The sequence below is a fragment of the Bacillus sp. LM 4-2 genome, from assembly GCF_000978495.1.
GTDB classification, from domain to species: Bacteria; Bacillota; Bacilli; order Bacillales; family Bacillaceae; genus Bacillus; species Bacillus subtilis.
The window spans coordinates 3,609,215-3,664,140 of record NZ_CP011101.1 but is presented as its reverse complement, the minus strand read 5'-3'; the positions used below and the strand labels follow the sequence as shown (position 1 = coordinate 3,664,140).

Here is a 54,926-nt window from a genome sequence, read left to right as displayed (position 1 = left end):
TGCCGTTTGTCAAAAGCGGGCAAGTCTTTTTTATTTGTTTCCGGCAAGTTCCAGCATGTACAATAAGATATTATGCATACTCTTGCAGAATTTCTTTTAGTGTAAACGATAAAGCGTGATAGACATACAGTGCAGTCATTAAAGAGGGAAACCCGTAACGGGTGCCGTCTTCATCAGGAACAAGCGGCATTTTTAATTTAGAATCAATATGCACATCACAATACTGTTCTATTCCAGCACTGTCTTTGGCTGCGGGCGATACGCATACGACTCCCGCACCTTTTTCATAAAGCTCTTTTGCGAGCGCCTGTTCTTCGGCTGTGTCCGTCCCTGAGCAAAACATCAGCACCCTGTCGCTTTCTGTCACTTCCTCAGCGCTTTCTGGAAAGGCTTTGACAGATGGGAAGGGTTCTTTGCTTTCGGTGGCCTCATAAAAGACGCCCTGAAGCTCATTCGCTCCGTATAAATAAATGGAATGCCCGCTGATCACCGCTTGAGCAAGCAGCCGCGCCCCATCTTCAATCGCGTCAGATTCCTTATCCTGAATGCGGGAAAAAATACCTGTTAACTGCGTCGTGAATATTTTCAACATAAGTGAATCCTCCTTTATAACGTACAATATCAGTATACAACAAAAGAGAAAATGCTCAGAAAATGTCGTAAAGTAGACTATTATAATTAAAGGAAATAGGAAAATCAAACAGAATACATACAATACTGCTTACTTTTGACGAAAATCATAATATTGGGGTGTAAAATGATGAATGAAAAAATTTTAATCGTTGATGATCAATACGGCATTCGTATTTTGCTAAATGAAGTGTTCAATAAAGAAGGCTACCAGACGTTTCAGGCTGCGAACGGCCTGCAGGCGCTTGACATTGTGACAAAAGAACGGCCCGACCTTGTGCTTTTGGACATGAAAATTCCCGGCATGGACGGAATCGAAATCTTAAAACGGATGAAGGTCATTGACGAAAACATCCGGGTCATTATCATGACGGCATACGGAGAGCTCGACATGATCCAAGAATCGAAGGAATTGGGCGCTCTGACGCACTTTGCCAAGCCGTTTGACATCGACGAAATCAGAGACGCCGTCAAAAAATATCTGCCCCTGAAGTCTAACTGACAAAAAGAAGAAACAAATGAATCATGTCATTATGTTGCCGATTTGTCGAAAAGTTGGTATCCTAGTTATGGAGAAAAAGCGATCTGAGTATTTACATATGACAGCAATATATGGGTCATGCTAGGGTGGAAAGCTTTTTTCGCTAGAAGACAATCAGGCTACATAAGGAGGACATTCGACATGCCTTTAGTTTCTATGACGGAAATGTTGAATACAGCTAAAGAAAAAGGGTACGCTGTAGGACAATTTAACTTAAACAACCTTGAGTTTACTCAAGCGATTTTACAAGCAGCTGAAGAAGAAAAATCTCCAGTGATCCTTGGTGTTTCCGAAGGTGCGGGACGCTACATGGGCGGCTTCAAAACAGTCGTTGCTATGGTAAAAGCACTTATGGAAGAGTACAAAGTGACAGTTCCTGTTGCGATTCACTTAGACCACGGTTCAAGCTTTGAATCTTGTGCGAAAGCGATTCATGCAGGTTTCACATCTGTAATGATCGACGCTTCTCACCATCCATTTGAAGAAAACGTAGCAACAACTGCTAAAGTTGTTGAGCTTGCTCATTTCCACGGAGTATCTGTAGAAGCTGAGCTTGGAACAGTAGGCGGACAAGAAGATGACGTTATCGCTGAAGGCGTAATCTACGCTGATCCTAAAGAGTGCCAAGAGCTTGTTGAGCGCACTGGCATCGACTGCCTTGCACCTGCATTAGGTTCTGTTCACGGCCCTTACAAAGGTGAGCCAAACCTTGGCTTCAAAGAAATGGAAGAGATCGGAAAATCAACTGGTCTTCCGCTAGTTCTTCACGGCGGTACTGGAATTCCAACTGCTGACATCAAAAAATCAATTTCACTTGGTACAGCTAAAATCAACGTGAATACTGAAAACCAAATTTCTTCTGCAAAAGCTGTTCGCGAAACATTGGCAGCTAAGCCTGACGAGTACGATCCACGTAAATACCTTGGACCAGCTCGTGAAGCGATCAAAGAAACAGTTATCGGTAAAATGCGTGAATTTGGTTCTTCAAACCAAGCTTAATTCAATTGGAACTTTTTATAGCCGCCTGACAGCTTGACAGGCGGTTTTCCGTCTATCTTTAGAAAGCGCAATCATATTCGCAGTTCAGAAAATTTCTTAATCAGGGAGGCTTTTTGAAAATGTTATTCTTTGTTGATACAGCCAATATCGATGAAATTAGAGAAGCGAATGAATTAGGAATTCTCGCCGGTGTAACGACGAATCCTAGTTTAGTAGCAAAGGAAGCTAACGTATCATTCCACGACCGTCTTCGCGAGATCACAGACGTCGTGAAAGGGTCTGTAAGCGCAGAGGTTATTTCTTTGAAAGCTGAGGAAATGATCGAGGAAGGAAAAGAACTGGCGAAGATCGCTCCGAACATTACGGTGAAAATCCCAATGACGTCTGACGGTTTAAAAGCGGTAAGAGCACTTACTGACTTAGGCATCAAAACAAACGTTACATTGATCTTCAATGCCAACCAGGCGCTTCTTGCTGCCAGAGCGGGGGCAACATATGTATCTCCATTCCTGGGACGTTTAGATGACATCGGCCACAACGGGCTTGACCTGATTTCAGAAGTTAAACAGATTTTTGATATTCACGGCCTTGACACGCAAATCATTGCAGCGTCAATCCGCCATCCGCAGCACGTGACAGAAGCTGCTCTTAGAGGGGCTCATATCGGCACAATGCCGCTGAAAGTCATTCATGCGCTCACTAAACACCCGTTAACAGACAAAGGAATCGAACAATTCCTGGCAGACTGGAACAAATAATGAAAGGGGCGGCAAACAGCTTTATGCCTGTTTGCCGCGGCCTTTGTATTTCACCGACCTGATACAGCGGATCTTCAGATGCTGACGCCGCTTTACAGAGAAGGAATCATTGGGCTGCAGAAGCTGATATCGGAATGAAGGGTATGCGTACTGCTTTTGCCGGATGACGACGATGTCTCTCGAGCCGGCGGGTCTCTGTGCATCTTTTGAAACCTGTACCCCCCAAAGCTTCGCTATTTTCTTCCTGATATTTTACAATGTGTTGTATTCTTTCTCTTCGAATTGGCTAGATTTTGGACATGAGCTTTATTTGCAGAGACAGAATAAAATGACATTTTATTTAGCTCCGCAGCTATCTTCTTATGGAAGGAGACTATCATGGAAAAGTTGAATATTGCCGGCGGTGACTCGTTAAACGGTACAGTACATATCAGCGGCGCTAAAAACAGCGCTGTTGCGTTAATACCTGCAACCATTTTGGCAAATTCCGAGGTGACAATTGAAGGGCTTCCAGAGATTTCAGATATTGAAACGCTGCGTGACCTGTTAAAGGAAATCGGCGGCAACGTGCATTTTGAGAATGGGGAAATGGTTGTTGACCCTACGTCGATGATCAGCATGCCGCTTCCTAACGGGAAAGTAAAAAAGCTTCGCGCGTCATATTATTTAATGGGGGCGATGCTCGGCCGCTTCAAGCAGGCGGTCATTGGATTGCCTGGCGGCTGTCACTTAGGGCCCCGTCCGATTGATCAGCATATCAAAGGCTTTGAAGCACTCGGAGCTGAAGTAACCAATGAACAAGGCGCCATTTATTTGCGAGCTGAAAGGCTGAGAGGCGCACGGATTTATTTAGATGTCGTAAGCGTTGGGGCAACGATTAACATTATGCTCGCCGCTGTTTTGGCAGAAGGGAAAACGATCATCGAAAACGCTGCCAAGGAGCCTGAGATCATTGACGTCGCGACATTGCTTACCAGCATGGGCGCCAAAATCAAAGGTGCGGGCACCAATGTGATTCGAATCGACGGCGTGAAGGAACTGCACGGCTGCAAGCATACGATCATTCCGGACAGAATTGAAGCCGGGACATTTATGATTGCAGGGGCTGCAATGGGCAAGGAAGTCATTATCGATAACGTCATCCCTACTCATCTTGAGTCGTTAACGGCAAAGCTGAGAGAAATGGGCTATCATATCGAAACAAGCGACGACCAGCTCCTCATTGTCGGCGGGCAGAAGAACTTAAAGCCGGTTGACGTCAAAACCCTCGTATACCCGGGGTTTCCGACTGATTTACAGCAGCCGATGACGGCGCTCCTGACAAGGGCGAAAGGGACGAGTGTCGTCACAGACACCATCTACTCGGCAAGATTCAAGCACATTGATGAGCTGAGACGAATGGGTGCCAATATGAAAGTAGAAGGCAGATCTGCCATCATCACAGGTCCTGTCGAGCTTCAAGGCGCAAAAGTGAAGGCGAGTGATCTGCGTGCCGGAGCCTGCTTGGTGGTAGCCGGACTGATGGCTGATGGCGTCACGGAAATTACGGGACTGGAGCATATTGACCGAGGATACAGCAGCCTTGAGAAGAAGCTTGAGGGGCTTGGAGCGACAATTTGGCGTGAAAGAATGACTGACGAAGAAATAGAACAGCTTCAAAATTCATAATGGTTTCTTGTGAGAGGAGATCGTGTTGAAATGGAAAGAAGTTTATCAATGGAATTGGTACGTGTGACAGAAGCTGCGGCATTGGCATCAGCAAGATGGATGGGCCGGGGAAAAAAAGATGAGGCTGATGAAGCGGCAACAAGTGCAATGAGAGACGTTTTTGATACAGTGCCGATGAAAGGGACCGTTGTAATCGGTGAAGGGGAAATGGACGAAGCGCCGATGCTGTATATCGGGGAAAAACTCGGAAACGGGTACGGCCCTCGCGTTGATGTCGCAGTTGACCCTCTTGAAGGCACAAACATCTTAGCAAGCGGCGGCTGGAACGCGCTGACGGTGATCGCGGTCGCAGACCACGGCACTCTGCTGAATGCTCCTGACATGTATATGCAAAAAATCGCAGTCGGTCCGGAAGCGGTGGGCTGCATTGACATCGAAGCACCTGTCATTGACAACCTTAAAGCGGTGGCAAAAGCGAAAAACAAGGACGTTGAGGACGTCGTTGCCACAATTTTAAACCGTGAAAGACACGCAAAAATCATTTCCGAGCTTCGTGAGGCCGGCGCCAGAATCAAATTGATCAATGACGGCGATGTCGCAGGCGCCATCAACACGGCTTTCGACCACACGGGCGTTGATATCCTGTTCGGATCAGGCGGCGCTCCTGAGGGTGTGCTTTCCGCTGTTGCGCTAAAAGCACTCGGCGGAGAAATCATTGGTAAACTTCTTCCGCAAAGCGAAGAAGAAATCACTCGCTGTCACAAAATGGGCCTTGATTTAAGCAAAGTCCTTCGCATGGAAGACCTTGTGAAGGGTGATGACGCGATTTTTGCAGCTACAGGGGTTACTGACGGCGAGCTGTTAAAAGGAGTTCAATTCAAAGGCTCTGTCGGTACAACTGAAAGCTTAGTTATCCGTGCAAAATCGGGCACTGTTCGTTTCGTTGACGGCAGACACAGCTTGAAAAAGAAACCAAATCTTGTAATCCGTCCATAACAAACAGAAAAAGCGGGTGTGAGCCCGCTTTAACTTTTGCAGAAAAGCGTCAACTCTATCAATTCCGTGTCAAAACCTTATTTCAGTTGAATAATTTTTTGAAATAAGGTAAAAATAAAGAGTGCTGCGAATTTTACTGCGTAATACCTTCTTTTAAGCACTAGGAAAGTTTCAATTTCTACCGCATACAGACGATATAAGTATTGATCTTCTCATGTTTTTGTCCTCGCTTCCTTCAAAACTCATTAAGACAATCCTTTTAACAAAAGCGCCGATCATGGGTGGAAGTGTTACCGATAGAAGTTCCTTTATGTTAAAAAAAGAATGTGCTTTGGCGGATGTTGTGCAAAAGCAGCAGATGACATGTTCAGAGTAAGATATTGACTATGAAAAGCGTGGTGTTTTTATGAAAGACGTATCTATTTCCTCTTTGGAAAATATGAAATTGAAAGAGCTTTATGAACTTGCAAGACATTATAAAATCTCCTATTACAGCAAACTGACAAAAAAAGAACTCATTTTCGCCATTCTGAAAGCGAATGCAGAACAGGAAGATCTGCTGTTTATGGAAGGCGTTCTTGAGATCATCCAGTCTGAAGGTTTCGGCTTCCTGAGACCGATCAACTACTCTCCAAGCTCAGAAGACATTTACATCTCAGCTTCACAAATCCGCCGTTTCGATTTGCGGAACGGAGACAAAGTATCTGGCAAGGTTCGCCCGCCAAAAGAAAATGAGCGTTACTATGGACTTTTGCACGTTGAAGCAGTAAATGGGGATGATCCCGAATCTGCAAAAGAGCGTGTGCATTTCCCGGCTCTTACGCCACTTTATCCGGATCGTCAAATGGTGCTTGAAACAAAGCCGAACTTCTTGTCTACAAGAATTATGGACATGATGGCGCCGGTTGGATTTGGGCAGCGCGGATTGATTGTTGCGCCGCCGAAAGCCGGAAAAACGATGCTGCTGAAGGAAATTGCCAACAGCATTACAGCGAACCAGCCTGAAGCAGAGCTGATCGTGCTTTTAATTGACGAAAGACCTGAGGAAGTAACCGATATCGAGCGCTCTGTAGCTGGGGATGTCGTCAGCTCAACGTTTGATGAAGTGCCGGAAAACCATATCAAAGTGGCCGAGCTTGTGCTTGAACGTGCGATGCGTCTCGTGGAACACAAAAAAGACGTCATTATCCTGATGGACAGCATCACACGGCTTGCCCGCGCCTACAACTTAGTGATTCCGCCAAGTGGAAGAACGCTTTCCGGGGGGATTGACCCAGCGGCGTTCCACCGTCCGAAACGCTTCTTCGGGGCTGCGAGAAATATCGAAGAGGGCGGCAGCTTAACCATCCTTGCTACGGCTCTGGTTGATACTGGTTCACGTATGGATGATGTCATTTATGAAGAATTCAAGGGAACAGGCAACATGGAGCTCCATCTTGACCGCTCTCTTGCCGAGCGCCGCATCTTCCCTGCCATCGATATCCGCCGTTCAGGAACGCGCAAAGAAGAGCTGCTTGTGCCTAAAGAGCATCTTGATCGTTTATGGTCTATCCGCAAAACGATGTCTGATTCACCTGATTTCGCAGAAAAGTTCATGAGAAAAATGAAAAAAACCAAAACAAACCAGGAATTTTTCGATATTCTCAATCAAGAATGGAAACAGGCAAATCTATCATCTGCAAGAAGGTAAATTGTATTTGCAAAAGAAGTAAATCACTGATATAATTTTCTCATATGCGTTTCGGACAATGCTCCGAAATAATAACTCTGTTTCCACACGGGATTCAGGGCGGAAGGAGATGGATACAATGAAAGCAGGAATTCATCCTAATTTCAAAAAAGCAACAGTTAAATGCGCTTGCGGAAATGAATTTGAAACAGGCTCAGTAAAAGAAGAGGTACGCGTTGAGATTTGCTCTGAATGCCACCCATTCTACACTGGCCGTCAAAAATTCGCTTCTGCTGATGGTCGTGTTGATCGCTTTAACAAAAAATACGGTCTTAAGTAATAATAGATTTCTCAACAGGCAAGCAGCAGTCTTGCCTGTTTTTTATATTGTCTAAAACACAGCTGGCAGAGAGAGGGGAGCGAAGCCTATGTACATAATGAAACAAAGCGGGTGGCTTGAGCTGATTTGCGGCAGCATGTTCTCGGGGAAATCTGAAGAGCTGATCAGAAGAGTGAAGAGAGCAACTTATGCCAAGCAGGAAGTCAGGGTATTTAAGCCTGTAATTGATAACCGATACAGCGAAGCTGCTGTTGTCTCCCATAATGGAACATCGATGACGAGCTATGCCATTTCGTCTGCTTCGGACATTTGGGATCACATCAGTGAAAGTACAGATGTGATTGCGGTTGATGAAGTGCAGTTTTTTGATCAGGAAATTGTTGAGGTTTTATCATCTCTTGCCGATAAAGGCTACCGTGTGATAGCAGCAGGCCTTGATATGGATTTTAGGGGAGAGCCGTTCGGTGTCGTCCCGAATATCATGGCGATTGCGGAAAGTGTGACAAAGCTGCAAGCCGTCTGTTCTGTTTGCGGATCACCGGCGAGCAGAACACAGCGCCTCATTGACGGCAAACCTGCTTCTTACGATGATCCGGTCATTTTGGTTGGTGCATCTGAATCATATGAAGCAAGATGCAGACATCATCACGAAGTCCCAGGTAAATCTAAAAAATAGTCCAAAACATGGGTATAAAGATAGAATGCACCGGCTAAAAACACCGGTGTTTTTTTTATATTCTGATAATATTCAATTAAAAAATTTAAATAAGTATATTAAAAAATTAAGTAATTTTCTTCCCTTGAATTTTGATTTTGACAGGCATACAATAGCTTACGTAATGTAAATAGTTTTGAGACATTGTTCGAATAATTGTCACAAAGTCGCATAAAGATCATGATCGGTCATATTTTAGATGGGTTATTACTTAACTTGGTTAACTATTTCAAGAAAGAAGGAGATTTGCTTGAATAACATAAAAAAAACGAAAGAAGGCCACTTAGAAACAACTCTTAGAGGAAAAGAAGTTTTATCTATTCCTACTTTAAATAAAGGCGTTGCTTTTTCACTAGAAGAAAGACAAGAACTCGGCTTAGAAGGGCTTCTGCCGCCAACTGTACTTTCTCTTGATCAACAAGCACAACGCGCGTACGAGCAATTCCAAGCGCAGCCTGACCGCCTTCGTCAAAATGTTTACTTAAGTGATCTTGCAAACCGTAACGAAGTTCTTTTCTATAAATTGCTGAAAAACCATCTTCGCGAAATGCTTCCTGTTGTGTACACGCCAACAGTTGGTGAAGCGATTCAGGAATACAGCCATGAATATAGAAGACCTCAAGGAATCTACTTGTCAATCGACAACATTGACGGTATTGAAAAAGCGTTTGAAAACCTTCATGCGACAGCAGGCGATATTGATCTTATCGTTGCTACTGACTCCGAAAGCATTCTCGGTATCGGTGACTGGGGTGTAGGCGGTATTAATATCGCAATCGGTAAATTGGCTGTTTATACTGCTGCAGCTGGTATTGACCCTAGCCGTGTTATCCCGGTTGTGCTTGATGTCGGTACGAACAACGAAAAACTTCTAAACGATCCTTTATATATTGGTAACAAGCATGAACGTGTTCAAGGTGAACGCTACGAAGCTTTCATTGACGCTTATGTAAAAGCTGCATTGAAATTCTTCCCTAAAGCGCTTCTTCACTGGGAAGACCTTGGCAACAAAAATGCACGCAACATCATGAAAAAATACAATCATGAAATCCTGACATTTAATGATGATATTCAAGGTACTGGCGCGATTACACTTGCAGGTGTGCTTGCCGCTATGAAGAAAACCGGCGCTTCTATTAAAGATCAGCGTGTTGTTATCTTCGGTGCTGGTTCTGCTGGTATCGGTATTGCTGACCAAATCCGTGACACAATGGTGCTAGCCGGATTATCTGAAGAAGAAGCTAACAAACGTTTCTACACACTTGATTACAGAGGCTTGCTGACTGAAGACATCGAAGGCATCCTTGATTTCCAAAAACCTTACCTTCGCAATGCGGATGAAGTGAAAGACTGGAAGCGCGATGAAAAAGGTCAAATTCCATTCGATGAAGTGGTTCGTCAAGCGAAACCAACAATCTTGATTGGTACTTCAGGGGTTTCAGGTGCATTCACAGAGGAAATTGTAAAAGAAATGGCATCTCACGTAGACCGTCCGGTTATCATGCCGATGTCTAACCCGACTCACCTTGCTGAAGCTGTCCCTGAAGATCTGTTCAAATGGACTGACGGAAAAGTGCTTATTGCAACAGGAAGCCCATTTGACAATGTAGAATACAACGGTGTTTCTTATGAAATCGGACAATCTAACAACGCATTCGCGTTCCCTGGTCTTGGACTTGGTTCAATTGTAGCTGAAGCGCGTATCATTACACCTGCTATGTTTGCTGCAACTGCTGATGCGATTGCTGAAATGGTTGATCTTGAAACACCTGGAGCAGGATTGCTTCCAAGCATTGATAAGCTTCAAGAGGTTTCTATCCAAGTTGCGATTGCCGTTGCTGAAGCAGCAATTAAAGACGGCGTGGCAAATCGTCAGCCTGAAGATGTGAAACAAGCGGTACTTGATGCAATGTGGACACCTGAATACAAAAAAGTCATCGCGAAATAATTAGCGAGTAAATTTTTCTGTCCGAGGGAAAGCTTTTTGTAAAGCTAAAGTATACGGACATAGGATTTGGAGGAGAATATTTTGAGCATCTTAGATATCTTAATCCTCCTGGCGCCGATCTTCTTTGTTATCGTGCTGGGTTGGTTTGCAGGACATTTTGGAAGTTATGATGCCAAGTCGGCAAAAGGGGTAAGTACGTTAGTAACGAAATACGCACTTCCAGCTCACTTTATCGCTGGTATTTTGACAACTTCCAGAAGTGAATTTTTATCACAAGTACCTTTAATGATTTCTTTAATTATTGGGATTGTTGGTTTCTATATCATCATTCTTTTGGTTTGCAGATTTATATTCAAGTATGATTTAACGAACTCATCTGTATTTTCTTTGAACTCTGCACAGCCGACATTCGCATTTATGGGTATCCCGGTATTGGGAAGCTTATTCGGAGCGAATGAAGTTGCGATTCCGATCGCGGTCACAGGTATCGTAGTTAACGCGATTCTTGATCCGCTCGCGATCATTATCGCTACTGTTGGTGAGTCTTCTAAGAAAAACGAAGAGAGTGGCGACAGCTTCTGGAAGATGACAGGAAAATCAATCCTGCATGGTCTTTGTGAGCCGCTTGCAGCTGCTCCGTTAATCAGTATGATCTTGGTGCTGGTTTTCAATTTCACTCTTCCTGAGCTGGGTGTTAAAATGCTTGATCAGCTTGGAAGCACAACATCTGGTGTTGCTCTCTTCGCTGTTGGTGTTACCGTTGGTATTCGTAAAATTAAACTCAGTATGCCGGCTATCGGTATTGCGTTACTAAAAGTTGCGGTTCAGCCTGCGTTAATGTTCCTGATTGCTCTTGCTATCGGACTTCCGGCTGACCAAACAACAAAAGCAATCCTTCTTGTTGCATTCCCTGGTTCTGCCGTTGCAGCCATGATTGCGACTCGTTTCGAGAAACAAGAAGAAGAAACTGCAACTGCGTTTGTGGTCAGTGCGATTCTGTCATTGATTTCACTTCCAATCATTATCGCGCTTACTGCGTAACAAAAAAAGCTCCCTTTAAGGGAGCTTTTTGCTTTAGGTTTGAAATTTGAACAGTGACAGCAGCGGTTTTTTTCTTGTTTTGGTTTTTTCAGAAGCAGCAGCAGTCTCGGGGATCGAATGAGCGGTGAATTCTTTCATTTGTGAGGTCAGTGATTGCAGATCTGCAAGAATATCATCGATTTCTCTGCGGTGCTGAAGCAGCTGGTAAGATACACCTTCATCGGCTTTTTGTTTCAGCTGGCGTTCCAGTTCCGACATCCTTGCCATCAATTCGCTTTCGTCCTGCCTTTGCTGTAAAAGGGTGTCCAGCTTTTGTTCAAGCTGCTCGATTCTTCGTTCTGTGTCGCTACTTGTTTTTTGGACAAGGAAGCCTGTGCGCTTTTTAGCGCTTTTCGGCAGATGAATATCCTGAATCGCCGTGCCTTCAGAGATTTGTTTTTGAACGGATTTTAGAACCTTCACGTCTTCTGCCGTGAACGAATAGTGTCCGAGCTCATTGCGTTCGGCCGGAAGATTCAGCTGCTTCACCCACCGCTGCACCGTCTTTGCGGAGACGCCGAGTTCACTTGCTACCATATTTGTATTCATGATCCCATACCTCCTTTTAAGCTAGGTATTCGACCATAGAATGCGGTTCCCTTCCCGTTAGACAAAACAAGAAAAGATTCGGCAAAGAAAGTGGGTATCTCCTTTTTTTCTTCAAAAACTGTTATTGTTCATACAGTTCTAATGGAAGCTGGTCAGGATCAAAAAAGAAGGTGAAACGCTTGCCGGTCAGCGGATCTGTTCTGATTGGCTCTGTTTCGATTCCTTTTTCATGAAGCTCTTGAACAGCTTTATCCAAGCTGCCGACTGTAAAGGCGAGGTGGCGCAGGCCTGCGGCTTCAGGCCGGGTTTGTCGTTCGGGCGGATCGGGAAACGAGAACAGCTCAATGACATACGAGCCGTTAAGCGACAAATCAAGCTTATAGGAGCCGCGCTCTTCGCGGTACGTTTCTTGAATCACCTGAAAACCAAGCTTATGTACGTAGAAAGCTTTCGACTTTTCGTAATCTGAACATATGATTGCAATATGATGTATGGATTTCAGCAACATCATCCCTCCTCGAATTCCAGTATAGCAGAGGGAGCTTTTCCAGCTGGGATTGAAATGCTTTTGACTGGGGTTAATCACTATACTATAATGAGAATGTTACGCACAGGAAAACAGAGGTGAAGACCGTGTTAGACCGTTTAAAATCAATTGAAGAACGATACGAGAAATTAAATGAGCTTTTGAGCGATCCAGAAGTAGTCAACGATCCGAAAAAGCTAAGAGAATATTCAAAAGAGCAATCTGATATACAAGAAACAGTTGACGTATATAGACAATACAGAGATGCGTCAGAACAGCTGGCTGATGCAAAAGCGATGCTTGAAGAGAAGCTGGATGCTGAGATGCGCGACATGGTGAAGGAAGAGATTTCTGAACTTCAGAAGGAAACGGAAACACTGTCAGAACGGCTGAAGGTGCTCCTGATCCCGAAAGATCCTAATGACGACAAAAACGTTATCATGGAGATCCGCGGGGCTGCGGGAGGCGAGGAAGCCGCTTTATTCGCGGGCAATCTGTACAGAATGTATTCCCGTTATGCTGAGCTTCAGGGCTGGAAAACAGAGGTCATGGAAGCGAATGTAACCGGAACGGGCGGCTACAAAGAGATCATCTTTATGATTACAGGAAGCGGCGCGTATTCTAAACTCAAATATGAAAACGGCGCCCACCGCGTACAGCGTGTTCCGGAAACAGAATCAGGCGGACGCATCCATACATCCACTGCAACAGTGGCATGTCTTCCTGAGGCAGAAGAGGTAGAGGTCGACATCCATGAGAAGGATATCCGTGTCGATACATTTGCTTCAAGCGGACCGGGCGGACAAAGCGTTAACACAACAATGTCTGCGGTTCGTCTGACTCACTTGCCGACAGGTGTTGTTGTATCATGCCAGGATGAAAAATCTCAAATTAAGAACAAAGAAAAAGCAATGAAGGTTCTCCGTGCCAGAATCTATGATAAATTTCAGCAGGAAGCCCAGGCTGAATATGATCAAACACGGAAATCAGCAGTCGGATCTGGTGACCGCTCTGAACGTATCCGCACATACAACTTCCCGCAAAACCGTGTGACGGATCACAGAATCGGTTTGACGATTCAAAAGCTTGATCAGATTCTTGAAGGAAAACTTGACGAAGTGGTTGAAGCGCTGATTGTTGAAGATCAGGCAAGCAAGCTTCAGCAGTCGGAAGGTTAAGATGAAGACGATATTCGAAGCCCTGAAATGGGCTTCTTCTTATTTAACCGAAGCGGGAAGAGAAGAAAATGCGGCCGAGCTCCTATTGCTTTATGATACCGGAATGGAGAGAAGCAAGCTGCTCGCAAGCTTACAGGAACCGATTGGTGAAGACGAACTGTATCGCTTTAAGCGTCACGTTGAGATGCATAAAGAGGGCGTGCCGGTTCAATACATTATAGGAAAAGAGTTTTTTTATGGACGGGAATTTATGGTGAATGATGATGTGCTGATCCCGCGGCCGGAAACTGAAGAAGTTGTCTTTCATTTGCTTGAAAAATATCGGAGTGTTTTTTCTGAAGACGGCAAGCTCGAAGTTGTTGACGTTGGTACAGGGAGCGGCGCAATAGCCGTCACGCTTGCGCTTGAAAACCAAAGCTTTTCTGTGTCGGCGGTCGATATTTCGAAAGAGGCGCTGCAAGTCGCCTCTGCCAATGCAGAAAAACTCGGAGCGAATGTGCGCTTTTATCAGGGCGATCTGCTTGAGCCTTTTATTAAGGCGGGAAAAAAAGCGGATATCATTGTCTCAAACCCGCCATATATTTCAGAGGAAGAAATGGCTGATTTATCGGAAATTGTCCGTTTTCATGAGCCGCTGCACGCACTCACCGATGGCGGAGACGGGCTGAAATTTTATAAGCGGTTTATGGAAGACATTCCGCTTGTTATGAAGGATAAAGTATTTGTCGTTTTTGAAATCGGCTGGAAACAGGGAGCGGCGGTCAAAGACCTGATCCTCAAGGCGTTTAAGGGGGCGGAAGTGGAAGTGCTGAAAGATATTAATGGAAAAGACAGAACCATATGCGCTCTGATTCATAAAAATAAATAAGCAGCTTGCTGGCGAGTGAATGGATCAAGCTGTTTAACACCAGCAAAGGGGATGTAAACATGAAAAAGGCCCTGACAGCAGGAATCCTGCTCATTGCGATTGAGAGCATGATTGGCACCATTTTTCCGCAGGCTCTTTCATATGAAGCGATTTTTGGCGTTGCGTCTCTCGTTTTAGTGGGGCTCGCGATCATTACATCGGGTTTGGCTGTAAGCGGAAGCGATCAGCGGGCAAACTACCATTCAGAAACCAAAGAAGGCCGTACATCTCGCATGAAAATGGCGGCCGCTTTCTTTGTTGCGGCGATACCTTCCATTCTATGTTATTTACTGACGATTTTGTTTTAATAAAAAAGGAAGCCTCTTAGGCTTCCTTTTTTTGCAGTAAAACAGAATCCCATATCCAATAGATAAGAGCTGTTAATACAGCGAAAAGATAAAAGGCTGTATTTTGAAACAGAGATTGTCCCGAAGGCTGAAGCACGCCGAAAATGATCGCGTTGGCAATAAAAGCAGCGGCAAGGTAATACAGCAGATACAAAGGGCTGAAACGTTTCGGCTTTTTATTCATCATGATTTGAAGCGGCAGTGCGAAGATCAAATAAGGAAACAGAAAATAAAATGCCATTGTGATGAGAGCGGCAATGATAAATGAATGAATATAAATTACTGAATAAAGAACGGACATCGTGAATGCTGATAACAGCACTGTATAATTGTATTTCATCTTAAACCTCCTAAAACACTATCGTACCATAAATAAGATTAACAGCTTGCTAGATTTTTTTCACCCTGCACGTTTATCCCAGGCTCTCCTTGTCCATAATAGGGCTAGAAACAAAGCACGGAGAGGAACGGTGGGGACCGATGAAAAAAACAGTAATCATTTGTATATATATCTTTCTTTTATTATCCGGAGCGCTCGTAGGGCTGGCAAAAGAAGAGACGGCACAAAAATCGGAAAATCAGCCGGTGGTCATACCTGATCAGGCGATTCGTTTGAGAATACTGGCAAACAGCGATAGTGATCAAGACCAGCAATTAAAACGTTATATAAGAGACGCGGTGAATAAAGAAATCACAACTTGGGTAAAGGATATTACTTCTATTGAAGAAGCGCGTCGCGTGATTCGTTCAAAGCTGCCTGAAATCAAAGCAATTGCAAAGGAAACAATGGAGAAAGAAGGAGCGAATCAGTCGATATCCGTTGATTTTGACAAAATCTCGTTTCCGACAAAGCTTTACGGCAACATGGTATATCCCGCTGGTGAGTATGAAGCGATTTTGATTACGCTTGGAAACGGAGACGGCGCCAACTGGTGGTGTGTGCTGTTCCCGCCCCTCTGCTTTCTTGATTTTTCTAACGGGGAAGCCGTCAAAGAACAAGAAGATAAAGAAGCCTCAAAAAAGCAGACTGAAAAAGTGCTTGAGGACGTAACCGCTAAAGCGGAAAAAGCCAAAAAAGAAGAGAACGAAGAAAAAGAAGACGGCACAGAAGTGAAATTCTTTTTAGTCGAATGGATTTCCGACCTTTTTTCCTAATCATCTGGTCTAAAAATAGATTTGCCTCATAGATTGGAAGAAAGAACGCAAAAACGGGGTGAACGGATGTTTTATCAACTGCGGGTGGCAAGGGAAAAAGACGGAGATGTGCTCGAGGCATTTTTAAAACAGGCAAAAACCAGCTATGAAGGCGTGAAAGAAGGCTTCACTCAATTTCTTATGCTGGAGGACAGTGAGAAAAACATTGCCGGATGCCTCGGTATTGAAAAAATAAGCTGTGACCAGGGGCTGCTGCGATCACTTGTCATATCGGACAAGCTTCACCAAGGCCACATCGTCACGCTTTTTCAAAGCATGGAGGTGCTGTGCGAAAAGCATCAGATCAAAACCGTGTACCTAGTAGCAAATCAGCATTCCTCTGCGGACTTTCTGACGGCCATGGGTTTTGAAAGAGCTGAGAGTGTACCGGAGGAGCTGTTTTCTTCTGATCACTTCTGTGAATCGCGGCAAACAGAAGGAGCCGTTTTGATGAAAAAAGCGTCTGGATAAGTGCAGTTTATACACATACTTATCCACTTCTTTATTAGCGTTGTCCACAATTTGTGGATAACGCTTGTTTTATTACAGGACATCTTTTATACTTTCAAAAGGATTACACGCGTAAAACAATCGTTTTATTGTTGTGAATAAGGAGTTTGGTCAGAAATGAAAACGAAAAGATGGTTTGTGGATGTAACTGACGAGTTATCCACAAATGATCCACAAATTGCACAAGCAGCCGCTTTGCTCCGAGAAAATGAGGTCGTTGCCTTTCCGACAGAAACAGTATATGGCCTAGGCGCAAACGCAAAAAATACGGATGCCGTCAAAAAAATATATGAGGCGAAAGGGCGGCCGAGCGATAATCCCCTGATTGTCCACATTGCGGATATCAGCCAGCTTGAGGATTTAACGGGCCCGGCGCCGGAAAAGGCGAAAACATTGATGAAACGGTTTTGGCCGGGAGCACTTACGCTCATTCTGCCTTGCAAACCTGATGCGCTTTCACCTCGTGTAACGGCAGGTCTTGAAACGGTTGCCATTAGAATGCCGGATCATCCGCTTGCCCTTGCATTGATTCGCGAATCGGGACTGCCGATTGCAGCACCGAGCGCCAATCTATCAGGCAAGCCAAGTCCCACAAAAGCGGAGCATGTGGCTCACGACTTGGATGGCCGCATAGCCGGTATTGTGGATGGAGGCCCTACCGGAATCGGGGTCGAATCAACTGTGCTTTCATGTGCGGACGACATCCCTGTTCTCTTGCGTCCTGGCGGCATTACGAAGGAACAAATTGAAGCGGTGATCGGGCCGATCCATGTGGATAAAGGGCTCAGCGACCAAAACGAGAAGCCGATTTCTCCAGGGATGAAATATACACATTATGCGCCGACAGCGCCTCTTGCCATTTGCGAAGGCAGCCCAGAGCGCATTCAGCACCTCATTCAAGAATATCAACAGGGTGGAAGACGGGTCGGTGTCCTGACGACAGAAGAAAAAGCGGGCGTTTATTCCGCTGATTATGTGAAGAGCTGCGGAAGACGGGCTCAGCTTGAGACTGTTGCGGCAGGGCTGTATGATGCTTTGCGCAGCTTTGATGAGAATAAGGTGGATTTCATTATAGCGGAATCCTTTCCGGATACAGGTGTCGGTCTTGCTATTATGAACAGGCTGATGAAAGCCGCCGGAGGAAGAGTGATTCGCTGAAAGCAGTCAGATGTTCTAACCCTTTTTGGACACGCATAGGCTAAAAAAGCGGGGCGTGTCCAAGGGGGTTATTTATGTATGTCGGATTTGTTTATAGGCGAACTGATTACATTAAGCATCATGGCGTTTGCTTTAGGGATGGATGCTTTTTCTGTCGGCCTTGGAATGGGCATGGTCAAACTTAGAAAGAAGCAGATATTCTATATTGGTTTCATCATCGGCCTCTTTCACGTCATCATGCCTCTCGCAGGGATGGCGGCCGGTAACATGCTGTCAGGGCTCCTCGGCGTGTTAGCGGTTTATATCGGTGGGGCGCTGCTTTTTGTTCTTGGGGTTCAAATGCTTATGGCCTCTTTTAAACAGTCAGAAGAACGATTCATGTCACCGGCAGGGCCGGGCTTATTGCTGTTTGCCATCGGCGTCAGCCTTGACAGCTTTTCCGTCGGCTTGAGCTTGGGGATATACGGCTCGCATCCGCTCCTCACAATTACCCTGTTCGGGCTGTTCAGCATGATGTTGACATGGCTGGGCCTGCTGGTCGGAAAACAAGTGCAGTCATGGCTTGGCACATACAGCGAAGCGCTCGGGGGCATCATATTAATCGTGTTTGGATTAAAGCTGCTTTTGCCAATTTAATATACCAATAAAAGAAACGAAGTCGCCGTTTCTTTTTTCTTCATATATAATAGAGAAAAATAAGGGGTGACTGACATGGATATTATTTTTGTCTGTACTGGAAATACGTGCCGCAGCCCAATGGCTGAGGCGCTTTTTAAATCAATTGCAGAAAGGGAAGGGCTGAATGTCAATGTCCGCTCGGCAGGCGTGTTTGCTTCACCTAATGGGAAAGCGACGCCTCATGCAGTCGAAGCGCTGTTTGAAAAACACATTGCCCTTAATCATGTGTCTTCTCCATTAACTGAAGAACTTATGGAATCGGCTGATTTGGTTCTGGCTATGACCCATCAGCACAAACAGATCATTGCCAGCCAATTTGGACGTTATCGTGATAAAGTGTTTACGTTAAAAGAATATGTCACAGGCAGCCATGGTGATGTCCTCGATCCGTTCGGCGGCTCAATTGACATCTATAAACAAACGCGAGATGAGCTTGAAGAGCTTCTTCGGCAGCTGGCAAAACAGCTGAAAAAAGACCGTAGATAAGTTGTCAGAAAATCTGCAAACAGGTCATTTGCAAATCCTGCGTGAAGGAGTAGAATATAGTGAAAAGCACATCATATGGTGTGAATCAAAGAGCGGACAGGCTGCGCGGTCAATAAAGCGGGCGGGCCGCATCACACACGCTGGGAGGAAAAGCAGATGAAAGTAGCCATTGCATCGGATCATGGCGGCGTTCACATTCGAAATGAAATCAAAGAGTTAATGGACGAATTGCAAATTGAATATATTGATATGGGCTGTGACTGCGGCAGCGGCTCTGTCGATTATCCGGATTATGCTTTTCCGGTGGCCGAAAAAGTGGTTAGCGGCGAAGTTGACAGAGGCATTTTAATTTGCGGGACAGGCATCGGCATGAGCATTTCCGCTAATAAAGTAAAAGGGATTCGCTGCGCGCTGGCGCACGATACCTTCAGCGCGAAGGCGACGAGGGAGCATAATGACACAAACATCCTTGCGATGGGTGAACGGGTGATCGGACCTGGTTTGGCTCGGGAAATCGCAAAAATCTGGCTGACTACTGAGTTTACCGGGGGAAGACACCAAACGCGTATTGGAAAAATCTCCGATTATGAAGAGAAAAACCTGTAGGGGTGCTGTTTAATGAATGAGTTGAAACAAACGTGGAAGACGATGCTGTCTGAGTTTCAGGACCAAGCGGAATTGAAACAAGATCAGCTCTTCGTCCTTGGATGCAGCACGAGCGAAGTGGCCGGCAGCCGGATCGGCACATCGGGCAGTGTAGATATCGCTGAAAGCATCTACAGCGGACTTGCTGAGCTCCGGGAAAAAACGGGAATCCATCTGGCGTTTCAATGCTGCGAGCATTTAAACAGAGCGCTTGTCGTCGAAGCAGAAACAGCCAAGCTGTTCAGGCTTCCAACCGTTTCTGCCGTGCCCGTTCCAAAAGCGGGCGGAGCGATGGCGTCTTATGCGTTTAAGCAGATGAAGTCTCCTGTTCTTGTTGAAACCATTCAGGCTGACGCCGGAATTGATATAGGCGATACGTTTATCGGCATGCATCTGAAACCGGTGGCTGTCCCTGTGCGTGTCTCTCAAAACAGCCTCGGTTCAGCTCATGTGACATTGGCGCGTACACGGCCGAAACTAATCGGCGGAGTGCGGGCAGTTTATGAGTGCGAATGAAAGGACTGCATAGCCAGTCTTTTCTTTTATTTTAAGATAGTGAAATAAATTCCGAACTTTAAATTAAATTTAAGTTATTAATATTCGTTTTTACCAATAAAAATTTAGATTTTTTAAAAATAATCTTTTACATCGGCCTTAAAAACCATGTACAATAGTGATGGTAAAAACAAAGAACAGGATACGGATAGGAGAGGATCTCGCTGATGAAACATTTACCTGCGCAAGACGAACAAGTGTTTAACGCCATTAAAAATGAGCGTGAACGCCAACAGACTAAGATCGAATTGATTGCTTCTGAGAACTTTGTAAGTGAAGCGGTTATGGAAGCACAAGGATCTGTTTTGACAAATAAGTACGCAGAAGGATATCCGGGCAAACGCTACTACGGCGGATGCGAGCACGTCGATGTCGTTGAAGATATCGCCCGTGACCGCGCGAAGGAAATCTTTGGAGCGGAGCATGTAAACGTTCAGCCTCATTCAGGCGCACAAGCAAACATGGCAGTGTACTTCACGATTTTGGAGCAAGGCGATACTGTACTTGGGATGAACCTCTCCCACGGCGGCCATTTAACACACGGAAGCCCAGTCAACTTCAGCGGTGTTCAATATAACTTTGTTGAGTACGGCGTAGATAAAGAAACTCAATATATTGATTACGATGACGTGCGTGAAAAAGCCCTCGCTCATAAACCGAAGCTTATCGTAGCAGGAGCAAGTGCGTATCCTCGTACAATCGACTTTAAGAAATTCCGTGAAATTGCTGATGAAGTCGGCGCTTACTTCATGGTGGATATGGCACATATCGCAGGACTTGTTGCGGCAGGCCTTCATCCAAACCCGGTTCCTTACGCTGATTTCGTTACAACAACAACACATAAAACACTTCGCGGTCCTCGCGGCGGTATGATCCTTTGCCGTGAAGAGTTTGGCAAGAAAATTGATAAATCGATCTTCCCTGGAATTCAAGGCGGCCCTCTGATGCACGTTATTGCCGCAAAAGCTGTTTCATTCGGTGAAGTATTGCAGGACGATTTCAAAACATATGCACAAAACGTCATTTCAAACGCGAAACGTCTGGCTGAAGCCTTAACGAAAGAGGGCATCCAGCTCGTTTCAGGCGGAACAGACAACCACCTTATCCTTGTTGACCTTCGTTCGCTCGGACTGACTGGTAAGGTTGCGGAGCATGTACTTGATGAAATTGGTATTACGTCTAACAAAAACGCGATTCCATATGATCCTGAAAAACCTTTCGTAACAAGCGGCATCCGTCTTGGTACAGCTGCTGTAACCAGCCGCGGTTTTGACGGAGACGCATTAGAAGAAGTCGGTGCTATCATTGCGCTTGCATTGAAAAACCACGAAGATGAAGGAAAACTTGAAGAAGCAAGACAGCGTGTAGCTGCTCTGACTGATAAATTTCCTTTATATAAAGAATTAGATTATTAAGATCCTAAAACCCGCTTGGGCTTATGCCCGGCGGGTTTTTTGACGATGTTCTTGAAACTCAATGTCTTTTTTTGTAGAATCAATAGAAGTGTGTAATTGTTGATGGGACAATAAAAAAGGAGCTGAAACACAGTATGGGAAAGGTTTATGTATTTGATCATCCTTTAATTCAGCACAAGCTGACATATATACGGAATGAAAATACAGGTACGAAGGATTTTAGAGAGTTAGTAGATGAAGTGGCTACACTCATGGCATTTGAAATTACCCGCGATCTTCCTCTGGAAGAAGTGGATATCAATACACCGGTTCAGGCTGCGAAATCGAAAGTCATCTCAGGGAAAAAACTCGGAGTGGTTCCTATCCTCAGAGCAGGATTGGGAATGGTTGACGGCATTTTAAAGCTGATTCCTGCGGCAAAAGTGGGACATGTCGGCCTTTACCGTGATCCAGAAACCTTAAAACCCGTGGAATACTATGTCAAGCTTCCTTCTGATGTGGAAGAGCGTGAATTCATCGTGGTTGACCCGATGCTCGCTACAGGCGGTTCCGCAGTTGAAGCCATTCACAGCCTTAAAAAACGCGGTGCGAAAAATATCCGTTTCATGTGTCTTGTAGCAGCGCCGGAGGGTGTGGAAGAATTGCAGAAGCATCATTCGGACGTTGATATTTACATTGCGGCGCTAGATGAAAAATTAAATGAAAAAGGATATATTGTTCCAGGTCTCGGAGATGCGGGTGACCGCATGTTTGGAACAAAATAAAAAATGAAATCCCCAAAAGGGGGTTTCATTTTTTTATCCAGTTTTTTGCTATTCGGTGAATCTGTATACAATTATAGGTGAAAATGTGAACATTCTGTGGAGACGTAAAGTATAAAAAGTTTTTTAACTTTAAACAGATTGACACATGTTAGGGGCTATTGTATGCTAAACGAGGGTATTATGAGAAGGTTTTCATAGCTTTCATTATAGTCCTCATCCTCAATGTAAATCCTCTCAGCAAACCCGTATTATGAGGATTTATTTAAGCGAATGAAACAGCATCCCTGCAAGGCTTGCGGATGAATGATTTTTTCGAACAGGCCCGTTTTGCCGGTCAAAAAAGGTCTTCTACTAAGGGTTAACCGCTGATTTTTGCCGTATCCAAGCTATACATTATTTTTTCATCAGGAGACAGATAATTGATGGACGATCCCAAGCTTACATTTAGCAGACAACGCAAATATTTATTGTTCATTTTGGCAGTGTATGTACTGGGTTATGGTTTAACAGCGTATAAAACCGTTTTTTTAGGCCTTATTCTGGGAACTGTTTTCAGTTTGTTTAATTTTTTACTGCTCGTCAGAAGAATGAATGCTTTTGACAGAGCTGTAGAGAAAGGAAAGTCCATACGATCTCTCGGGAGCGCAGCGCGGTGGTGCAATGCGATTCTTGCTGTGGCTGTTGCCTATAAAAATCCCGAATACTTTCATATGGCAAGTACAGTTATTGGATTAATGACAATATACCCTGTCATTATGATAGATTCCTTTATCCAGCTTAAACGTTCATCAATGGAAGAGAGGTGAAAACCCTTTGAATCATGGTTACAGAACTATAGAATTTCTAGGTCTTACTTTTAATCTGACAAACATTCTGATGATTACTGTGGCGAGTGTGATTGTTTTATTGATTGCTATATTGACGACAAGAACGCTTTCGATCCGTCCCGGAAAAGCCCAGAACTTTATGGAATGGATTGTTGATTTCGTCCGCAATATTATTGGCAGTACAATGGATTTAAAAACAGGGGCTAACTTCTTGGCACTTGGTGTCACATTGCTGATGTACATATTTGTGTCGAATATGCTGGGGCTGCCGTTCTCTATTACAATCGGACATGAGCTCTGGTGGAAGTCTCCGACAGCCGATCCTGCCATTACATTAACGCTAGCCGTGATGGTTGTTGCTTTAACCCACTACTATGGTGTGAAGATGAAAGGGCTCAAGGAATATTCCAAAGACTATTTAAGACCTGTTCCATTCATGCTCCCGATGAAAATCATCGAAGAGTTTGCGAATACGCTGACTCTAGGTTTGCGGCTGTATGGTAACATCTTCGCCGGTGAGATTCTTCTCGGCCTGCTTGCGGGATTAGCAACAAGCCATTATTCGCAAAGCGTGGCTCTCGGTCTTGTCGGTACAATCGGTGCCATTCTGCCGATGCTGGCATGGCAAGCATTCAGTTTATTTATTGGTGCTATCCAGGCATTTATCTTTACAATGCTGACGATGGTGTACATGTCTCATAAAATCAGTCATGATCATTAAAACATTATATCCAAACGGATAACATTTTAAAGGAGGAACTTTTTCATGAATTTAATAGCAGCTGCGATTGCAATTGGTTTAGGCGCACTTGGTGCAGGTATTGGTAACGGTTTGATTGTTTCACGTACGGTAGAGGGGATTGCCCGTCAGCCGGAAGCAGGTAAAGAACTGAGAACTCTTATGTTCATGGGTATCGCATTAGTTGAAGCCCTTCCTATTATCGCTGTCGTTATCGCATTCTTAGCGTTCTTTGGCTAAGCATAAAAGCCTTATATGAACTAAAAATGGCGAAGATCATTCCAAGAGAACCTTCGCCATTGCTTTATGTCTGATAAGCATCCCGCCTTGCCGGCTGAAAAGAGACAAGTGCGGCTGCTGGATCAGCAAAGAAAAACCTGCAGAAGGGAGTTGCCGTAGTAGATGTCTCAATTACCACTTGAACTAGGATTGTCGTTTAACGGCGGAGATATCCTGTTCCAACTGTTAGCTATGTTAATCTTATTAGCGCTTCTGAAGAAATACGCTTTAGGGCCGCTATTAAACATAATGAAACAGCGTGAAGACCACATCGCTGGAGAAATTACGTCTGCTGAAGAAAAAAATAAAGAAGCGCAGCAGCTGATTGAAGAGCAGCGCGTTCTTTTAAAAGAAGCAAGACAGGAATCCCAAACTCTTATCGAAAACGCAAAGAAACTGGGAGAGAAGCAAAAAGAAGAGATTATTCAGGCTGCACGTGCAGAATCTGAACGTCTGAAAGAAGCAGCAAGAACTGAAATCGTGAAGGAAAAGGAACAGGCGGTTTCTGCTCTCCGTGAGCAAGTAGCGTCTCTTTCTGTCATGATTGCGTCGAAAGTGATCGAAAAAGAACTGGATGAACAAGCGCAAGAGAAATTGATCCAGGACTATCTTAAAGAGGTAGGAGATAGCCGATGAGTGGATCAGCTGTCTCTAAACGATATGCATCAGCTCTTTTTGATATAGCCAATGAGTCCGCTCAGCTGAATCAAGTAGAAGAAGAGCTAATTGTTGTAAAACAAGTATTTCAAAATGAAAAAGCGCTTAATGATGTGTTGAACCATCCGAAGGTGCCGGCTGCGAAGAAAAAAGAGCTGATTCAAAATGCATTTGGCTCTTTGTCACAGTCCGTACTCAATACGATTTTTCTTTTGATTGACCGCCATCGTGCCGCGATTGTCCCTGAGCTCACAGATGAGTTTATCAAACTCGCAAATGTGGCCCGTCAAACAGAAGACGCAATCGTATATTCAGTGAAACCGCTGACGGATGCAGAAATGTTACCATTATCACAAGTGTTTGCAAAAAAAGCCGGAGTCGCTTCACTGAGAATCAGAAATGAAGTGCAGACGGATTTAATAGGCGGTATTAAAGTCCGCATTGGAAACCGGATTTATGACGGCAGCGTAAGCGGGAAGCTTCAGCGCATTGAACGTCAATTAGCCGGGGAAAATCGATAGAAGGGGTGAAACCTAAGTGAGCATCAAAGCTGAAGAGATTAGCACGCTGATAAAACAGCAAATACAAAATTATCAATCTGATATTAAAGTTCAAGACGTAGGTACAGTCATCCAAGTCGGTGACGGTATTGCACGTGTGCACGGCCTTGACAACTGTATGGCCGGTGAACTTGTCGAATTTTCAAACGGTGTTTTGGGTATGGCTCAAAACCTTGAGGAATCAAACGTAGGTATCGTCATCTTAGGACCTTTCAGTGAGATCCGTGAGGGAGACGAAGTAAAAAGAACAGGCCGCATCATGGAGGTTCCTGTTGGTGAAGAGTTAATCGGCCGTATTGTAAACCCGCTAGGCCAGCCGGTTGACGGACTAGGCCCGATTCTGACAAGCAAAACTCGTCCGATCGAAAGCCCTGCACCAGGCGTTATGGACCGTAAATCCGTTCATGAACCGCTTCAAACCGGTATCAAAGCGATCGATGCACTGATTCCAATCGGCCGCGGCCAGCGTGAGCTGATCATCGGTGACCGTCAAACAGGTAAAACATCTGTTGCGATCGATGCGATCCTGAACCAAAAAGACCAAGACATGATCTGTGTATATGTTGCGATCGGCCAAAAAGAATCAACAGTCCGCGGCGTAGTAGAAACATTGCGTAAACACGGCGCGCTTGATTATACAATTGTTGTAACGGCGTCTGCGTCACAGCCGGCACCGCTTCTGTACCTGGCACCGTATGCTGGGGTTACAATGGCAGAAGAATTTATGTACAACGGCAAGCACGTTCTTGTTGTATACGATGATCTTTCTAAACAAGCGGCCGCTTACCGTGAGCTGTCCTTGCTTCTTCGCCGTCCGCCAGGCCGTGAAGCGTTCCCTGGGGATGTATTCTATCTTCATTCCCGTCTGCTTGAGCGTGCAGCAAAGCTTAGCGACGCGAAAGGCGCAGGATCAATTACAGCTCTGCCGTTCGTAGAAACACAAGCCGGAGATATCTCTGCTTATATTCCGACGAACGTCATTTCCATCACCGACGGACAGATCTTCCTGCAATCTGATTTGTTCTTCTCAGGCGTACGTCCAGCGATCAATGCCGGATTGTCTGTATCCCGTGTCGGCGGCTCAGCGCAAATCAAAGCGATGAAAAAAGTATCAGGTACTTTGCGTCTTGACCTTGCGTCATACCGTGAGCTGGAAGCATTCGCTCAATTCGGTTCTGACCTCGACCAAGCGACTCAGGCAAAACTGAACCGCGGTGCGCGTACAGTTGAAGTGCTGAAGCAGGATCTGAACAAGCCGCTTCCGGTTGAAAAGCAAGTAGCTATTCTTTATGCGCTGACAAAAGGATATCTCGATGATATTCCTGTGGCGGATATCAGACGTTTTGAAGAAGAGTACTACATGTACCTTGACCAAAACCATAAAGACCTGCTTGACGGAATTGCGAAAACAGGAAACCTTCCTGCTGATGAAGACTTCAAAGCTGCAATCGAAGGCTTCAAACGCACATTTGCACCAAGCAACTAACTCGAATGCTGATGAGAGAAAAAGGTTCTCTTTTTCTCTCTTTTTACGCAGATGAAGAGAAAAGGTGGTGAAATCTTTGGCCTCATTACGCGATATTAAGTCAAGGATCACGTCAACGAAAAAAACAAGTCAGATTACAAAAGCCATGCAGATGGTATCTGCGGCTAAGCTGAATCGTGCTGAAAACAATGCAAAATCATTTGTGCCATATATGGATAAAATCCAAGAGGTTGTGTCAAACGTCGGAAGAGTTTCCGGCAACGTGAAGCACCCGATGCTTCTCAGCAGAGAAGTGAAAAAAACGGCATACCTTGTCATTACGTCTGACCGCGGTCTTGCCGGCGCTTTTAACAGTTCGGTTTTACGGAGTGCTTATCAGGCCATGCAAGAACGTCATCAGTCTAAGGATGAGTATGCGGTGATTGCCATCGGAAGAGTGGGCCGTGATTTCTTTAAGAAACGGGAGATTCCGATCATTTCCGAGTTAACAGGACTTGGAGATGAAGTAACGTTTACAGAAATTAAAGATCTTGCCCGTCAAACGATTCAAATGTTTATAGACGGTGCGTTTGATGAATTGCACCTTGTTTATAACCATTTTGTCAGCGCCATTACTCAAGAAGTAACGGAGAAAAAACTTCTGCCGTTATCTGATTTGGGCAGCGGCGGCGGAAAAAGAACGGCGTCTTATGAATTTGAACCATCTGAAGAGGAGGTTCTGGAGGTTTTGCTTCCTCAATATGCAGAAAGCTTAATCTTCGGTGCGCTTCTTGACAGTAAAGCAAGTGAGCACGCTGCAAGAATGACGGCGATGAAAAACGCGACAGACAACGCGAAGGAACTTATCGATTCACTTTCGCTTTCTTACAACCGCGCTCGCCAAGCAGCCATCACACAAGAAATTACGGAAATTGTCGGCGGAGCAGCCGCTTTAGAATAGAAAGATTTTGTCAGGAGGGATAGCGATGAAGAAAGGACGCGTTAGCCAGGTATTAGGACCGGTCGTCGACGTGCGTTTTGAAGACGGTCACTTGCCTGAAATTTATAATGCGATTAAAATTTCACAGCCAGCTGCAAGTGAAAACGAAGTAGGTATTGATTTAACGCTTGAGGTCGCTCTTCATTTAGGTGATGATACAGTCCGTACAATCGCAATGGCATCTACAGATGGTGTTCAGCGCGGTATGGAAGCTGTAGATACAGGAGCGCCAATCTCAGTACCGGTTGGTGATGTAACACTTGGACGTGTATTTAACGTTCTCGGAGAAAATATTGATTTGAATGAGCCGGTTCCTGCGGATGCGAAAAAGGATCCGATTCACAGACAGGCGCCTTCATTCGATCAGCTTTCAACAGAAGTTGAAATTCTTGAAACAGGTATTAAAGTTGTTGATTTGCTTGCTCCTTACATTAAGGGCGGTAAAATCGGATTGTTCGGTGGTGCCGGTGTAGGTAAAACCGTATTAATCCAGGAATTAATCAACAACATCGCGCAAGAGCACGGCGGTATCTCTGTATTCGCCGGCGTAGGAGAGCGTACTCGTGAAGGGAACGACCTTTTCTACGAAATGAGTGACTCTGGCGTAATCAACAAAACAGCCATGGTATTCGGACAAATGAACGAGCCGCCGGGCGCACGTATGCGTGTTGCTTTGACAGGCCTTACAATGGCTGAGCACTTCCGTGATGTACAAGGACAGGACGTACTGTTCTTCATCGATAACATTTTCCGTTTCACACAAGCGGGTTCAGAGGTTTCAGCCCTTCTTGGCCGTATGCCTTCAGCGGTTGGTTATCAGCCGACGCTTGCAACTGAGATGGGTCAGCTCCAAGAGCGTATCACGTCTACGAACGTTGGATCAGTTACATCTATCCAGGCGATCTACGTGCCTGCCGATGACTACACTGACCCGGCGCCGGCGACAACGTTCGCTCACTTGGATGCGACAACAAACCTTGAGCGTAAATTAACTGAAATGGGTATTTACCCTGCGGTTGATCCGTTGGCATCTACATCACGCGCCCTTGCTCCTGAAATTGTTGGAGAAGAGCACTATGCGGTTGCGCGTGAAGTACAGTCAACGCTTCAGCGTTACAAAGAGCTTCAGGATATCATTGCGATTCTCGGTATGGATGAATTAGGCGAGGAAGACAAACTTGTCGTTCACCGCGCACGTCGTATCCAGTTCTTCCTTTCTCAGAACTTCCACGTGGCTGAACAGTTCACTGGACAAAAAGGTTCTTACGTGCCTGTAAAAGAGACGGTACAAGGCTTCAAAGAAATCTTAGCCGGTAAATATGACCATCTTCCAGAAGATGCATTCCGTCTTGTAGGCCGTATCGAAGAAGTTGTTGAGAAAGCAAAAGAAATGGGTGTAGAAGTTTAATCTGGTCCTAGGAGGGTAAAAGCATGAAGACCGTTAAAGTCAATATCGTTACTCCCGACGGCCCAGTATACGATGCGGATATCGAAATGGTGAGTGTGAGAGCCGAAAGCGGCGATCTCGGTATTTTGCCAGGCCATATTCCAACCGTGGCTCCTCTTAAAATCGGCGCTGTCCGTCTGAAAAAAGACGGGCAGACTGAAATGGTTGCCGTCAGCGGCGGTTTTGTAGAAGTCCGTCCTGATCATGTCACCATCCTTGCCCAGGCTGCCGAGACAGCGGAAGGCATCGATAAAGAGCGCGCTGAAGCTGCACGCCAGCGGGCGCAGGAGCGTTTGAATTCTCAATCAGATGATACTGACATTCGTCGGGCTGAGCTTGCGTTACAGCGGGCTTTGAACAGATTGGATGTAGCAGGGAAATAAGAAAAAATCCTTCTCATAAAGAGAAGGATTTTTTTATGAACGCACAAGAGAATCAAACAGCGATAACAGCGGGCGATCCTCTTTTGGACGCAGGTATAAACCATCACAGGCATTCATTGTATGCCACGATTTGCGATGTCTTCTAAAGCCAAGTGTATAAGCGCCGTCTTTATAGGGATAAGGTTTTACAACCCATTCAGCATCTTCATGGCGGGCAATCACACAATCTATAAGATAAACACTGATCATTTTCTCGAATTCTTCAATAGGAAGATTCCAATCAGCAAGCAAAAGTTCTTGTATACTTTGAAAATAGAGGTTTTCAAGCTCTTCAAGGCTTTCTCTCGTATAGGTAAGAGAAATGTTAAAAAACTGACACAATTCATTCAGTTCTTCAATCTGTGACTGTCTATAATCATAATAGAATGCAATTGCTTCCCATTCCTGATCAAAAATTGGCAGGTCCTCACCATATTGCTTTTCAGGCTGAAAAAAAGAATGATTCACATTTGCCAGCTCCTTTCCAATAAAGTATACCATGTAAAAGAATCGCACTTTAAGCGGGGATTAGCCCTAGATTTGGGTGATTATTCCGTTCTGTATAAAATGTATCATCTTTATCTGTGCTTCTTATATAATAAGAAAGGGTATGAACGCAGAGAAAGGAGTGTAATAGATGAGTGTATTGGGACAGCAGGCTGCAATCGGCATTGTCGTTCACCTGATTTTTATAGCAGTGACTTGGTGGGCGTTGCAAGCCGTCAATATAGATCCGTTAATCAAAAAAGGCAAAGTCGTGCAGGCAAGACTCCTGATGATTTTGCTGACAATTGCCATTGGAACGGCCGTTGCCAATTTCTTTTTAGATTATCTCAATTATTCACAGCAGCTTCCCTATCTATTTTAATAGGTTTTGAACATTATTAAATGGTTGGGAGAAGCGGGTTGAGGCGAATAGCTCGAGTTTTGACGAAGATTTTTACGTATGGCGCCTCTTGCCTCCGGTAAAACTGGGGATAAGGGGGAGAGATGAACATGAAGAAAAAACAAGTAAGCCACGCTATTATCATTTCCGTCATGTTAAGCTTCGTCATTGCTGTTTTCCATACCATTCATGCGAGTGAATTAACGCCGTTAGCACAGATGGCAGAGGGGATGGAACGCCAAGATGTGTCAATAGATAAGTGGACATTGCATGCAAAACAAAACATGTCACTGACCGAAAAAGAATTTTATCAAAAAGTGCAACGTTTAAAATCAGAGTATCGTCAATATGATTGGGTGATTGCACGGGAAGATAAAATGATAAAGGCAATTGGCACATATACTGACAAAAAAAATCGTACTTCTTTTAGACTGCAGCTTGTCACAACCCTCAAAAAACACAATCCAACTTCGTATTTATTATATGAGCAAATGAGTCTAGAGACACCGGATAGCTGGAATGATACATATGAACAGTTTGAACGGGAGACACTTGGGATATTCCAAGAAAAAGTAGTTATTTTTACTTGTCTAAATGGTCACTTAGATGATAATATGAATATTGTTTTGCAAAAAAAAGCAAATCAGTTATTAAATGAATTTCAAGCAAGATCAGTAGAACATGTAGTTGAGCCAAATTTCGTTTCTATTTCTGCGTTTACAGATGAGTGGGAAGAGTACATTATGACCTCGAAACATAAAATGAATTTGCAAATTGCACTTAGAAGTGCAGGAATGGGCGGAAAACATACCGTTACGGTTGGCACACCAATCGTTACGACTGAATATTAATATAGAGAATTTAGGGACGCGGAGGGGAATACCTTGGAAAAAATCATCGTCCGCGGCGGTCAGAAGTTAAACGGCACAGTCAAAGTTGAAGGCGCTAAAAATGCCGTTTTACCTGTTATCGCTGCATCTTTATTAGCAAGTGAAGAAAAAAGCGTAATTTGTGATGTACCTACGCTCTCCGATGTATATACAATTAACGAAGTGTTGCGTCATTTAGGAGCAGATGTGCATTTTGAAAATAATGAAGTGACTGTAAATGCTTCATACGCTTTGCAAACTGAAGCACCTTTTGAATATGTTCGTAAAATGCGTGCGTCTGTGCTTGTCATGGGGCCGCTTCTTGCGCGTACAGGTCATGCAAGAGTTGCACTTCCGGGCGGATGCGCAATTGGTTCCAGACCGATTGATCAGCATTTAAAAGGTTTTGAAGCAATGGGCGCAAAAATCAAAGTCGGTAATGGCTTCATTGAAGCTGAAGTAAAAGGCCGACTGCAAGGCGCAAAAATTTATCTGGACTTCCCAAGTGTAGGAGCTACAGAGAACCTGATTATGGCAGCCGCTCTAGCTGAAGGAACAACAACGCTGGAAAACGTGGCAAAAGAACCCGAAATCGTTGATTTAGCAAACTATATCAACGGCATGGGCGGGAAAATCCGCGGAGCTGGCACCGGCACCATCAAAATTGAAGGAGTCGAAAAGCTTCACGGCGTAAAACATCATATTATTCCTGACCGCATTGAAGCGGGCACATTTATGGTTGCTGCTGCAATCACTGAAGGAAACGTATTAGTAAAAGGAGCGGTTCCTGAACACCTCACCTCTTTAATTGCAAAAATGGAAGAGATGGGTGTAACAATTAAGGATGAAGGTGAAGGTCTGCGTGTCATCGGCCCGAAAGAACTTAAACCGATTGACATCAAAACAATGCCTCACCCGGGCTTCCCGACTGATATGCAGTCACAAATGATGGCGCTTCTGCTTCGTGCAAGCGGCACAAGCATGATTACAGAAACCGTTTTTGAAAACCGTTTTATGCATGCGGAAGAATTCCGCCGTATGAATGGTGATATCAAGATTGAAGGACGTTCTGTCATCATTAACGGTCCTGTACAGCTTCAGGGAGCTGAAGTTGCAGCGACTGATTTGCGTGCAGGTGCAGCGCTGATTCTTGCGGGGTTAGTGGCTGAAGGTCACACACGTGTTACTGAATTGAAGCACTTAGACCGCGGTTACGTTGATTTCCATCAGAAGCTTGCCGCTCTGGGCGCAGACATCGAACGTGTAAATGATGAGTCTGCTTCTGAGCAAGAGAATAAAGAAGTCGTTTCTGACTTAAATGCATAAACTTACTTGAAAATCAGTATGTCACTCTGGCATACTGGTTTTTTATTTTTTGTGTATTATCATCATTATGCGCAAAATAGCAAAAAAGAATACGTAAATGACAAATAAAGTTTCTGTCCAAAACGAGAGTCATATTAGCTTGTCCCTGCCCATAGACTAGACTAGAGTCGAATCCCGAGCAGGAGGCAGCTGAATATGAAACAATTCGCAATCACACTATCCGTACTATGTGCATTGATTCTCTTGGTTCCCACACTCTTGGTTATACCATTCCAGCATAATAAGGAAGCGGGGGCCAGCGTAGAATCAGAAAAGACAGCAGTCAGCACGAAACCAGCATCGAAAGGAGCAGAAACATTGAAAGCTTCACCTGTTTCTATTCCCGTCTATCGAACCGCAAATCAATCCGTAGAAGACATTCCGCTTGAAGAGTATGTGATTGGAGTCGTCGCCTCCGAAATGCCGGCAACCTTTGAATCTGAAGCACTGAAAGCCCAGGCCCTCGCCGCCAGAACATTTATTGTCAGACTGATGGTGTCAAATTCAGCGGTTGAGGCTCCTAAAGGCTCACTGGTGGATGATACACAGATGTTCCAGGTGTATAAAAACAAAGCGGAGCTGAAAAAACAGTGGGGCACAAGCTATGAGACAAAACTGAAGAAAATCACAGATGCGGTAGCCAGTACGCAAGGCAAAATCTTAACGTACAACAACCAGCCGATTGAAGCATCCTTTTTCTCCACAAGCAACGGCTACACAGAGAATGCAGAAGCTTATTGGACAAGTGCTATCCCATATTTAAAAAGCGTCAAAAGCCCATGGGATAAAAAGTCTCCGAAATATAAGGCAACGAAAACCTTTACAGCGGCAGAATTTCAGCAAAAGCTTGGCGTCAAGCTGGATGGATCTAGCGCAGTAGGGAAGATTACCGGCGAGACACCGGGCCACCAGGTCGCAACTGCCGTCATTAACGGCAAGACGCTGAAAGGAAGAGACATACGTGAAAAGTTGGGTCTCAACTCCGCCGATTTTGAATGGAAGCGAAATGGAGACACAATTACAGTCACGACGAGAGGATTTGGTCACGGTGTGGGGATGAGTCAATACGGAGCGAATTTTATGGCCAAAGAAGGCAAAACGGTTGATGACATTGTAAAGTACTATTACCAAGGTACACAAATTTCTGAGGCAGATGCGTTTTTGAATAAATATATGGCGAAAAAGTAGAAAAAGACGCCCATTGGGCGTCTTTTTCTGTTCTTGAATGTCTTTTATCTAAGAGCAGCTGAAACGGTTTAGAGGAGCTTCTGACCGTCTTTAAGGATCAGTCCTTTTTTCCTGATTTCAGGCTTTGAGATTGTGGTAAAGTCATCCACATTTGTCGACAGACTTCGACAGACTCATATAACGAAAGCCGAAAGGCGGACAATCTTCTCTTTTCATAGGGGCGTTAGGTGGAAATCACTAATAAAAACATAGGTTTCTATGCAAAAGTAAACAACAGCAATGGGGAAGCCCGCCCTATTTATTTCTCGGTTTTTGTTGATTACGATAGATTATGTTCAGCGTTGAACATCTGCACGCAGAAACAAATTGGTAAAGGGGTACGAACATGAAGAAAAGATTTTCACTGATCATGATGACAGGATTGCTTTTTGGATTAACTTCACCTGCTTTTGCAGCTGAAAAGACAGAAACGGAGGCTAAAGCGCCGGCGAACGTGGCGGTCTTGCTTGATGCCAGCGGAAGTATGGCGAAAAGAATAGATGGTGTATCTAAATTTAATTCAGCCAAAAAAGAAATTTCAAAGTTTGCGAGCTCATTGCCAGAAGGAACTCAGGTGAAAATGAGCGTGTTTGGCTCTGAAGGAAACAATAAAAATTCCGGAAAAGTTCAGTCATGTGAAGCCATTCGCAACGTATACGGCTTCCAAAGCTTTAACGAGCAAAGCTTCCTCAATTCTCTCAATACAATTGGGCCGACTGGCTGGACGCCAATTGCCAAAGCGCTGAACGAGGCGAAATCTTCTTTTGACCAGCTTGATGCAAAAGGGGAAAAAGTGGTGTATCTGTTGACAGACGGTGAGGAAACGTGCGGAGGAAACCCGATTAAAACAGCAAAGGAACTGCAAAAAGACAATATCACTGTTAATGTGATCGGCTTTGATTATAAAGAGGGATACAAAGGCCAGCTGAACGCAATTGCGAAAGTAGGCGGCGGTGAATACTTCCCGGCTTATACCCAAAAAGATGTTGAGAAAATTTTCACTCAGCAATCACTAATGTTATCTAAATAAGAAAAAAGAGGCTGGTGATGGTCAGCCTCTTTTTGTATGTAACAAAAACTTCAAAACTAATTAGCTGTCTGCCTGTAGCATAGTAGCAGATTTCCGTTTTTCTGTCATAATCAAGGCGAAAAAAGAATGAATGATCACACAAGCTGTTTATGCTTTCTGGGCGGAAATGGCTAAAAATGAACGGCATTTCAAGCGATTTTGGACAGATCGTGAAAGCAGCACAAAAGGCAGCATGTCCTATATCTTTTTGCATTTTCGTATTCTAGCATAAAGAAGAATCCAACATATAGTTGGAAAATATGAAAAAGAAAGGAAGTAATCATATGAAAAAATTGCTGGCTGCCGGTATCATTGGATTGTTGACTGTTTCCATTGCCTCCCCGTCTTTTGCCGCTGAGAAACAGGCTGATACAAATGTAGCTGTTTTGTTTGACGGAAGCGGAAGTATGGTTCAAAAAACAGGAGGAGAGCGCAAAATAGACATTGCCAAAAAATCAGTAAAATCTTTTGCCGAACTTCTTCCGAAGGATACAAATCTTATGCTTCGCGTTTTCGGGCATGCAGGGAATAATAAACTGTCCGGTAAAGCCCTTTCATGCAGTACGACGGAAACCATTTACGGCCTTCATCCATATGAAGGGTCTCTGTTTGACAATTCATTGAGTGAGCTCATGCCGACTGGATGGACACCGATTGCCAAAGCACTTGCAGACACAAGAAAAGAATTTGAAGCATTTGACGCAGACGGGAAAAACGTGGTGTATTTAATCACTGACGGTGAAGAAACGTGCGGCGGAGACCCTGCGGCAGAAATCGAAAAGCTCCGTGCATCAAATGTGGATACGATTGTAAACATCATTGGCTTCAACTTTGATGTCAAGGGTAATGAAGAGATGAAACAAGCAGCTGTCGCTGGCGGCGGAGAATATATTTCAGCGAACAGTGCGGATGAGTTCGAACAGGCTTGGGAAAAAGAAGCACAAAAATTTACTGAGTAAGGAACCTAAAGATCAGGCGCTCTCCCAGGCGCCTTTTTTTATTGGTTTAAAAACAGTTTGGGCGGGAATGATACCCTAAAAAGGGGTTGAACATATGAAATTATTCGGAATGATTTTTCTTATAGCCACCGTTGCATTCATATTGCTTGGTGTTCTTCTAAAACTGGCAGCCTTCTTTTTTGTCAGCATTCTCACCTTGATCGCAGCTATTGTGCTGTTTACGGTTCTGAAAAAGAATCAGCATAATCAAACATAGAGTCCTTTATACAGAGGTGTCTCAGCGTGTCGACAAACCCCGCGTTCGTTGTCAATGCACATTGGTGCTCACGTGTTATAAAAGGAACGGCGGCTAAATGCTTAGGCGTCCTGCCTAAACACCGCCGTCATCACATCCTGTAAAAGCCCTTTATATAGAGGGCTCTTTTTGTGTCTCAGAATTCGACAAAATCCGAGGAGTGTGAAAAAATATAAAGGCAGGAACATTGCGGAGGGGAAGAGACATTGAACGATAAAGTAACTGCGGTCAGGGATGTATGGCGCTATGAACAAGGGGAAATAAGCAAAGTAGAAGACCGGATGGTGACGGAATTCCCTTTGACAGTGATACTGAATGGCAGTGAATTTGTGACGCTCGTTTGTACGCCTGAGCATATCGAAGAGCTTGTCATCGGATTTCTCGCATCAGAGGGTGTTATACGATTTCAAAAAGAAATTAAAAGGTTTACAATAGATGAAAGTCTCGGTTTTGTATATGTCGACCTCGTTCACCCTGAGACATTGGATCAAAAGGATTATACGAAACGGGTGATCGGCTCATGCTGCGGAAAGGGCCGTCATTTTTATTTTCAGCAGGATGTCAAAACAGCCAAGACGGCTGTCAGCCAAATCAAGATATCGCCTGAGGCATGTCTGGCGCTTATGAAAGACATGCAGCAAGGGAGCGGGACGTTTCAGGATACGGGAGGCGTCCATAATGCGGCGCTTTGCGACACAGAGAAGCTTCTGTTGATGCGCACAGATATCGGTCGGCACAACGCACTTGATAAACTATACGGACACTGCCTTCTAAACGGGATGTCCGTACGCGACAAACTGATTGTGTTCAGCGGCAGAATCTCATCAGAGGTCCTGTTAAAAGCGGCCAAAATCGGCGTGTCGATTGTCATTTCCAAATCGGCCCCGACGGAGCTTGCGATTCAAATGGCTGAAGAATTGAATATCACAGCGATTGGATTTGTCAGAAACGGATCATTTAATGTATATACACACCCTGAGAGAATCAGGGAGTAGGAAGGGGCTGTAGCTATGATTACAGAGTCGCGTCAGATGTTGGATAAAAGAAACAGACCGCTGAGAGACCTTCGCATTTCTGTTACAGACCGCTGCAACTTCCGATGCACGTACTGTATGCCCGCCGAATTATTCGGCCCGGATTATCCTTTTTTAAAGAAAGAGGAGCTGCTTTCATTTGAGGAGCTGGAACGGCTTGCGACATTGTTTGTCACAAGATTTGGCGTTGAAAAAATCCGCTTGACCGGCGGAGAGCCCCTCATGAGAAAGGATATGCCGGAATTAATCAAAAAACTGGCCCGCATACCGGGTATTCGTGACATCGCGATGACGACAAACGGATCACTGCTGCCTGTTTATGCTAAGAGGCTCAAGGAGGCTGGGCTGAAAAGGGTTACGATCAGCCTTGATTCTTTAGAAGACGAGCGTTTTAAGAAGATAAACGGGCGCGGTGTTTCTGTCAGCAAGGTGCTGGAAGGCATTGAAGCGGCGAAGCAAGCGGGGCTCGGTGTTAAAATCAATATGGTCGTTCAAAAGGGCGTCAATGAAAAAGATATACTGCCTATGGCCCGTTATTTTAAAGAAAAAGGGCATATCCTGAGATTCATTGAATTTATGGACGTAGGCAACACCAACCAATGGGAAAAGAAAGACGTCATGACAAAGGCGGAAATCATAGATTTGATCAATAAACACATGCCGGTTGAGCCGATAGCGCCTAATTATATAGGCGAAGTGGCTTCCAGATTCCGCTACTTGGACGGCTCCGGAGAAATTGGCGTCATATCATCTGTATCTGATGCATTCTGCGGATCTTGCAACAGAGCCCGTCTTTCTGCGAGAGGAGAGCTGTTTACCTGCTTATTCGCTTCAAGCGGATTTGACCTCAGAGCTCCGGTTCGCCAGGAATTAAGTGATGACGAACTATCAGAAATGATCGGGACAGTATGGAAAAATCGGATCGATCAGTATTCAGTCGATCGTACGCTATCAAAAGCATCTGGCAAAAAGAAAGTGGAAATGTCTTATATTGGCGGTTAATTTGAAGTCAAAAGCTTATCGGCACTGTCCGGTAAGCTTTTTTATTAGAATCCGAGTGCAAAAAATACGTAGAAAAACCGAAATATATAAGGATAGGCATAAAGAAGGAATCATTGTAAGAAAATTTAATTCCAAAGCCATACATTATGATAAAATATAACCAATTAGAAAATAGAAAGGGTTGGAGGGGCATGGCCGCGTACGAGATCCCGTCATCTCAAGTAGGAGTGAAAATCAATAAGTGGTATAAGCACATTTTAGCATTTCAAGTGGCTGATGCCGTAAAACTGAAAGAAGAAATTGATCTAGATATCGAACAGATGGAAGAGGATCAGCTGCTTCTCCTGTATTATCAGCTGATCAGCTACCGGCACCAAATTATGCTGGATTATGTAAAGCCTGACCTGCACGAGGAATCTCAGCTTCAATATCGTGAATTGATCAAAACGCTGGAAAGCAATCAGGACAGCATCTCCGGATTATCTGAGTATTATTTTCACTTGTTTAGAGGAATGTACGAATTTGAACAGAACAATTACATCTCGGCTATATCCTTTTATCGGAAAGCTGAGAAGATGCTTGCGTTTGTAGAAGATGAAATTGAAAGAGCGGAATTTCATTTTAAAGTGGCGGAAGTCTTTTATATTATGAAGCAGACGCACTTTTCCATGAACCATGCCGTACAGGCGCTGGAGACGTATAAGGCTCACGATTTTTACAGAGTCAGAAGAATTCAATGCCATTTCGTCATATCAGGAAACTACATTGACTACAGAAATTATGAAAAAGCGCTTGAACATTTAGATGACGCGTATCGCCTTGCTTTATTGGAAGGACAGCCCCGTTTGATCGGATCAGCCCTTTATAATATTGGTAATTGCTATGATGACAAGGGGGAGCTGGATCAGGCCGCCGAATACTTTGAAAAAGCGCTTCCTGTCTTCGAGGATTATCAGCTGGAACAGCTTCCAAAAGCGCTCTTCAGCCTGACTCGCGTTCTTTTCAAAAAACAAGATAGCGAAGCCGCGATACGGTACTATGAAAAAGGGATTGCCATTGCCCAAAAACGAAACGACTTCTTCAGTCTGGCAAAATATAAATTTCTGCAGGCATTATATGTGGAATCTGTCAATTTGAATATGATTCAAGAAGTATTTGATTATATGGAAGAAAAGGGTCTGTATGTATATATTGAAGAATTTGCTTTAGATGCTGCCTCTTATTTCAGTCATCGCGAACAATATAAAGAAGCGGTGTATTTTTATGAAAAAGCGGTCAGCATGAGAGAGATGATTCAAAGGAACGATTGTTTATATGAAGTATGAGACAAAACCATCTGCTGGCAGATGGTTTTTTTTTATGCAAAAAAAGGGGAGCATCGGAACGTTTATTTCCGGGGAGAACAGGAAAAATCGCTACAGCACTGTTTTTTGAACAAAAGCCGTTTTGGGATGCAGATATGCATGTGAGGGGGAATTCAATGTTTGGTTTTAATGATATGGTGAAGTTTCTGTGGTCTTTCCTCATTGTTCTGCCGCTTGTACAGATTATACATGTTTCAGGGCACAGCTTTATGGCTTTTATTTTTGGCGGAAAGGGATCGTTGGATATAGGCATGGGAAAAACGCTGCTTAAAATTGGACCCATACGGTTCAGAACGATTTATTTTATCGATTCTTTTTGCCGGTACGGGGAGTTGAAAATTGACAATCGATTCTCAAATGCACTCGTGTATGCAGGGGGCTGCTTGTTTAACCTCATCACGATTTTTGCAATCAATCTGCTGATTATACACAGTGTATTAAAGCCGAATGTGTTTTTCTATCAGTTTGTCTATTTTTCTACGTATTATGTGTTTTTTGCCCTGCTGCCGGTCCGATATTCGGAGAAAAAGTCATCAGACGGGCTGGCGATATACAAGGTGCTCCGTTACGGAGAGCGCTACGAAATCGATAAATAACATTAGAATGTTTATTGCCTCTCAGATCGGGAAGTTAACAAGTACACACATAATTGAGAGGGGAGAATTAACATGGGTAACGATAGTGTAAAAGACAAAATGAAGGGCGGCTTCAATAAAGCCAAAGGAGAAGTGAAGGATAAAGTCGGAGATATGGCTGACAGAACGGACATGCAGGCTGAAGGCAAAAAAGATAAGGCAAAAGGCGAAATCCAAAAGGATATCGGGAAAGCCAAGGATAAATTTTCAGATAAAGATTAATCGTACGGAAGAGGCAGGAAACGAAATGTTTCTTGTCTTTTTTTTTTCGCTTTTTCTGATGTGAATAAATATAACAAAAAAAGAAGCTGATTTGGTCAAGGTAACTAAATTTTTTAAATATTCTTTGAATTAATAGGCCTCTTCTATATAATGATGACATAAGTTGTAAACTTTTATAACATCATTTGAAGAAATCAAACAAAGGGGTTTTGATGACGGAATGTACTGCACCGAAGAAAGTGTCGGAAGCCACGGGAGTGCGAGAAAACAGTTGATATCGACACAAGCGGGGATTCAGTGAAGGCCGGAATTCTTCACTCATTAAGAGGAACGGTGGCGATCAGCGAAGTGACCGTCCATGATGCGGAGTTAATGGCAATAGTCGGGTTCTCGGTATCGTGGAGGTCGGCGCCTCAGACTGGCCTCCATGCCATGCTTCCGGTTGCGGAGCAAAACAACGGGCTGCCATCAGGAATGTAACGTCTGGTTATGATCAATCGATGGTTTTGCACAGCCTTAGCTTCGCCCGGGGCAGATTGTCGCTGTATTAGGCCGACTCCGGCTAAACAGAGGGGGCTATTTGTTTTAATCAAACGTTTGTTCAAAACGAAAAGGCGGTCAACAGCAGCAGCTTGCAATCACCAGAGCGCTGATGGTAAATCTGAAAAATATTTTACTTAATAAACAATTGGAAGGAATTCAGATTTTAATTGTCGAACTAGTCAGACAAGTTATTATAGAAATTTCCAGAAAAAAAGACATTTGTTATCTTAGTCGAGCGCAGTCTGGAAAACGCGTTAATCTGATCTTTCCGTGATCGACAGGGGAACGGTTGTTGACCATGGCAAGGCTGATGAAGAAACGGCATGCCGCTTTGAAAGGCATCTTACCGTATGACCCCCATTCTCGAAGAAAGGGAGGTGATGTCCCGCCTGACTGTTCCGCAAATTCGTAGTAGCCGCATCTGCTTTATATGACAAAAGAAGGAGGACTACAGATGAAACTGACACCAGTTGAACAAGAGAAATTGCTCATTTTTGCAGCGGGGGAATTAGCCAAACAGCGAAAGGCGCGGGGCGTTCTGCTGAACTATCCTGAGGCTGCTGCTTATATCACCTGCTTTATTATGGAAGGCGCACGTGATGGGAAGGGAGTAGCAGAGCTGATGGAAGCCGGCCGCCATGTATTAACGGAAAAAGATGTGATGGAGGGTGTGCCTGAGATGCTGGACAGCATTCAGGTGGAGGCCACATTTCCGGATGGTGTAAAGCTTGTTACGGTACATCAGCCAATTTCTGCGGAGGTGAAGTCATGAAGCCGGGAGCATTTCAAATTGCTGAGGGAACCATTACGATTAATGAAGGCCGTGAGATACGGGAGGTAACGGTAAAAAACACCGGATCACGCTCCATTCAAGTCGGTTCGCATTTTCATTTTGCGGAGGCCAACGGGGCTTTATTATTTGACCGTGAGCTGGCGATCGGCATGCGTCTTGATGTTCCATCAGGCACGTCGGTCCGTTTTGAGCCGGGAGAGCAGAAAACGGTCTCACTAGTGGAAATCAGAGGACGCAAGACAATTAGAGGGCTGAACGGAATGGCCGACACGTTTATCGATGAACGCGGCAAAGAAAAAACGTTGGCCAACTTAAAACAAGCCGGCTGGATGGAGGGTGTAATCCGATGAAAATGTCACGGGAGGAATATGCGGAACTGTTTGGCCCGACAACGGGCGATAAAATCAGATTGGGCGACACGGATTTATGGATCGAAGTCGAAAAGGATTTCACAGTATACGGTGAAGAAATGATCTTTGGCGGCGGAAAAACTATCCGAGACGGCATGGGCCAAAACGGCAGAATCACAGGGAAGGACGGCGCTTTGGATTTGGTTATCACCAACGTCGTGCTATTGGATTACACAGGCATTGTCAAAGCGGATGTCGGTGTGAAAGACGGCCGGATTGTCGGTGTCGGAAAAAGCGGAAATCCTGATATCATGGATGGAGTCGATCCGCACATGGTCATCGGAGCGGGGACAGAGGTGATTTCCGGTGAAGGCAAAATTTTAACAGCCGGGGGAGTGGACACGCACATTCATTTTATTTGTCCTCAGCAGATGGAAGTTGCGCTTTCTTCAGGTGTGACGACCCTTTTGGGAGGCGGAACAGGACCCGCTACAGGAAGCAAAGCGACAACATGTACGTCCGGGGCGTGGTATATGGCGAGGATGCTGGAAGCGGCCGAGGAGTTTCCGATCAATGTCGGCTTCTTAGGAAAAGGGAATGCATCCGATAAAGCGCCGCTGATCGAGCAGGTGGAAGCAGGCGCCATCGGTCTTAAGCTCCATGAAGACTGGGGAACGACGCCAAGCGCCATTAAAACGTGTATGGAAGTCGTGGACGAGGCTGATATTCAAGTTGCCATCCATACCGATACGATTAACGAAGCGGGCTTTTTGGAAAACACGCTCGACGCGATCGGGGACCGGGTTATTCATACTTATCACATTGAAGGGGCAGGCGGCGGTCACGCTCCGGATATTATGAAGCTCGCCTCTTACGCGAACATTCTGCCGTCATCTACAACGCCAACCATTCCTTATACCGTTAATACGATGGATGAGCATCTTGACATGATGATGGTCTGCCACCATTTAGATGCGAAAGTGCCTGAAGATGTGGCATTCAGCCATTCCAGAATCAGGGCGGCGACGATTGCCGCGGAGGATATTCTCCATGATATAGGTGCGATCAGCATGACATCATCGGATTCCCAAGCGATGGGGCGGGTCGGTGAAGTGATCATCCGAACATGGCAGGTAGCCGATAAAATGAAAAAACAGCGCGGCGCTCTTGCCGGTGAAAACGGGAATGACAATGTGCGCGCAAAACGGTACATTGCCAAATACACGATTAATCCGGCAATTACGCACGGGCTCAGCCATGAGGTCGGCTCGGTGGAAAAAGGGAAGCTTGCTGATCTCGTTCTGTGGGACCCGGTATTTTTCGGCGTGAAACCGGAACTGGTCTTAAAGGGCGGCATGATTGCACGTGCGCAAATGGGAGATCCGAACGCGTCCATCCCGACTCCTGAACCGGTTTTCATGCGCCAAATGTATGCGTCTTACGGAAAAGCCAACCGCTCAACCTCGATTACATTTATGTCTCAGGCAAGCATAGAGCGTGGTGTGGCGGAAAGCTTAGGGCTGGAAAAAAGGATTTCTCCAGTCAAAAATATCAGAAAGCTGAGCAAGCTGGATATGAAGCTGAATTCGGCTTTGCCGAAGATTGAGATTGATCCAAAAACCTATCAGGTCTTTGCTGACGGGGAGGAATTGTCTTGCCAGCCTGTCGATTATGTCCCACTTGGACAAAGATATTTCTTATTTTGATAAGACGCGGCCGGAGTGCATCCGGCCGTTCTATTGACTAAAAACGGTGCACAAAACCCATGTATTTAGTGTATATTAGATGTTGACAAACGAATCAAATGTAACTATTATAGTTACAACGGTGGTGAAAAAACATGATTAACAGCCGTCTTGCTGTTGCCATTCATATTTTATCCCTCATCTCGATGGATGAAAAAACATCTTCAGAAATCATTGCAGACAGTGTCAACACGAATCCGGTAGTTGTGCGAAGAATGATCAGCCTGCTGAAAAAAGCTGATATTCTCACATCACGCGCCGGGGTGCCGGGTGCAAGCCTCAAAAAAGATCCTGCTGATATTTCTCTTTTAGAAGTGTACCGGGCTGTCCAAAAGCAAGAAGAACTCTTTGCGGTTCATGAAAACCCGAATCCGAAATGTCCGGTAGGGAAAAAAATTCAGAACGCTCTGGATGAAACGTTTGAAAGTGTGCAAAGAGCGATGGAAAATGAACTGGCAAGCAAGTCATTAAAAGATGTTATGAATCATCTCTTTTAATCAAAAGGGATGACTTCTCACCGCTAACATGTAACTAAAATTGTTACAAATAAGGAGGAAATGAAAAATGAAAATTGGTATTATAGGCGCAAGCGGGAAAGCGGGAAACGAGATTTTGAAAGAAGCGAAAAAAAGAGGCCATGAAGTGACAGCCATCGTCAGAAACGCTTCAAAAGTGCAGGAGCAAGACGTAGCGATTTTGGAAAAAGATGTGTTTGAACTGACTGCGGAAGACATCAAGCCTTTCGACGCGGTCGTAAACGCTTTTGGAGCAGCACCCGGCCAAGAACATCTTCATGTTGAAGCAGGAAGAGCACTCATCAGCATTTTAAAGGACGCGAAGCACACAAGATTGCTTGTTGTTGGCGGAGCGGGAAGCCTGTTTGTTGATGAAGCCAAAACAACCCGTTTAATGGATACGCCGGAATTTCCGAAAGAATATTTGCCAACTGCATCAAATCAAGGCGAGAACCTGAAAGATTTGCAGCAGACAGACTCCATTTCCTGGACGTTCCTCAGTCCTGCGGCATTTTTTGATCCAGCAGGAAAACGGACTGGCTCTTACCAAAAAGGAAAAGACAATGTCATCGTAAATGCAAAAGGAGACAGCTATATCAGCTATGCAGATTATGCCATTGCCGTGTTGGACGAGCTTGAACATCCCGAACACAAAAATGAACGCTTCACAGTGGTAAGCGAAGCGGAATAATAAAAAACCCGGAGCCAGCTCCGGGTTTTTCTCATTAATAAGTGCTGTACGTATCGCTGAAAAGGCCGTCAGCAATCCCAAGCATTAAAAAGATGAAGAAGGCGATAATCGCAAGAATGGATACAGCAATGCTTACGATCAAATAAATCCCTTGCATCTTTACGAATTTCGCGTAATTCTCCAGCATTAAGTCTTCAGACTGTCCGCTATTGTGTTCAGCCATTTGGCCTGCTTCCCTAGCTGACCTCATCAAAAAGATACCGGAAATAATTTGCAGTACGCCTGGCACGGCACCGATTAGAAAAAAGAACGCGCCTGAAAGCGCGGTAATTGCGCCCATAATAATAAATAAAATGCCTGTAGCTTTTCCCCATTTCGAAATGCTGATGAGGGTTTTGTTCATTGTTTCAGGATTCATGTATACTGGCTCCCCTTTACAAAAAAATACTCACTTTTCTTTTATACACTATTTGTGAGAAGTTTTGTATATAGAAAATAACATTTTGGGGATTGACCCTAACGTTGCGTGATTGTTTACGATAAAAAAGAGGAGGTGTTATGTATGAAATATCAAGTTAAACAAGTGGCGGAGATATCAGGCGTTAGCATTCGGACGCTTCATCACTATGACAATATTGGGCTTCTGAATCCTTCAGCGCTTACTGATGCTGGGTATCGTTTGTACAGTGACGCAGACCTGGAAAGACTGCAGCAGATTTTATTTTTCAAGGAAATCGGGTTTCGTCTGGATGAGATTAAGGAGATGCTGGATCATCCGAATTTTGACCGGAAAGCGGCACTTCAGTCGCAAAAGGAGATATTGATGAAGAAAAAACAAAGAATGGATGAGATGATTCAAACAATTGACAGGACGCTTTTGTCCGTTGATGGAGGGGAAACGATGAATAAGAGGGATTTATTTGCCGGATTAAGCATGAAAGACATTGAAGAGCACCAGCAGACATACGCTGATGAAGTCAGAAAGCTGTATGGAAAGGAAATCGCAGAAGAAACAGAGAAAAGGACATCTGCATACTCGGCAGATGATTGGCGCACGATCATGGCTGAATTTGATTCGATTTACAGACGAATTGCGGCGCGAATGAAGCATGGGCCCGATGATGCAGAGGTTCAGGCCGCAGTGGGGGCATTTCGCGATCATATTTGCCAATATCATTACGATTGCACACTCGACATTTTCAGAGGACTCGGGGAAGTGTATATCACTGACGAGCGATTTACCGATTCAATCAATCAATATGGAGAAGGTCTTGCCGCTTTTTTGCGGGAGGCGATCATCATTTACTGTGACCATCAGGAAAAACCCCAGCCGTAAAGGCTGGGGGTTTTCACATCTTATAAGATCGGCGACAACAGCCGCGAGACGGATTCTTTTATTCGAATCCACAACGGGCGCTGCAGATACTCCTCATAGGTGAATTTTCTGGATACTAGCAAATCTTCTTTAAAAGTTGAAACCAGTTTTTTAGCAATGGTGATATCGTAAATAAATGCATTAACCTCAAAATTCAGCCTGAAGCTTCGGACATCAATGTTCGCTGTGCCGACTGAAGCGATTTCGTCATCCACCACGATGGTTTTCGCGTGAATAAAGCCGTTATCGTAAATATAGACAGTGGCTCCGGCTTTCAGCAGATCGCCGATATACGAAAGTGTCGCCCAGTATACAAAGGCGTGATCGGGCTTGTTCGGAATCATAATGTTAACGTCAATGCCCGAAAGGCAAGCGATCCTTAAAGCATCCAGCAGGCTTGCATCTGGGATAAAATAAGGTGTTTGTATCAAAATGGAACGCTTGGCGTTTGAAATCATTTTGATGTAGCCATTTTTAATTTGTTCCCATTCCGAATCAGGGCCGCTTGTGACAATCTGCATCCCGACGTTGCCTTTTGGGCCGTAATCAGGAAAGTGATTTGGAATATATGTCAGCGTATGGTGATGAGAAGCTTGGTTCCAGTCAAGGATGAACCGTGTTTGGATGGCGTGCACGGCCGTTCCTTGCAGCCGGATATGCGTATCCCGCCAATAACCGAATTTTGGATTAAGCCCTAGATACTCATCTCCGACGTTAAAGCCTCCGACATAACCGGTCATACCGTCTATGATCACAAGCTTTCGATGGTTCCGGTAATTCAGCCGCAGGTTAATCGGCCTGAGCTTTGAAGGGAAAAAGACCTCCACATGCCCGCCAGCCTCGCGAAGCTCTTTAAAAAACTTTTTTCTCAGCGTTCTGGACCCGAGTTCATCATAAAGCACTCTGACCTGAACACCTTCTTTCGCCTTTTGGATGAGAGCGTCCCGCAATTTTTTGCCTAATTCATCGCCTTTATAAATATAATACTGTAAATGGATATGATCCTTAGCCTTTGAAATGTCACTCAGCAGCCGCTGAAATTTATCCCGTCCATCTGTAATGACGTCAACTGAATTATCCTCTGTAAACACAGCATGGTTATTCATAATCAGCATATAAATTAAATCTTTGTTATCAAAGGTTGCCCGGTTGTTAAACTGAAATTGCTTGGTTTCTAAATCTTCAAGCTGATGCTTCAGCAGCCTTTCAATTCCAATCTTTTTCCGGTCTTCCCATTGAAACAAATGCTTGCGTCTGAGATTATGGCCGAATAATAAGTATAAAATAAAGCCTAAAACGGGAATAAAGAAAAGAACAAGCAGCCACGCCCAAGATGCACTGGCATCGCGCCGTTCTTTGAAGATGACAATGATGGCCAAAAGAATATTTAAAATGAAAAAAAGTGATAAAAGGATGGAAGAAATACTCACTTTGTAACCCCGCTCATTCATATTTATCAAGAAGATTGCCATTAGTATTCCATGAATAACAGTGATCTGATTCCCATTACAAATTATAACACTCACATTTTAAAAGAATAAAGAGCGGCGATCCAGATTCTTCGTGAAAAATACGGGCAGATTTCTTTAAAACCAGCTTGCACCTGCGTTAAAATAAACACATATGATAACGTTCGTGAAGCTTGAAACATCAAATAAAGGGGGAGGATTATATGAACTTTTACAGAGTCGAACAAATGCCGGGGTTCATCAAAACAGAAATGCAAAAAATTCAAAAGGCCGTACAGCCTTTCATGAAAAAAACCGTCATTTACCGTTTTCTTGCTATTCCGCTTGCTGCATTCTCTCTCTTTAATTTAGCTGCTTTTCTATTTCATGCTTCAGCTGACAGGGAGTCCCTGATCAGCGCAGGCATATTCGCCCTTTTGGCGGCGCTCGGGCTCGCATTTTTTAAAGAGGCAGGCTATCAGCATAAACAAATCCAAAAAACGGTTCACATCTATATGCTGAACAGGATCAAAAAGAGCGAAATCCTTTCAGAAGAGCGGAAAAGCTCTTACGCACGACAAATAAAGGAAGAGCCTTTTGCGATGCGGAGTTTTGTTGAATTTTTGACTGAGGAAGACAGACGCAAAAAAATGTATTAAAGAAGAGCTGCACCCGGATTGTTGAGATTTTCCAGACGATCCGGGTGTGTTTTTTTGCATGCAGACACCCGAAATAAAAAGTGCGGTTTCGGATTGATTCGGACTTCATCCGTTTTTTTGATATTCATTTCTGGGTAACAGCGTTGCTTTGTTGATTTCCTTTACTAGAGATGTCTATTGTATGCTTGCTTCAGGATTTGGTGTTTACGCCGGCCTGCTTTGAATAGTCAAATAAAATAGGCATGGTTCCGTTTATATGGAACTCATGCCCTGTCCTGTCTCATCATTATTCAAACACCGGATCATCCTCATAATAATAGGAATCCGGATCTTCATACGAAGGCGTGTTCTCAAAAGCAGCAATGCCGATTACCACCAGCACGAAAATGGCTACAATGATCCCGATCAGGACAGTAACGATACTGGATGCCGCATAAAACAGCTGCATTTTTATAAATGTTCCGTAATTTTCAAGCATGCTTTCGCCAGCGCTGCCGGCTAGATTTCCTTCGGCTTCTGCGGCTGCTTTTGCTGAGCGCATCAAAAATACGCCTGAAATAATGAGCAGTACGCCCGGGATGGCGCCAATCACTGTCATCAAGGCGGTCAGAGTGACCAGCGATCCCATAATGATTAACAAGATGCCAGAAATTTTTCCCCACTTGGCAATGTCGGATAGCGACTTGACAGCGGAGGCGCTCAGCTGGCGGGTCTCCTGTTCAACAGGTGCAGTCTCCTGTTCAGCGAGGCTATTTTCTTCATTATGATGTTCAATTTCGTTTTCATCTTTATCCAGACTAATCATGAAAGCTCTCTCCCTAAAATTTTTAAATCGTATCTTTTCCCGTCCATTTCGGCGATGCCGGGGAATAATCCCCATTCTGCAAACCCGTGCTTTTCAAACAGCTTCAGGCTTGGTTTATTATGCCCGAAAATGAAGGCCATAAGTGAGCGGATGCCAAGATTCGGGGCAATGCGGAGCGCTTCTTGAAGCAAATATGATCCAACACCTTTGCCGCGGCATGCTTCGTCAATGTATATGCTGACCTCCGCTGTTTTATTATAGGCTGGCCTTCCATAAAATGTTTCAAAGCTGATCCAGGCAGCGACGTTTCCGTTTTCGTCCTCGGCCACATAGAGCGGGCGTGACTCTGTATGTCCCAAAAACCATTCCATCCGGTCTTCAGGAGTTACCGGTTCGGTATCGGCTGTTACCATTCGAGAAGCAATCGTTGAATTATAAATCGCCACAACAGCCTCCAAGTCTTTATGTTCAGCAAGACGCAATGTCATGTTCATATGTTTTTGGCACTCCTCTCAAAAAAATACATATTTTCGTTCAGTCTGTGCAAACTACATCTAAAAAAGTTTTTTTGGATAGGTTGTATATATTTTCAGAAAAGTGTTCAGAATGTTGCTGAGGTGATGAAACAATGAGAGAGGAAGAAAAGAAAACTTCTCAAGTCAAAAAACTTCAGCAGTTTTTTCGTAAACGCTGGGTGTTCCCTGCAATTTACTTAGTCAGTGCGGCCGTCATTTTAACAGCTGTCCTTTGGTATCAATCAGTATCAAATGATGAGGTAAAGGATCAGTTGGCTGATAACGGCGGAAACTCCGCATATGACAACAACGACGATGCAGTTGAAGTAGGAAAGTCAATGGAAAATGTCGCAATGCCGGTTGTTGATTCTGAAAACGTTTCTGTTGTGAAAAAGTTCTATGAAACCGATGCCGCAAAAGAAGAGAAAGAAGCAGCACTCGTTACCTATAATAACACGTACAGCCTAAGCAAAGGAATTGACTTAGCTGAGAAAGACGGAAAAGATTTCGATGTCTCTGCTTCTCTGAGCGGTACGGTTGTTAAAGCTGAAAAAGATCCAGTGCTGGGATATGTTGTGGAAGTAGAACATGCCGACGGTTTATCGACTGTGTATCAATCTCTTTCCGAAGTAAGCGTTGAGCAAGGTGACAAAGTAAAACAAAATCAAGTGATCGGAAAATCTGGCAAGAACCTTTACAGTGAAGACAGCGGAAACCACGTGCACTTTGAAATCCGTAAAGATGGGGTCGCAATGAATCCGTTAAACTTTATGGACAAACCAGTTTCTTCTATTGAAAAAGCAGCAGCAGCTGAAGAAAAAGCTACCACCCAAGAAACAGAGGAATCCATTCAGCAATCTTCCGAGAAAAAGGACGGATCAACTGAAAAAGGAACAGAAGAAAAATCCGGTGAGAAAAAGGATGATTCAACTGACAAATCTGGTTCCAAAGAAAGCAGCACAACAGAAGACACTGAACAGTCTTAATGAAGAAAACGTCTATCCTTGTGATGGGCGTTTTTTTCTGTTACTTTTTGCTTTGTTTTACCGTCTATGTAGTTACATGTAGGCACGTACGTTATAAAGGAGGTTATGTCATGAACCGCCTATTGCTCGCAGGCTGGATCTTTTTTATCCTGCTTTCTGTCTGTACGGAAAGCTTCAGCGGCATGGTCGTATCGCAAACGGTGGCTTTTCATTTTCAGCCGCACCCTGATCTGTCTCAATTTTTAGTTATGGATTTTACTGAGCTTACTGTCCCTGAAGCGTTTATTCAAAAAATCGGACACGTGTTTTCCTTCTTTGTGCTGACATATTTGCTATGGAGACAGCGGGGCAGCATAAGATCAGCTGCAGCCGGCTCATTCGCGTTTGCTTTTTTCACAGAAGTTCTTCAGCTCTTCTTCAGCAGGAATGGTTGTATCCGGGATGTGCTCATCGATGCTGTTGGAATTGGATTGTTTTATGGTTTATATGTGTTGGCGAAGCGAAGAAAACAAGAGATGTATGAGAAATATTAAAGCCGGCTGTCTTGGTTAAAGACGCCGGCTTTTGTCTTTCTTAGAAATTTTGATCGGTTGGTTTTTTCGTCAGTTTATTGATAATGGCTTCGTAGATCCTCACGACCAAATCGACGAACGGGCGGAGCAGATCTGAAAATCTAAAGAAAAGGAACCCGATAATGATGGCGACAACGAGGCTGCCCAATACATCTACCGGATAGTGATGTCCCACCCAAATTCTCGAAAAGCCTGTCAAAAGCCCAAAAATGACAAGCGGCCAGCCGATTTTGCGGTTTCTGAAAAGCATCGCAATAGAAATCGCTAATGCACCTGTCGTATGGTCACTTGGAAATGAAGCATCCGCAGCATGCGGAATCAGTGTATGCACTGTATGCGCAACGAACGGGCGCGGTTCGAAATAAACAAGCGTAATCAAATAGTTGATCACAAGGCCTGCAATTCCTGTGATGCCTGCGTATAGCACATGTTTTCTGCTTTGTGTGTTCCCAAACAGCCAGATTGCCAATAGGATAAGGGCATAGGCGACAATGGCATATTCCGTGATGAAGACCATAATGGAATCGAGAACTGAATTGTGATGAGATAGTCCATGGATTGCTTTAAAAATTTCGTAGTTCAAATAATCACCTTTTACATTTTTATATTTAGTAGACTAATCTTACTCATGAAAAGTTTCAAATAAAAATAGAGATTGTCTGAAATAACGGCGCTTGAAGAGAATTCGAAGAGGAATCGCGGTTTCTGGGGGGGATTCTGTGCACAAAAAAAAGAGATCCGGAGTGTCCGAATCTCGTACCGATATTAAAGTGCTTCAGGTCCTTCTTCGCCTGTGCGGATGTTGATCGTATTGCTGATTTCATAGACAAATATTTTACCGTCACCCGGTGATCCCGTTTTCAGCACCCTTTTAGCGGTCTCAGTCACTTGATCAACAGGAACCTTGCTGACCACAATTTCTATTTTTAAACGCTCGTATACATTGCTTTCTATTTTTACCCCTCGATAGAGCTCCGTATGTGCTTTTTGAAGGCCGCAGCCGTGTACATTGGAGAAAGTCAGAGAGGTCACTCCGATTTTTCCGAGTTCCTGCTTCAGCTTTTCAAAATTTGCCGGACGCGTTACAATTTCTACCTTGAACATTTGACCGCTCATAGCGTCACTCCTCACATAGAATCTTGATATGCTTTTTCCCCGTGCATCGTTAAGTCAAGCCCAAGTGACTCTTCTTCTTCAGTTGCGCGAAGGGGAAGGAAGAGGCTTACAATTTTAATAATAACGAAAGTGACAATAAATACAAAAACATAAGTGGCGGCGATGGCGACGATTTGTTTCCAGATTAAGCTTGCATCACCGTAAAATAACCCATCTGCGCCCGCTGAGTTAACAGAGGTTGTTGCGAATAATCCTGTTGCGATTCCGCCCCATGTGCCGCCGATCCCGTGCAGGCCAAAGGCGTCAAGCGCGTCGTCGTATCCGAATTTCTTTTTAAGCGAGAATACTCCCCAGAAACAAACAGCTCCGCCGATGATGCCGATAATAATGGAAGCGAACGGTGTGACAAATCCGGCAGCCGGCGTAATGGCGACAAGCCCGGCGATTGCCCCAGATACCGCTCCGAGCATTGTCGGTTTTTTGTTAATGATCCATTCTACTAAGATCCAGCCGGCGATCCCGGCTGCAGCCGCGGTGTTTGTGTTGATGAACGCGTACATGGCTACACCATCTAAAGTCAAAGCGCTGCCGACGTTAAAGCCGAACCAGCCGAACCAAATCAAAGCTCCTCCTAAGAAGGTGTAAATGAGGTTATGCGGAGAAGACGCTGTACCGTCTTTCCGTTTGCCGAGCACAATGGCAAGAACAAGTCCTGCCACACCGGAGGAAATATGAACAACATTGCCGCCAGCAAAATCGAGCGCTCCAAGCTGGCCGATCCAGCCGCCGCCCCATACCCAGTGCGCTACGGGTGTGTAAACCAAAGAGGCCCATAAAACCGAGAATAAAAGAAAAGCGCCGAATCGCATCCGCTCTGCGAAGGCCCCGGAAATAATCGCTGTAGTCAGAACGGCGAACGTCATTTGGAACATCATAAATAACGAGTGGGGGATGGTATCGCTGTAATCTCCCGGATCAAATCCGACCCCTTTGAGGCCGGCCCACTCCAGCCCGCCGATGATTGAATTGCCTGGTGCGAAGGCAAGTGTATATCCGAACAGCACCCAAACGATGGAAACGATGGCAATGGAAGAGAAACTGTGCATGGCAGTGCTCAGCACATTTTTGCTCTTTACCATTCCTCCATAAAATAACGCTAATCCCGGGGTCATCAGCCACACGAGTAAAGCGCAAAAGAACATAAAAACTGTATCGCCCATTTGCATGTCTCATTCCTCCGTATCTTTCAGAATAAAAAGCAATTATTATATTTCTTCATTATAGAGAAAAAAGAATGATAAAACATTTTCATGTAAGATTTCCTGACATGGTTTTTAAGGAATGTTATCGAGGGACGGAAAGAAAGGAGAACGGCATTTTTTACGATATAAGACTTTGTATCTATAAAAGAAGCTATTCATATGAGCTGAAAAGGGAATTGACATTAATTAGAATACTCTATACTGTATTAAGTGTACTATATCAAATAATACACTGAGGGGGATGTATGATGAAGAAAGGCGGCAGGCTGAGGAAAGCGGTACGCAAGTCGATTCCCGCGACGTTCCGATTGTTTTTAGCCTTTAATTTTTTCGTGTACGGTCTGGCGAAAGTGGTAATTGGCCAGTTTGGCGAGGTGACGCCTGAAATCGAGGCGGCTGCCGGGAAGGGGTTTACGATCGTGTGGACATTTTTCGGTTATTCTCATGTCTATGAACTGTTTATAGGTTTTGGTGAAATCCTGGCAGCTGTTTTATTACTGATTCCGCGAACGGCTGCATTAGGGGCGGTTATTTTTATGCCCATTATTGTGAACATCGTCTTGATTAACTATTATTTTGATATTGGCGTGCAGGATCTTAGCACGATATTAATGGTTATGTGTCTTATCCTGCTTTGGATGGACCGCCGCAAATTCATGGGCATTTTCAGGCAGGAACCGATAGACAGCAGGCAGGTGATGAAGCGATGACGCCCCTTATGATTACAGTGCTTGCCGGTTTGTTCGTATGCACAACCTGTTACTACTACATAAAAGAAAAATCATGAGAAAACGTTCCTTCTGAGAATTTCACAAGCATCATAAAAGAACTTAGGCAGTGTGAAGAGTAAAATATGCAATGTGAGAAACACTAACAGTATCAGGAGGAGACGTATGATGAATACACTCAACATTGATTTTCAAAAAACAGCATTGGTTATCATTGATTTACAAAAGGGGATTGTGCCGATTG

Annotated in this window: 71 protein-coding genes (1 of these 71 cut by a window edge); 58 read left to right on the top strand and 13 right to left on the bottom strand. The window is 44.4% G+C overall.

The window, feature by feature from the left end; genetic code table 11:
* Nucleotides 1–70: 70 nt before the first annotated feature.
* Nucleotides 71–592, bottom strand: a complete 522-nt coding sequence (locus tag bslm_RS18260) for a DUF2529 domain-containing protein (protein WP_029318708.1) — start codon at nt 590–592, stop codon at nt 71–73.
* Between the two features lie 165 nt (nt 593–757).
* Here bslm_RS18260 and spo0F point away from each other — a divergent pair, with 165 nt between their 5' ends.
* The 11 genes from spo0F (at nt 758) to bslm_RS18210 (ending at nt 11,305) form a co-directional block, all read left to right on the top strand.
* Nucleotides 758–1,132, top strand: a complete 375-nt coding sequence (gene spo0F / locus bslm_RS18255; protein WP_003227621.1) for a sporulation initiation phosphotransferase Spo0F — start codon at nt 758–760, stop codon at nt 1,130–1,132.
* A 180-nt stretch (nt 1,133–1,312) separates the two neighbouring features.
* The gene (locus bslm_RS18250; protein ID WP_003243339.1) at nt 1,313–2,170 is read left to right on the top strand and encodes a class II fructose-bisphosphate aldolase; all 858 of its coding nucleotides are present in this window, start codon (nt 1,313–1,315) and stop codon (nt 2,168–2,170) included.
* 119 nt (nt 2,171–2,289) lie between these two features.
* Nucleotides 2,290–2,928, top strand: coding sequence for a fructose-6-phosphate aldolase (fsa, locus tag bslm_RS18245; protein WP_003227626.1), 639 nt, complete (start codon nt 2,290–2,292; stop codon nt 2,926–2,928).
* A gap of 378 nt (nt 2,929–3,306) precedes the next feature.
* Nucleotides 3,307–4,596: a UDP-N-acetylglucosamine 1-carboxyvinyltransferase gene (locus bslm_RS18240; RefSeq protein ID WP_003227628.1), complete on the top strand. Its 1,290-nt coding sequence runs from the start codon at nt 3,307–3,309 to the stop codon at nt 4,594–4,596.
* 30 nt (nt 4,597–4,626) lie between these two features.
* Complete coding sequence (gene glpX, locus bslm_RS18235; protein WP_003242962.1) at nt 4,627–5,592, top strand: class II fructose-bisphosphatase; 966 nt, start codon at nt 4,627–4,629, stop codon at nt 5,590–5,592.
* Between the two features lie 214 nt (nt 5,593–5,806).
* On the top strand, nt 5,807–5,968 hold the full coding sequence (locus tag bslm_RS21480; protein WP_003227632.1) for a hypothetical protein: 162 nt from the start codon (nt 5,807–5,809) through the stop codon (nt 5,966–5,968).
* 30 nt (nt 5,969–5,998) lie between these two features.
* Nucleotides 5,999–7,282, top strand: a complete 1,284-nt coding sequence (rho, locus tag bslm_RS18230) for a transcription termination factor Rho (RefSeq protein WP_003221939.1) — start codon at nt 5,999–6,001, stop codon at nt 7,280–7,282.
* Between the two features lie 118 nt (nt 7,283–7,400).
* Nucleotides 7,401–7,601, top strand: a complete 201-nt coding sequence (rpmE, locus tag bslm_RS18225) for a 50S ribosomal protein L31 (RefSeq protein WP_003151132.1) — start codon at nt 7,401–7,403, stop codon at nt 7,599–7,601.
* A gap of 88 nt (nt 7,602–7,689) precedes the next feature.
* On the top strand, nt 7,690–8,277 hold the full coding sequence (locus bslm_RS18220; protein ID WP_017696004.1) for a thymidine kinase: 588 nt from the start codon (nt 7,690–7,692) through the stop codon (nt 8,275–8,277).
* 289 nt (nt 8,278–8,566) lie between these two features.
* Nucleotides 8,567–10,264: an oxaloacetate-decarboxylating malate dehydrogenase gene (malS, locus tag bslm_RS18215; protein WP_003244309.1), complete on the top strand. Its 1,698-nt coding sequence runs from the start codon at nt 8,567–8,569 to the stop codon at nt 10,262–10,264.
* A gap of 81 nt (nt 10,265–10,345) precedes the next feature.
* Nucleotides 10,346–11,305, top strand: a complete 960-nt coding sequence (locus bslm_RS18210; RefSeq protein ID WP_003242497.1) for an AEC family transporter — start codon at nt 10,346–10,348, stop codon at nt 11,303–11,305.
* A gap of 33 nt (nt 11,306–11,338) precedes the next feature.
* Here the strand turns inward: bslm_RS18210 and racA are convergent, their stop codons facing one another.
* Complete coding sequence (gene racA / locus bslm_RS18205; protein WP_003227642.1) at nt 11,339–11,893, bottom strand: chromosome-anchoring protein RacA; 555 nt, start codon at nt 11,891–11,893, stop codon at nt 11,339–11,341.
* A gap of 121 nt (nt 11,894–12,014) precedes the next feature.
* Nucleotides 12,015–12,401 carry an SMU1112c/YaeR family gloxylase I-like metalloprotein gene (gene gloA2, locus bslm_RS18200; protein WP_003227644.1) on the bottom strand — a complete coding sequence of 129 codons (387 nt, stop codon included), beginning with the start codon at nt 12,399–12,401 and terminating at the stop codon, nt 12,015–12,017.
* A gap of 125 nt (nt 12,402–12,526) precedes the next feature.
* On the opposite strand from gloA2, the gene prfA reads away from it, so the two are divergent.
* The 3 genes from prfA to bslm_RS18185 are packed head-to-tail and all read left to right on the top strand — an operon-like array spanning nt 12,527 to nt 14,812.
* Nucleotides 12,527–13,597: a peptide chain release factor 1 gene (prfA, locus tag bslm_RS18195; RefSeq protein WP_003227645.1), complete on the top strand. Its 1,071-nt coding sequence runs from the start codon at nt 12,527–12,529 to the stop codon at nt 13,595–13,597.
* Between the two features lies 1 nt (nt 13,598).
* On the top strand, nt 13,599–14,465 hold the full coding sequence (prmC, locus tag bslm_RS18190; RefSeq protein WP_003227647.1) for a peptide chain release factor N(5)-glutamine methyltransferase: 867 nt from the start codon (nt 13,599–13,601) through the stop codon (nt 14,463–14,465).
* A gap of 59 nt (nt 14,466–14,524) precedes the next feature.
* Nucleotides 14,525–14,812 (top strand): DUF5316 family protein, encoded by a 288-nt coding sequence (locus tag bslm_RS18185; RefSeq protein ID WP_003244050.1) that lies wholly within the window; start codon nt 14,525–14,527, stop codon nt 14,810–14,812.
* A gap of 16 nt (nt 14,813–14,828) precedes the next feature.
* On the opposite strand, the gene bslm_RS18180 is transcribed toward bslm_RS18185, so the two are convergent.
* The gene (locus tag bslm_RS18180) at nt 14,829–15,191 is read right to left on the bottom strand and encodes a UPF0715 family protein (RefSeq protein WP_014478265.1); all 363 of its coding nucleotides are present in this window, start codon (nt 15,189–15,191) and stop codon (nt 14,829–14,831) included.
* Nucleotides 15,192–15,331: 140 nt separating this feature from the next.
* On the opposite strand from bslm_RS18180, the gene spoIIR reads away from it, so the two are divergent.
* The 18 genes from spoIIR to bslm_RS18090 all read left to right on the top strand — a co-directional run bounded on the left by spoIIR (nt 15,332) and on the right by bslm_RS18090 (nt 29,613).
* Nucleotides 15,332–16,006: a stage II sporulation protein R gene (gene spoIIR / locus bslm_RS18175; RefSeq protein ID WP_046381392.1), complete on the top strand. Its 675-nt coding sequence runs from the start codon at nt 15,332–15,334 to the stop codon at nt 16,004–16,006.
* Nucleotides 16,007–16,072: 66 nt separating this feature from the next.
* Complete coding sequence (locus bslm_RS18170) at nt 16,073–16,516, top strand: GNAT family N-acetyltransferase (protein ID WP_003244265.1); 444 nt, start codon at nt 16,073–16,075, stop codon at nt 16,514–16,516.
* Nucleotides 16,517–16,672: 156 nt separating this feature from the next.
* Nucleotides 16,673–17,713, top strand: coding sequence for an L-threonylcarbamoyladenylate synthase (locus bslm_RS18165; protein ID WP_003227659.1), 1,041 nt, complete (start codon nt 16,673–16,675; stop codon nt 17,711–17,713).
* A gap of 78 nt (nt 17,714–17,791) precedes the next feature.
* Nucleotides 17,792–18,349 (top strand): manganese efflux pump MntP, encoded by a 558-nt coding sequence (locus bslm_RS18160; protein WP_003227661.1) that lies wholly within the window; start codon nt 17,792–17,794, stop codon nt 18,347–18,349.
* Nucleotides 18,350–18,424: 75 nt separating this feature from the next.
* Nucleotides 18,425–18,877 carry a protein arginine phosphatase PrpB gene (gene prpB, locus bslm_RS18155; protein ID WP_003227664.1) on the top strand — a complete coding sequence of 151 codons (453 nt, stop codon included), beginning with the start codon at nt 18,425–18,427 and terminating at the stop codon, nt 18,875–18,877.
* Between the two features lie 156 nt (nt 18,878–19,033).
* Nucleotides 19,034–19,483, top strand: coding sequence for a ribose 5-phosphate isomerase B (gene rpiB / locus bslm_RS18150; protein ID WP_003221910.1), 450 nt, complete (start codon nt 19,034–19,036; stop codon nt 19,481–19,483).
* A gap of 12 nt (nt 19,484–19,495) precedes the next feature.
* The gene (locus bslm_RS18145; RefSeq protein WP_003227667.1) at nt 19,496–20,038 is read left to right on the top strand and encodes a TIGR01440 family protein; all 543 of its coding nucleotides are present in this window, start codon (nt 19,496–19,498) and stop codon (nt 20,036–20,038) included.
* A gap of 206 nt (nt 20,039–20,244) precedes the next feature.
* Nucleotides 20,245–21,492 carry a serine hydroxymethyltransferase gene (glyA, locus tag bslm_RS18140; protein ID WP_003227669.1) on the top strand — a complete coding sequence of 416 codons (1,248 nt, stop codon included), beginning with the start codon at nt 20,245–20,247 and terminating at the stop codon, nt 21,490–21,492.
* A 134-nt stretch (nt 21,493–21,626) separates the two neighbouring features.
* Complete coding sequence (gene upp, locus bslm_RS18135; RefSeq protein ID WP_003227670.1) at nt 21,627–22,256, top strand: uracil phosphoribosyltransferase; 630 nt, start codon at nt 21,627–21,629, stop codon at nt 22,254–22,256.
* 422 nt (nt 22,257–22,678) lie between these two features.
* Nucleotides 22,679–23,062, top strand: coding sequence for an ATP synthase subunit I (gene atpI, locus bslm_RS18130; RefSeq protein ID WP_003243159.1), 384 nt, complete (start codon nt 22,679–22,681; stop codon nt 23,060–23,062).
* A gap of 7 nt (nt 23,063–23,069) precedes the next feature.
* Entirely contained in the window at nt 23,070–23,804 is a 735-nt protein-coding gene (atpB, locus tag bslm_RS18125) for a F0F1 ATP synthase subunit A (RefSeq protein ID WP_003242621.1), read from the top strand.
* Between the two features lie 45 nt (nt 23,805–23,849).
* Nucleotides 23,850–24,062, top strand: a complete 213-nt coding sequence (gene atpE / locus bslm_RS18120; RefSeq protein WP_003151167.1) for a F0F1 ATP synthase subunit C — start codon at nt 23,850–23,852, stop codon at nt 24,060–24,062.
* A 162-nt stretch (nt 24,063–24,224) separates the two neighbouring features.
* Complete coding sequence (gene atpF, locus bslm_RS18115; RefSeq protein WP_046381391.1) at nt 24,225–24,737, top strand: F0F1 ATP synthase subunit B; 513 nt, start codon at nt 24,225–24,227, stop codon at nt 24,735–24,737.
* Nucleotides 24,734–25,279 (top strand): F0F1 ATP synthase subunit delta, encoded by a 546-nt coding sequence (locus bslm_RS18110; protein ID WP_003243176.1) that lies wholly within the window; start codon nt 24,734–24,736, stop codon nt 25,277–25,279. The genes atpF and bslm_RS18110 overlap by 4 nt, the downstream gene beginning before the upstream one ends.
* A 16-nt stretch (nt 25,280–25,295) precedes the next feature.
* Nucleotides 25,296–26,804, top strand: coding sequence for a F0F1 ATP synthase subunit alpha (gene atpA, locus bslm_RS18105; RefSeq protein WP_046381390.1), 1,509 nt, complete (start codon nt 25,296–25,298; stop codon nt 26,802–26,804).
* 76 nt (nt 26,805–26,880) lie between these two features.
* A complete protein-coding gene (atpG, locus tag bslm_RS18100) occupies nt 26,881–27,744 on the top strand; it encodes an ATP synthase F1 subunit gamma (RefSeq protein WP_003244388.1) in 864 nt (287 codons plus the stop codon).
* Nucleotides 27,745–27,769: 25 nt separating this feature from the next.
* Nucleotides 27,770–29,191 carry a F0F1 ATP synthase subunit beta gene (gene atpD / locus bslm_RS18095; RefSeq protein ID WP_003227686.1) on the top strand — a complete coding sequence of 474 codons (1,422 nt, stop codon included), beginning with the start codon at nt 27,770–27,772 and terminating at the stop codon, nt 29,189–29,191.
* A 23-nt stretch (nt 29,192–29,214) separates the two neighbouring features.
* Nucleotides 29,215–29,613: a F0F1 ATP synthase subunit epsilon gene (locus bslm_RS18090; protein ID WP_003227688.1), complete on the top strand. Its 399-nt coding sequence runs from the start codon at nt 29,215–29,217 to the stop codon at nt 29,611–29,613.
* Between the two features lie 33 nt (nt 29,614–29,646).
* Here the strand turns inward: bslm_RS18090 and bslm_RS18085 are convergent, their stop codons facing one another.
* Entirely contained in the window at nt 29,647–30,120 is a 474-nt protein-coding gene (locus bslm_RS18085; protein ID WP_003243900.1) for a hypothetical protein, read from the bottom strand.
* A 169-nt stretch (nt 30,121–30,289) separates the two neighbouring features.
* Here bslm_RS18085 and bslm_RS18080 point away from each other — a divergent pair, with 169 nt between their 5' ends.
* From bslm_RS18080 to bslm_RS17995, 20 genes are all read left to right on the top strand, one after another.
* Nucleotides 30,290–30,520, top strand: coding sequence for a DUF1146 family protein (locus tag bslm_RS18080; protein ID WP_003227691.1), 231 nt, complete (start codon nt 30,290–30,292; stop codon nt 30,518–30,520).
* Between the two features lie 128 nt (nt 30,521–30,648).
* The gene (locus bslm_RS18075) at nt 30,649–31,389 is read left to right on the top strand and encodes a YwmB family TATA-box binding protein (protein WP_015483817.1); all 741 of its coding nucleotides are present in this window, start codon (nt 30,649–30,651) and stop codon (nt 31,387–31,389) included.
* Between the two features lie 33 nt (nt 31,390–31,422).
* Nucleotides 31,423–32,733 (top strand): UDP-N-acetylglucosamine 1-carboxyvinyltransferase, encoded by a 1,311-nt coding sequence (gene murA, locus bslm_RS18070; RefSeq protein ID WP_029726057.1) that lies wholly within the window; start codon nt 31,423–31,425, stop codon nt 32,731–32,733.
* Between the two features lie 195 nt (nt 32,734–32,928).
* Complete coding sequence (gene spoIID, locus bslm_RS18065) at nt 32,929–33,960, top strand: stage II sporulation protein D (protein WP_019712591.1); 1,032 nt, start codon at nt 32,929–32,931, stop codon at nt 33,958–33,960.
* A gap of 385 nt (nt 33,961–34,345) precedes the next feature.
* Nucleotides 34,346–35,029: a vWA domain-containing protein gene (locus bslm_RS18060; protein WP_003227700.1), complete on the top strand. Its 684-nt coding sequence runs from the start codon at nt 34,346–34,348 to the stop codon at nt 35,027–35,029.
* Between the two features lie 130 nt (nt 35,030–35,159).
* Entirely contained in the window at nt 35,160–35,300 is a 141-nt protein-coding gene (locus bslm_RS21475) for a hypothetical protein (RefSeq protein ID WP_003227702.1), read from the top strand.
* A gap of 52 nt (nt 35,301–35,352) precedes the next feature.
* Nucleotides 35,353–36,027, top strand: coding sequence for a vWA domain-containing protein (locus tag bslm_RS18050; RefSeq protein ID WP_038429775.1), 675 nt, complete (start codon nt 35,353–35,355; stop codon nt 36,025–36,027).
* A 94-nt stretch (nt 36,028–36,121) separates the two neighbouring features.
* Entirely contained in the window at nt 36,122–36,283 is a 162-nt protein-coding gene (locus bslm_RS21135) for a hypothetical protein (protein WP_003227706.1), read from the top strand.
* Nucleotides 36,284–36,528: 245 nt separating this feature from the next.
* A complete protein-coding gene (gene fdhD, locus bslm_RS18045) occupies nt 36,529–37,317 on the top strand; it encodes a formate dehydrogenase accessory sulfurtransferase FdhD (RefSeq protein WP_003227709.1) in 789 nt (262 codons plus the stop codon).
* A gap of 15 nt (nt 37,318–37,332) precedes the next feature.
* Complete coding sequence (gene moaA / locus bslm_RS18040; protein ID WP_003243488.1) at nt 37,333–38,358, top strand: GTP 3',8-cyclase MoaA; 1,026 nt, start codon at nt 37,333–37,335, stop codon at nt 38,356–38,358.
* A 191-nt stretch (nt 38,359–38,549) separates the two neighbouring features.
* Complete coding sequence (rapB, locus tag bslm_RS18035; RefSeq protein ID WP_003227715.1) at nt 38,550–39,683, top strand: response regulator aspartate phosphatase RapB; 1,134 nt, start codon at nt 38,550–38,552, stop codon at nt 39,681–39,683.
* Nucleotides 39,684–39,838: 155 nt separating this feature from the next.
* Entirely contained in the window at nt 39,839–40,318 is a 480-nt protein-coding gene (locus tag bslm_RS18030; RefSeq protein ID WP_003244390.1) for a hypothetical protein, read from the top strand.
* A 72-nt stretch (nt 40,319–40,390) separates the two neighbouring features.
* Nucleotides 40,391–40,579, top strand: a complete 189-nt coding sequence (gene csbD, locus bslm_RS18025; protein ID WP_003227718.1) for a stress response protein CsbD — start codon at nt 40,391–40,393, stop codon at nt 40,577–40,579.
* 297 nt (nt 40,580–40,876) lie between these two features.
* Nucleotides 40,877–41,059, top strand: coding sequence for a transporter substrate-binding protein (locus tag bslm_RS21890; RefSeq protein ID WP_003227720.1), 183 nt, complete (start codon nt 40,877–40,879; stop codon nt 41,057–41,059).
* Nucleotides 41,060–41,231: 172 nt separating this feature from the next.
* Complete coding sequence (locus tag bslm_RS21125; protein WP_015649919.1) at nt 41,232–41,396, top strand: hypothetical protein; 165 nt, start codon at nt 41,232–41,234, stop codon at nt 41,394–41,396.
* A gap of 180 nt (nt 41,397–41,576) precedes the next feature.
* Entirely contained in the window at nt 41,577–41,894 is a 318-nt protein-coding gene (ureA, locus tag bslm_RS18015; RefSeq protein WP_003227724.1) for an urease subunit gamma, read from the top strand.
* Complete coding sequence (gene ureB / locus bslm_RS18010; protein WP_003227726.1) at nt 41,891–42,265, top strand: urease subunit beta; 375 nt, start codon at nt 41,891–41,893, stop codon at nt 42,263–42,265. Before ureA ends, ureB begins: the two co-directional genes overlap by 4 nt.
* Nucleotides 42,262–43,971, top strand: coding sequence for an urease subunit alpha (gene ureC / locus bslm_RS18005; RefSeq protein WP_003243090.1), 1,710 nt, complete (start codon nt 42,262–42,264; stop codon nt 43,969–43,971). The genes ureB and ureC overlap by 4 nt, the downstream gene beginning before the upstream one ends.
* A gap of 134 nt (nt 43,972–44,105) precedes the next feature.
* Nucleotides 44,106–44,507 (top strand): Rrf2 family transcriptional regulator, encoded by a 402-nt coding sequence (locus bslm_RS18000; protein WP_003227734.1) that lies wholly within the window; start codon nt 44,106–44,108, stop codon nt 44,505–44,507.
* Nucleotides 44,508–44,574: 67 nt separating this feature from the next.
* Nucleotides 44,575–45,216 (top strand): NAD(P)-dependent oxidoreductase, encoded by a 642-nt coding sequence (locus tag bslm_RS17995; protein WP_003227736.1) that lies wholly within the window; start codon nt 44,575–44,577, stop codon nt 45,214–45,216.
* A 34-nt stretch (nt 45,217–45,250) separates the two neighbouring features.
* On the opposite strand, the gene bslm_RS17990 is transcribed toward bslm_RS17995, so the two are convergent.
* Entirely contained in the window at nt 45,251–45,634 is a 384-nt protein-coding gene (locus bslm_RS17990; RefSeq protein WP_003227738.1) for a DUF5362 family protein, read from the bottom strand.
* A gap of 144 nt (nt 45,635–45,778) precedes the next feature.
* Here bslm_RS17990 and mta point away from each other — a divergent pair, with 144 nt between their 5' ends.
* Nucleotides 45,779–46,552 (top strand): transcriptional activator Mta, encoded by a 774-nt coding sequence (gene mta / locus bslm_RS17985; RefSeq protein ID WP_046381389.1) that lies wholly within the window; start codon nt 45,779–45,781, stop codon nt 46,550–46,552.
* 20 nt (nt 46,553–46,572) lie between these two features.
* Here mta and cls read toward each other — a convergent pair whose 3' ends face one another.
* Entirely contained in the window at nt 46,573–48,021 is a 1,449-nt protein-coding gene (gene cls / locus bslm_RS17980) for a cardiolipin synthase (RefSeq protein WP_003243311.1), read from the bottom strand.
* Between the two features lie 242 nt (nt 48,022–48,263).
* Here cls and bslm_RS17975 point away from each other — a divergent pair, with 242 nt between their 5' ends.
* Nucleotides 48,264–48,698, top strand: coding sequence for a DUF5392 family protein (locus bslm_RS17975; protein ID WP_003244359.1), 435 nt, complete (start codon nt 48,264–48,266; stop codon nt 48,696–48,698).
* Here the strand turns inward: bslm_RS17975 and bslm_RS21470 are convergent.
* From bslm_RS21470 to bslm_RS17965, 3 genes are all read right to left on the bottom strand, one after another.
* Nucleotides 48,695–48,826 (bottom strand): hypothetical protein, encoded by a 132-nt coding sequence (locus tag bslm_RS21470; RefSeq protein ID WP_069704036.1) that lies wholly within the window; start codon nt 48,824–48,826, stop codon nt 48,695–48,697. The genes bslm_RS17975 and bslm_RS21470 overlap by 4 nt on opposite strands.
* Before the next feature lie 158 nt (nt 48,827–48,984).
* Nucleotides 48,985–49,503, bottom strand: a complete 519-nt coding sequence (locus tag bslm_RS17970) for a DUF5362 family protein (protein WP_046381388.1) — start codon at nt 49,501–49,503, stop codon at nt 48,985–48,987.
* Nucleotides 49,500–49,991 (bottom strand): GNAT family N-acetyltransferase, encoded by a 492-nt coding sequence (locus bslm_RS17965; RefSeq protein ID WP_072692832.1) that lies wholly within the window; start codon nt 49,989–49,991, stop codon nt 49,500–49,502. The genes bslm_RS17970 and bslm_RS17965 overlap by 4 nt, the downstream gene beginning before the upstream one ends.
* Before the next feature lie 140 nt (nt 49,992–50,131).
* On the opposite strand from bslm_RS17965, the gene spoIIQ reads away from it, so the two are divergent.
* Together spoIIQ and bslm_RS17955 are read left to right on the top strand one after the other, a co-directional pair.
* Nucleotides 50,132–51,004, top strand: a complete 873-nt coding sequence (spoIIQ, locus tag bslm_RS17960) for a stage II sporulation protein SpoIIQ (RefSeq protein ID WP_046381387.1) — start codon at nt 50,132–50,134, stop codon at nt 51,002–51,004.
* A 110-nt stretch (nt 51,005–51,114) separates the two neighbouring features.
* Nucleotides 51,115–51,537: a VanZ family protein gene (locus bslm_RS17955; RefSeq protein WP_046160944.1), complete on the top strand. Its 423-nt coding sequence runs from the start codon at nt 51,115–51,117 to the stop codon at nt 51,535–51,537.
* Between the two features lie 40 nt (nt 51,538–51,577).
* Here bslm_RS17955 and bcrC read toward each other — a convergent pair whose 3' ends face one another.
* The 3 genes from bcrC to amtB form a co-directional block, all read right to left on the bottom strand.
* On the bottom strand, nt 51,578–52,159 hold the full coding sequence (gene bcrC / locus bslm_RS17950) for an undecaprenyl-diphosphate phosphatase BcrC (RefSeq protein WP_003243362.1): 582 nt from the start codon (nt 52,157–52,159) through the stop codon (nt 51,578–51,580).
* 182 nt (nt 52,160–52,341) lie between these two features.
* Nucleotides 52,342–52,692: a P-II family nitrogen regulator gene (locus bslm_RS17945; RefSeq protein WP_003221829.1), complete on the bottom strand. Its 351-nt coding sequence runs from the start codon at nt 52,690–52,692 to the stop codon at nt 52,342–52,344.
* Between the two features lie 11 nt (nt 52,693–52,703).
* The gene (amtB, locus tag bslm_RS17940; RefSeq protein ID WP_003227757.1) at nt 52,704–53,918 is read right to left on the bottom strand and encodes an ammonium transporter AmtB; all 1,215 of its coding nucleotides are present in this window, start codon (nt 53,916–53,918) and stop codon (nt 52,704–52,706) included.
* 281 nt (nt 53,919–54,199) lie between these two features.
* Here amtB and bslm_RS17935 point away from each other — a divergent pair, with 281 nt between their 5' ends.
* Both bslm_RS17935 and bslm_RS17930 read left to right on the top strand, forming a co-directional pair.
* Nucleotides 54,200–54,664: a hypothetical protein gene (locus bslm_RS17935; RefSeq protein ID WP_082098084.1), complete on the top strand. Its 465-nt coding sequence runs from the start codon at nt 54,200–54,202 to the stop codon at nt 54,662–54,664.
* 183 nt (nt 54,665–54,847) lie between these two features.
* A protein-coding gene (locus bslm_RS17930) for a hydrolase (RefSeq protein WP_003227761.1) crosses the window boundary here: on the top strand, nt 54,848–54,926 show its 5' end (the start). Its footprint extends 491 nt past the window's final position; 79 of the gene's 570 nt are visible here — the first part of the coding sequence; its start codon is at nt 54,848–54,850; its stop codon lies off the right edge, out of view.

Bases quoted from the DNA above. Each gene is read 5' to 3' on its own strand.
- bslm_RS18160 (WP_003227661.1), top strand. From the start codon at position 17,792: ATGTCGGATTTGTTTATAGGCGAACTGATTACATTAAGCATCATGGCG.
- bslm_RS21470 (WP_069704036.1), bottom strand. From the start codon at position 48,826: ATGAATATCAAAAAAACGGATGAAGTCCGAATCAATCCGAAACCGCAC.
- ureA (WP_003227724.1), top strand. From the start codon at position 41,577: ATGAAACTGACACCAGTTGAACAAGAGAAATTGCTCATTTTTGCAGCG.
- bslm_RS18185 (WP_003244050.1), top strand. From the start codon at position 14,525: ATGAAAAAGGCCCTGACAGCAGGAATCCTGCTCATTGCGATTGAGAGC.
- bslm_RS17990 (WP_003227738.1), bottom strand. From the start codon at position 45,634: ATGAATCCTGAAACAATGAACAAAACCCTCATCAGCATTTCGAAATGG.
- bslm_RS18145 (WP_003227667.1), top strand. From the start codon at position 19,496: ATGAATGAGTTGAAACAAACGTGGAAGACGATGCTGTCTGAGTTTCAG.
- bslm_RS17955 (WP_046160944.1), top strand. From the start codon at position 51,115: ATGAACCGCCTATTGCTCGCAGGCTGGATCTTTTTTATCCTGCTTTCT.
- bslm_RS21125 (WP_015649919.1), top strand. From the start codon at position 41,232: ATGGTAAATCTGAAAAATATTTTACTTAATAAACAATTGGAAGGAATT.
- bslm_RS18220 (WP_017696004.1), top strand. From the start codon at position 7,690: ATGTACATAATGAAACAAAGCGGGTGGCTTGAGCTGATTTGCGGCAGC.
- bslm_RS17935 (WP_082098084.1), top strand. From the start codon at position 54,200: ATGATGAAGAAAGGCGGCAGGCTGAGGAAAGCGGTACGCAAGTCGATT.
- rpiB (WP_003221910.1), top strand. From the start codon at position 19,034: ATGAAAGTAGCCATTGCATCGGATCATGGCGGCGTTCACATTCGAAAT.
- prpB (WP_003227664.1), top strand. From the start codon at position 18,425: ATGGATATTATTTTTGTCTGTACTGGAAATACGTGCCGCAGCCCAATG.
- upp (WP_003227670.1), top strand. From the start codon at position 21,627: ATGGGAAAGGTTTATGTATTTGATCATCCTTTAATTCAGCACAAGCTG.
- glpX (WP_003242962.1), top strand. From the start codon at position 4,627: ATGGAAAGAAGTTTATCAATGGAATTGGTACGTGTGACAGAAGCTGCG.
- bslm_RS18080 (WP_003227691.1), top strand. From the start codon at position 30,290: ATGAGTGTATTGGGACAGCAGGCTGCAATCGGCATTGTCGTTCACCTG.
- bslm_RS17995 (WP_003227736.1), top strand. From the start codon at position 44,575: ATGAAAATTGGTATTATAGGCGCAAGCGGGAAAGCGGGAAACGAGATT.
- spoIID (WP_019712591.1), top strand. From the start codon at position 32,929: ATGAAACAATTCGCAATCACACTATCCGTACTATGTGCATTGATTCTC.
- spoIIQ (WP_046381387.1), top strand. From the start codon at position 50,132: ATGAGAGAGGAAGAAAAGAAAACTTCTCAAGTCAAAAAACTTCAGCAG.
- ureC (WP_003243090.1), top strand. From the start codon at position 42,262: ATGAAAATGTCACGGGAGGAATATGCGGAACTGTTTGGCCCGACAACG.
- atpE (WP_003151167.1), top strand. From the start codon at position 23,850: ATGAATTTAATAGCAGCTGCGATTGCAATTGGTTTAGGCGCACTTGGT.
- atpI (WP_003243159.1), top strand. From the start codon at position 22,679: ATGGACGATCCCAAGCTTACATTTAGCAGACAACGCAAATATTTATTG.
- ureB (WP_003227726.1), top strand. From the start codon at position 41,891: ATGAAGCCGGGAGCATTTCAAATTGCTGAGGGAACCATTACGATTAAT.
- bslm_RS17970 (WP_046381388.1), bottom strand. From the start codon at position 49,503: ATGATTAGTCTGGATAAAGATGAAAACGAAATTGAACATCATAATGAA.
- rho (WP_003221939.1), top strand. From the start codon at position 5,999: ATGAAAGACGTATCTATTTCCTCTTTGGAAAATATGAAATTGAAAGAG.
- rpmE (WP_003151132.1), top strand. From the start codon at position 7,401: ATGAAAGCAGGAATTCATCCTAATTTCAAAAAAGCAACAGTTAAATGC.
- bslm_RS17975 (WP_003244359.1), top strand. From the start codon at position 48,264: ATGAACTTTTACAGAGTCGAACAAATGCCGGGGTTCATCAAAACAGAA.
- bslm_RS18180 (WP_014478265.1), bottom strand. From the start codon at position 15,191: ATGAAATACAATTATACAGTGCTGTTATCAGCATTCACGATGTCCGTT.
- bslm_RS18060 (WP_003227700.1), top strand. From the start codon at position 34,346: ATGAAGAAAAGATTTTCACTGATCATGATGACAGGATTGCTTTTTGGA.
- moaA (WP_003243488.1), top strand. From the start codon at position 37,333: ATGATTACAGAGTCGCGTCAGATGTTGGATAAAAGAAACAGACCGCTG.
- bslm_RS21475 (WP_003227702.1), top strand. From the start codon at position 35,160: ATGATCACACAAGCTGTTTATGCTTTCTGGGCGGAAATGGCTAAAAAT.
- atpD (WP_003227686.1), top strand. From the start codon at position 27,770: ATGAAGAAAGGACGCGTTAGCCAGGTATTAGGACCGGTCGTCGACGTG.
- csbD (WP_003227718.1), top strand. From the start codon at position 40,391: ATGGGTAACGATAGTGTAAAAGACAAAATGAAGGGCGGCTTCAATAAA.
- bslm_RS21135 (WP_003227706.1), top strand. From the start codon at position 36,122: ATGAAATTATTCGGAATGATTTTTCTTATAGCCACCGTTGCATTCATA.
- bslm_RS17945 (WP_003221829.1), bottom strand. From the start codon at position 52,692: ATGAGCGGTCAAATGTTCAAGGTAGAAATTGTAACGCGTCCGGCAAAT.
- bslm_RS18000 (WP_003227734.1), top strand. From the start codon at position 44,106: ATGATTAACAGCCGTCTTGCTGTTGCCATTCATATTTTATCCCTCATC.
- bslm_RS18075 (WP_015483817.1), top strand. From the start codon at position 30,649: ATGAAGAAAAAACAAGTAAGCCACGCTATTATCATTTCCGTCATGTTA.
- glyA (WP_003227669.1), top strand. From the start codon at position 20,245: ATGAAACATTTACCTGCGCAAGACGAACAAGTGTTTAACGCCATTAAA.
- atpF (WP_046381391.1), top strand. From the start codon at position 24,225: ATGTCTCAATTACCACTTGAACTAGGATTGTCGTTTAACGGCGGAGAT.
- bslm_RS18260 (WP_029318708.1), bottom strand. From the start codon at position 592: ATGTTGAAAATATTCACGACGCAGTTAACAGGTATTTTTTCCCGCATT.
- amtB (WP_003227757.1), bottom strand. From the start codon at position 53,918: ATGCAAATGGGCGATACAGTTTTTATGTTCTTTTGCGCTTTACTCGTG.
- racA (WP_003227642.1), bottom strand. From the start codon at position 11,893: ATGAATACAAATATGGTAGCAAGTGAACTCGGCGTCTCCGCAAAGACG.
- gloA2 (WP_003227644.1), bottom strand. From the start codon at position 12,401: ATGTTGCTGAAATCCATACATCATATTGCAATCATATGTTCAGATTAC.
- rapB (WP_003227715.1), top strand. From the start codon at position 38,550: ATGGCCGCGTACGAGATCCCGTCATCTCAAGTAGGAGTGAAAATCAAT.
- bslm_RS18090 (WP_003227688.1), top strand. From the start codon at position 29,215: ATGAAGACCGTTAAAGTCAATATCGTTACTCCCGACGGCCCAGTATAC.
- bslm_RS18050 (WP_038429775.1), top strand. From the start codon at position 35,353: ATGAAAAAATTGCTGGCTGCCGGTATCATTGGATTGTTGACTGTTTCC.
- bslm_RS18030 (WP_003244390.1), top strand. From the start codon at position 39,839: ATGTTTGGTTTTAATGATATGGTGAAGTTTCTGTGGTCTTTCCTCATT.
- bslm_RS18170 (WP_003244265.1), top strand. From the start codon at position 16,073: ATGTTTTATCAACTGCGGGTGGCAAGGGAAAAAGACGGAGATGTGCTC.
- mta (WP_046381389.1), top strand. From the start codon at position 45,779: ATGAAATATCAAGTTAAACAAGTGGCGGAGATATCAGGCGTTAGCATT.
- spoIIR (WP_046381392.1), top strand. From the start codon at position 15,332: ATGAAAAAAACAGTAATCATTTGTATATATATCTTTCTTTTATTATCC.
- bslm_RS17965 (WP_072692832.1), bottom strand. From the start codon at position 49,991: ATGACATTGCGTCTTGCTGAACATAAAGACTTGGAGGCTGTTGTGGCG.
- spo0F (WP_003227621.1), top strand. From the start codon at position 758: ATGATGAATGAAAAAATTTTAATCGTTGATGATCAATACGGCATTCGT.
- bslm_RS18165 (WP_003227659.1), top strand. From the start codon at position 16,673: ATGAAAACGAAAAGATGGTTTGTGGATGTAACTGACGAGTTATCCACA.
- bslm_RS21480 (WP_003227632.1), top strand. From the start codon at position 5,807: ATGTTTTTGTCCTCGCTTCCTTCAAAACTCATTAAGACAATCCTTTTA.
- bslm_RS18240 (WP_003227628.1), top strand. From the start codon at position 3,307: ATGGAAAAGTTGAATATTGCCGGCGGTGACTCGTTAAACGGTACAGTA.
- fsa (WP_003227626.1), top strand. From the start codon at position 2,290: ATGTTATTCTTTGTTGATACAGCCAATATCGATGAAATTAGAGAAGCG.
- prmC (WP_003227647.1), top strand. From the start codon at position 13,599: ATGAAGACGATATTCGAAGCCCTGAAATGGGCTTCTTCTTATTTAACC.
- bslm_RS18250 (WP_003243339.1), top strand. From the start codon at position 1,313: ATGCCTTTAGTTTCTATGACGGAAATGTTGAATACAGCTAAAGAAAAA.
- bslm_RS18110 (WP_003243176.1), top strand. From the start codon at position 24,734: ATGAGTGGATCAGCTGTCTCTAAACGATATGCATCAGCTCTTTTTGAT.